Origin of the sequence: Streptomyces sp. NPDC014861, assembly GCF_043081625.1 — a bacterium.
In the GTDB taxonomy this organism is placed as follows: Bacteria; Actinomycetota; Actinomycetes; order Streptomycetales; family Streptomycetaceae; genus Streptomyces.
Window position 1 is genome coordinate 111908 of the sequence record NZ_JBIBWV010000003.1, and the last position, 57234, is coordinate 169141.

Below are 57234 nucleotides of genomic sequence, written 5' to 3' on the forward strand. Positions count from 1 at the left end.
GCGCCACGTCCTCGCGGACCCGGTGGTAGTGGTCGGCGGCGATGTCACCGGTGTCGCCGTTGCGGACCTTGCCCGGGGTCCGGCTGAAGGTGTCCCAGATGGACGGTGTCCTGCCGTCCTCCGTGGCCGCGCCCTCGATCTGGTACGCGGCGGTGGCGGTGCCCCAGCGGAAGCCCTCCGGGAAGCGGAGCGTCGCGGGGGACTCGGGGCGGGCGTCGACAGTGGTCATGAGGAGGCAACTCCAGGAAGAAGAGGAGGGGAGAGGGGAGGGGAAAGTCCGGCGCCGGGTCAGCCCTTGACCGCGCCCTGCATGATGCCGCCGACGATCTGGCGGCCGAGCAGGCCGAAGACCAGCAGCACGGGCAGCGTGCCCAGCAGGGTGCCCGCCATGATCACCGACTGGTCGTGGACGTATCCGCCGCCGAGCTGGCGGAGCGCCACCTGGACGGTCGGCTCCTGCGAGGAGAGTGCCACGATGGGCCAGAAGAAGTCGTTCCACGCGGCCATGAAGGTGAGCAGACCGAGAACGGCCATACCCGGACGGGCTATCGGGACGACGATCGACCAGAAGATCCGGGCCGTGGAGGCACCGTCCACCCGGGCCGCCTCGATGAGCTCGTCGGGCAGCGACTGCACCAGGTACTGGCGCATGAAGAAGACACCGAAGGCGGAGACGAGGCCCGGCAGGATCACGGACTGGAGCTGGTTCACCCACTGGAGCTCCGCGATGAGCATGAACAGCGGGATGACGCCGAGCTGCGGCGGGATCATCATCGTCCCGACCGTGATCGCGAGCAGCGCGCCCCGTCCCTTGAAGCGGAGCTTGGCGAAGGCGAAGCCGGCGAGGGTGCAGCAGAGCACCGTGCCGAGGGTGATCGAGCCGGACACGATCAGCGAGTTGAGCAGCGCCTTGCCGATGTCGGCCTCGGCGAGGACCGCCTCGAAGTTGCGGATCAGGTGCGGGCCGGGCACCAGCGACGGCGGCACCTGGGCCAGGTCGGCGTTGGAGCGGCTGGCCGCCACGATGGTCCAGTAGAAGGGGAAGGCCGAGACGAGGACCGCCACGATCAGCACGGCGTAGGTGAGCCATCCGGCCTTCAGGGTCCGCCCCGCGCCCGACCGGCGTCGCCGGCCGGGTTCGCGGGGGACGGGCCGGAGGGTCGGCGCGGGCGGGTCGGCGAGCGCGGTCATCGGCCGGCCTCCTTGCGGGAACGGCGGCGCGCGATCAGGGCGTTGACCCCGACGAGCACCAGGATCAGCAGGAACATCACCCAGGCGATCGCGGCCGCCCGGCCCAGGTGGAAGAAGCCCCAGCCCTGCTCGTACATGTACAGGCCGAGGGTCTGGTACTGGTGCGAGATGCCGCCCGACATGGAGCCCTCGAAGAGCAGCGGCTCACCGAAGAGCTGGGTGGCGCCGATCGTGGAGACCACGACGGTGAAGAGGATGGTGGGCCGCAGCCCCGGCAGCGTCACGTGGAAGAACTGCCGCCAGCGGGAGGCGCCGTCCATCTCGGCCGCCTCGTACAGCTCGGAGGGGATGGACTGCATCCCGGCGAGGTAGATGAGCGCGTTGTAGCCGGTCCAGCGCCAGACGACGATCGTCGACACCGCGATCTGCGAGCTGAGGGTGCCGGACTGCCAGTCGATCGGCCCGACGCCGACCAGGCCCAGGACGTAGTTGAAGAGGCCGAAGTCGCGGCCGAAGAGCTGGGCGAAGACGAGGGTCGCGGCGGCGACGGAGGTGGCGTACGGCAGCAGCATGGCCGTGCGCAGGAAGGTCCGGCCCCGGAGCCTGTGGTTGAGCAGATGGGCGAGGGCGAGCGCCATCACCAGCTGGGGGACGGTGGAGAGGAGGCCGATGGTGAAGGTGTTGCGCAGCGCGGTCCAGAAGAACTCGTCGCCGAGGAGGGCGGTGTAGTTGCCGAGCCCGCGCCACTCCATCGCGCCGGGGTCCTGGAGCTCGACCCGGTGGAGGGACACGTACGCGGTGTAGATCAGCGGGAAGAGCCCGAAGGCGGCGAAGAGGGTGAAGAACGGGGCGACGTAGGAGTACGGCGACACCGCGCGCCACGCCCGCCGGACGGCCGGCGGACGGGGGGCGGTGCCGGCTTTCGCCGGTGCGGTGAGGGTCACGGTGCGGCCCTTCGGGAGTCGGTCGCGGGAAAGCCGCGGGAGGCGCGGACGGAGCGGGGTGGAGGGGGGTGGACGGGGACGGGGACGGGAGGTGCGGAGTGGAGGGAGCGGGGTGGAACGGGGTGGAGGGGTGCTGGGCGGGTGAGGGCGGGAGCCGGGCCGGCCGGGGCGGGGGGAGCCGCCCCGGCCCCGTGCGGCCGGCCGGGCGTCCGTGCGGGGTCCGGCCGGCCCGCGGGGCCGACCCGGGACGAGCGGGTCGGCCCTGCGGTGCCGGCCGGACCCGCGCGCGGGCCGGCCGGAGGGAGCGCGCCGGGTGCTCGGACGAGGCGGCGGGTGGAGCGGACCGGGCCGAGCCGGAGGGAGCGGACCGGGCCGGGTGGGGCGGTCCGTACCCGGAATGCGTACTCCGTGGTCCGTAACCGGAGTTCGTACCCCGTGGCTCGTACCCGGAGTTCGTACCTGGAGTTCGTGCCCCGTGGTCCGGACTCGGGGTTCGTTCCGGTCCGGATCCGGATCCCATCCGTACCCGGACTCGAACCCGGACCCGTACCCGCCCCTCACCCCGACCCGCTTCGGACCCGGGGTCCGGGGTCCGGCCGGACCCCGGGGGCGGGTGGCCGGAGCCGTCCGGGTCAGCCGAGGGTGTTCGCGACGCCCTTCTTCGCGTTCTCCCACGCCTTCTGCGGGGCGAGGCCCTTGCGCTCGACCTCGCTCAGCGCGTTGGTGATCTGCTGGTTGATGTTCTGGTCGTGGACGCCGAGGACCTGGACCGGGGCCGCCTTGGCCGCGTCACCGAAGATCTGGCCGATGGGGGCGCCGGAGAAGTACGGGTCGGTGGTGTCGGCGACCTCGGCGATGGCGCCGGTGGAGGAGGGGAAGTTGCCCTGCTTGGAGAAGATCTTGGCCTGCTGCTCGGGGGCGGTGAGCCACTTGATCAGCTCGTACGCCTCCTTCTTGTTCTTGGCGGCACGCGGCACCGCCAGGTAGGAGCCGCCCCAGTTGCCGGCGCCGCCGGGCAGCGCGGCGATGTCCCACTTGCCCTTGCCGCTCTCGCCGGCCTGGCCCTTGATGTAGCCGAGCATCCAGGCGGGGCAGGGGATCGTGGCGAAGGAGCCGGCGGCGAAGGCCTGGTTCCACTGCGGGGACCACTGGTCGAGCTTGGCGCTGAGGTCGGCCTGCCTCGCCGCGACGGAGGTCTCCCAGGCGGTCTTGAGGGCGGGGTTGGTCTCCCAGATCAGCGCGCCGGAGGCGTCGTAGTAGCGCTCCTTCTCCTGCCCGATCATGATCGAGAAGAGGCTGCCGACGCTGTCGAGCCAGGCGCTCTTGGCGGGTGCCTTGGCCTTGTACTGCTTGCCGAGCTCCAGGTAGCCGTCCCAGGTGGACCACTTCTTGGCCAGCTCGGCGCGGTCGGTGGGGAGTCCGGCCTGCTTGAAGAGGTCGGTGCGGTAGCACATCGCCTCGGGGCCGACGTCGGTGCCGAGGCCGAGGACCTCGCCGCCCTTCCCGGTGGCGGCGGCCCACTTGGCCTCGGCGAACTGGTCCTTGAGCCCGTCCGCGCCGTACTTCCGCAGGTCCTCGAAGCGCTCGCCCTGCTGCTGGGTGACGGAGGCGATGCGGCCGACCTCGATGCCCTGGACGTCGGCGAGGCCGCCGCCGCCGGCGAGCCGGGTCTGGAGCGACTTCCAGTAGTCGGCCTCGTCCTCGGTGTCGGTCTGCTTGATGGTGACGTTCGGGTGGAGCTTCTCGTACTCGGCGTAGAGCCCGGCCTCCTTGTAGCCGAAGGAGCCGAAGAGGTCGACGGTGATCGTCACCTTGCCGCCCGGCTCGTCGGAGGCGGAGTCGGAGGATCCGGACCCGCAGGCGGCGAGCAGGGAACCGGTGAGCGCGACCGCTCCGAGGCGGAGGACGGCTCTCGTGGCGGCTCGGTTGATGGGCATGGGCGGGCTCCCTTGGCGTCGGGGCGGAATCGGTACCGCGGGTCGGAGGGACGGTGGGCAGCGCCGGGTCTTCCCGGGAGCCCCGAGAACGCTTGAGAGCGCTCTCAAGAACGGTCTGGAGCGTGCCTCGACTCGCCGCTTCCCGTCAAGACTCGAAGGCGTAACGGCTCGGAATCGAAGGGTGCCTACGGAGCGCGCCTCCCAACTCGGTTCGGTGTCGCCGCTCTTGACTCCCAGGTTTCGGGAGTTTTACGTTGCGCAGTGCTGAGAGCGCTCTCAAAACCGTTTCCGCGGTCGCCTCCCGGCCACCGCGAGCGATCCCCCACCCCTCTCCAACGAGCCAACGAGGTGCTGTACGTGTCAGCTCCCCGCTCCCGACCGGCCGCGTCGCTGGTCCTCACCGCCGCCCTGGCCGCAGCCGGTCTCGTACCGGCCACGGCCGGTCCCGCCTCCGCCGCCACCGTCCCCGTGGGGGCCGGCGGCTACTCCGACACCCGCCCCGCGGGAACCTCGGGACCCACCACCAACACCGGCGCCCCCGTCACCCCCAAGGTGACCGCCGCCGCCAAGGACCGGCCCGTCCCCACCAACGACTGGTGGTCCTCCCTCGCCTTCCAGCGCTACGGCGACAACCCGTACTCCACCCCCATGTACGGGCACCCGCTCACCTACCAGGCCGTCGCCGGCGGCCTCCAGATCGGCTATCCGACCACCCCGGCGATCGTCGGCGACGGGCGCCAGTACGAGTTCGCCCACAAGGCCGACCTCACCCTCGGCCTCACCGGCCTCAACTCGCCCGACGCCAAGGCCGACGACTGGTCGGACTGGACCGTCACCCCCTACTGGTCGGACGGCGCCCGCACCCTGCGGACCACCATCGGCCACGGCCTGCCCTTCGTCTACGCCCGGGGGACCGGCGGCGACGCCCGGATCACCACGGCCTCGACCCCCACGGTCTTCGCCGACCAGGGCAACGTCCTCGGCATCACCGTCGGCGGCCACCACTACGCCCTCTTCTCGCCCGGCGGCACCGACTGGAACGTCTCCGGCACCACGGTCACCGCGGGCCTCGGCGGCAAGGACTACTTCTCCGTCGCCGTCCTGCCCTCCACCGACGCGCTGGCCACCTTCCGCAAGTACGCCTTCAGCTTCGTCACCGGCTCCCGCGTGAGCTGGTCCTCCTCGGCGGGCAAGGCCAATGCCACGTACACCCTGACCACCGAGGCGAAGGAGGGCTCCGAGACCGGCACCCTCCAGGCGCTCTACCGCCACCAGTGGCTGAACTCCACCGACCCGCTCACCCCGTACACCTACGTCTCCCCGCGCGGCACCATGAAGGTCCGCGAGGGACGCTCCTTCACCACCAGCCGCAAGCAGGCCGCCGTCCTGCCCGGCCTGCCCGCCTCCGGCGCGGTGGACCAGGCGCGGCTGCGCGGCTACCTGAACGAGGTGGTGAACTCCGCCGACCCGTTCTCCGGTGCCACCGACACGTACTGGACCGGCAAGGCGCTCGGCAAGCTCGCCCAGCTCGTGCCGCTCGCCGAGCAGCTCGGCGACACCGCCCTGCGCGACCGGCTCCTCGGCCTGCTCAAGGGCCGGCTCCAGGACTGGTTCACCGCCGGCGGCGCGAACGAGTTCTCGTACGACCGGACCTGGAAGACCCTCACCGGCTACCCGGCCTCGTACGGCAGCGACACCGAGCTCAACGACCACCACTTCCACTACGGCTACTACGTGTACGCCGCCGCGATCATCGCCCAGTACGACCAGGCGTGGGCCGCGGACTCCGCCTGGGGCGGCATGGTGAAGACCCTCGTCCGCGACGTGGCCAACCCCAGCCGTACCGACGCGGCCTTCCCGTTCCTGCGCGGCTTCGACGTGTACGCCGGGCACAGCTGGGCCTCCGGCCACTCCGGCTTCGCCGCCGGCAACAACCAGGAGTCGTCCTCCGAGTCCACCAACCTGAGCGCCGCGCTGGTCCTGTGGGGCTCCGCGACCGGGGACACCGCCCTGCGCGACCTCGGCGGGTACCTCCTCGCCACCGAGTCCGACGCCATCGGCCAGTACTGGTTCGACGCCGACCAGCAGGTCTTCCCCGGCTCCTTCGGGCACGACACCGTCGGCATGGTGTGGGGCAGCGGCGGCGCGTACTCCACCTGGTGGACCGCGAACCCCGAGGAGATCCACGGCATCAACACCCTCCCGGTCACCTCGGGCAACGCGCTGCACATGGGCGCCTACCCGGGCGCCATCCGGCGCAACCTCGCCGAGATGGAGCGGGAGAACGGCGGCCCGGCCGTCGAATGGCGCGACATCCTGTGGGAGTTCGAGTCGCTCGCCGAACCGGCCCGCGCCAAGGGCCGCTTCGACGCCACGGGCGGCAACTACACCCCCGAGGCCGGCGAGACCCGCGCCCACACCTACCACTGGCTGACGACGCTGGACGCCCTCGGCGCCCCCGATGCCTCCGTCACCGGCTCGATCCCGACCTCCGCCGTCTTCCTCAAGGGCACCGAGCGCACCTACGCCGCCCACAACCACGGCTCCGCGCCGGTCACCGTCACCTTCTCCGACGGCAAGTCCCTGACCGTCCCGGCCCGTTCGACCGCCACCGGCAAGGGAACCGGCACCATCCCCTGCGGCCAGCCCGGCGGTCCCGTCTGCCCCGAACCCGAGCCGGGCACCGGGGACACCTTCCGCCTCAAGAGCGGCGGCAGCCTGACCACCGCGACCGACACCACCGCCGGCAGCGACACGATCGCCTCCGCCGGCGGCGCCAACCACGACGGCACCCCGCACCAGCCGCTCGTCTACGAGGCACGGAACCTCACCGGCACCCTCACCCCGGGCGCCACCACCGCCTTCCGCCTCGCGGTGGACGCGGGCACCGCTGTCGGCCTCGGCCAGCAGGTCCGCGTCAGCTACGACCTGACCGGTGACGGCAGCTTCGAGCGCACCGAGACGTACCACTACTTCGCCACCGACCCGGTGGCCGGCTGGGAGCGCTACGACCAGACCCGCGGTCTGAAGTCCGCCACCGGCACCCTCGGCAACCTGCGCGGCGGCACCGTCCGCGTGGAGCTGTGGAGCGCCATCGGCAACGGCACGGCCGCGGTCAGGACCGGCACGGCGGACTCCGTGCTCGTCATCCCCTACGACTGAGGAAGCACCGCGCCGGGCCTCACGCCGAGGCCCGGCGCACCAGCGTCGTGGGCGTGATCAGCGGGTCCGGGGCCGACGCCCCGGACCCGAGGTCGTTCAGGAGGCTCATGAGCAGCCGGACCATCAGCCGCCCCATGCCCTCGATGTCCTGCCGGACCGTCGTCAGCGGCGGCTCGGTGCGCTCGGCGATCGACGCCACATCGTCGAAGCCGACCACCGCCACGTCCTCCGGCACCCGCAGCCCGCGCTCCCGCAGCACCCGCAGGGCGCCCGAGGCCATCAGGTCGTTGGCGGCGAACACCCCGTCCACGTCCGGCCTGCGGTCCAGGAGCTCGGCCATCGTCCGGGCGCCGCTCTCGGCGGTGAAGTCCCCGTGGCGCAGCAGCGCGGGGTCCGGCTCGCCGAGCGCGTCACGGTAGCCCAGGGCGCGGTCCACCGCCGAGGTCTGGTCGCGCGGCCCGGCCAGGTGCGCCACGACGCGGCAGCCCCGGTCGACCAGGAGCCGCACGGCTTCGCGGGCCCCGCCGCGGTTGTCGCAGTCCACGTAGGGCAGCTCCGGGCCGATCCCGTCGGTCGGCCGTCCGCCGAGCACTGTCGGGATCTTCGCCCGGCGCAGCACTCCCGTCAGCTCGTCCTCGTCGTGGAGCGAGAAGGCGAGGGCGCCGTCGACGTGCCCGCCGCCCAGATAGCGGGCGATCCGGTCGTAGTCGCCCGGGCTCTCCACCCAGAGCAGCACCAACTGCGAGTCGTGGGCGGTGAGTTCCCGGCTGATGCCGCGCACCTGCTCCTGGAAGAAGGGGTCGGTGAAGATCCGGAACTCCGGCTCCGCGATGACGACGGCCACCGCGCCGTTGCGCCGGGTGACCAGGGTGCGGGCCGCGAGGTTGGGGACGTACCCGAGCTCCTCGACCGCCTGCCGCACCTTGTCGACCAGGGGCGGGCGCACCCCGGCACCGCCGTTGACGACCCTGGAGGCCGTCGCCCGCGACACGCCCGCGAGGGCCGCGACCGCCTCCAGGGTCGGGCGGGCTCCCGTCGTCTGCTCGGCCACGTCGGCCCCCTTCATCTGCTCCGGTCCGCGGAGCGGGCGGCTGCCCGGACGGACCGCGTGATGTACCGGGATCAGGATATCCGTACGACCGAGCCGTCTGAGAGCGCTCTCTGGAGTCTTTTCGATCAGGCTCGCCGGCGGGGCGGAGGAGACGACGCGAGCTGCCGCCGGGCGTCGTCGCCGCTGACGACCGAGGACATGGCGAGCCCGGCGGGGCCAGGACCCCGCCGTCGTGGTTCCGGACGCCCAGGGCGGGCCGCCCCGCCGACGGGTCGGCGCACAGCCGGGCGGCGGGCGCCGGGCCCGGCTCGTCGTGTCGCGTCCCCGTCGTTCACCCGTGGCGGTGGTCGCGGCCCGTACGCGCTCCCCGACCCCGTCCGGGTACGGCAGCGTGACCGCCATGAACGTCCGCCGTACCGCGCTCCCGCTGCTCACCGCCCTGCTGGTCGGCGGGTGCGTGGGCCTTCCGAAACCGTCCGCGCCGCCCGCCGCGCAGCCCCAGGCGACCAGGCCGCCCGCGCTCGCGCCCGCCGACCGGCGGCCCCCGTCACCGCTGCCGTCGCCGCTCCCGGCGGGCCCGGTGGAGGCCGCGCCCCGGGAGGAGTTGGGGGCGGTGGAGCCCGACGGGGAGCCGGGGGAGAGGGTGGGCGAGGCCGGGGCCGTGCCGGTGCGCGGTTCCGGGGCGGGGCGGGCACCCGTACGGCCTCGGGGCGGCGGGAGCCGGGAACCGGCGGGGTACGGAGGCGGGGCCGCGCCCGGTACGTCGGCACCCCGCCCCGCCGCGCCCCGTCCGGTGCAGCGGAAGCCGCGCCCGCCCCAGGCCCGTGCCGCGACGCCGCCGCCGCGCGGGCCGGTGCCCGCACCCGCGTCCACGCGCCGACCGACGGCGGGCGGGCAGGCCCCGGAGATGCGGAGCCTGTGCCGCGAGGCGCAGCGGATCGACGCCCCCATGGGCGCGGCGGACCTGTGCCGGAGCATGTACGGCCACTGACGGCCCCGCAGCCTGACGGCCCACGCTTACAGGCGCTCAGTCGGCCGGAAGACGTGGGCCGCTGGACCCTGCCGTCGGGTCCAGGGCGAACGCCACCGCCCGCGCGACGGCCGTGCTGCGCGACCGCCCCTGCTTCCACCGCGCCGGCGTGCCCGTCGCCCGGGAGCTCGGCCCCCTCGTCGTCACGGCCCTCCTCATCGGCGGATAGGCCGACGGCCGGCTGCCGCTCGGTGGCCTCCTCGCGGCGGCGGCGGCGGCGACGGCGACGGCGACGGCGAAGGCGCCGGCACCTGTCCCGGCGGCCCGCCGGGCGGCCGGGACGCGGAGCGCGGCCCAGGAGGGCGGGTCGGTCAGGTCGGCGGCCGGTCCCGGGTGAGCAGGGCGAAGCCGGCCCGGTCGACGGAGACGCTCGCGGCCGCCAGGACCACCACGCCGGTGCCGGAGTCGCGGTCCAGGCCCAGCCAGGACCGGAAGCCGCCGGTGCCACCGTTGTGCAGGGTGACCGACAGGTGCCGGAGCCGCAGGGTGACCCAGGCCGCGCCGATCCGGGTGCCCCCGCTGAACGGGGCGACCGGATCGAGCGCGGCCGTCCCCGGCGCCGTGCCGTCGAGCAGCGCGGCGGTGAAGCGCGCCATGCTGCCGATGTCGGCCCGGATCCCGCCGGCCGGCCCCAGCGCCTCGCCCGTCCACGGCTCGCGCGGCCTGCCCCGCCCGGTCCTCCCCGCCAGCGCGTCGGCCCGCAGCTCCGAGGGGTCCGACGGCAGGTAGAAGCAGTCGAGGCCGAGCGGCGCGCCGATCCGCTCGGCGACCAGCTCCGCGTACGACGTCCCGGCGGCGGCCGCCAGCGCGTGCCCCAGCAGCTCGAAGCCGAGGTTCGAGTAACGGGGACGCTTCGGGCCGAGCCGCACCGTGCGGGCCTGCTCGATCAGTCCGGCGACGTCCTCGCCGTACGGATTGGTGCCGTGCCGCCACAGCGCCACCGTCCGCCGCCACGGCTGCGCCGAGCCCGGCACCCTCGGCAGCCCCGAGCGGTGGGTGGCCAGCGCCCCCAGCGTCACCCCGCCGGCCGGCGCGTCCGCCAGCGGCAGAAGCGCCCCGAGCGCCGTCCCCGCCGTCACCTCCCCGCGCTCCAGCGCGTCCGCGTACAGCAGCCCGGTGACCCCCTTGGACACGGACCCGATCTCGAAGTCCGCCTCCGGCCCGGCCCCCACGGAGGCCGTCACGATCTCCCCGGCCCGCACCACGGCCCCGGCCACCGGGAACCTCTCCCCGGCCAGCTCCCGCAACCGCCCCGCCAGCCACCGCTCACCCTGCTCCCCATCCATGAGGGCCACCTTAGGACCCGTCCGGCCGGAGCATGAGGGGCCGGTCGCGGAGCGGCCGCCGGCGGCGCTCGGACGCCGGCGGCCGTCCACCGCGAGGCACTGTGAGCCACGTCACGGATTCCGCTTTCCCTCTTTCCGTTATCGCGGTCCTCGGCCGAGGCTCTCCTCTGCGCAGGGAACTCCGGGAACGGGCTAGAGAAGGACGGACGGCGTGCAGCAGACCATGGGTGTGGACCAGACGGCGGAGTGGATACGGGCGGCGCAGTACGGCGACCCCTGGGCGTGCGACCAGCTTCTGGGCGCCCAGCGGCCGCTCGTCCACGCACTGGTGTCCCGCGCCCTCGTCGCCCGGCCCTCCGTCGCCGCCGAGACCGTCGTGCAGGAGACGCTGAGGCGCGCCCACGGCACGCTGCACACCCTGCCGTACCCGGAGATGTTCCGGCCCTGGCTCGTCGCGCTGGCCGTGGACACCACGCTCGGCCACGCCGCCGGCGGTCTCGACGAGGCCGGGGGGTGGCTGGAGCTCCAGGACGCGGTGCTCGCCGCGCTCGGCTCGCTGGAGGACGAGGGGGCGCTGCTGCGGTACGAGACGGCCGCCGCGCTCCAGTGGACGCCGGAGGACACCGCGCTGCGCATGGAGACCGTGCGGGCACGCGTCGACGCGGCCCGGTCCGTCGGCCTGGCGCTGGCCCGGCGGCCCCGCTGCCCCCGGCTCCAGGAGCTGACCGCCGGCTGGGACGGGCGGCCCGGCGCCGGGTGGCGCGACCATCTCGCCACGCACACGACCCGGTGCGGCGCGTGCGCCGGGATGGAGCCCGCGGCGCCCGTGGCTCCCGCCGCTCCCGCCCCGGCGGCGGCGCCCGCGATGCCCGAGGCCGTCGCCTACGAGCCGCCGCAGGACGACGACGCGACGCGGGCGTACGACCTCGGGGGGCTCGCCGCCGTTCCCGTGGGGCGGCGCGGGACACGGGCGGACCGCCGCCGGAGGCGCCAGGTCGAGGAGCGGAGCCGGCGCCGGGCCGCCGTCGCGGCCGGGATCGCGGTCGTCGCCGTCACCGGCGGGGCGTTCTCGATGTACGGCGGGCGCGACGGGCAGGAGGAGCTGCTGGAGGCGAACCGCGCCGTCGTCCCGGGCCCCGACGTGCCGCTCACCCACGACCCGGACTCCCTCTCGACCACCTCCACCCCCCTCGGCGGGACCCCTTCCGCCTCCGCCACCCCGTCCGCCCGGGCCACCACCACCGCCGCCACGACCGCCTCGGCGAAGCCCGCGGGGAAGACGGCCACCGCCCGGCCGACGACCGCGAGCCCCAGCCCGCAGCGCAGCACCGCCGCCCCGGCGCCCACCATGCCGAAGAAGACCGCCGCCCCCACGACCGCCGCCCCGAAGCCGACCCGCACGACGGCGACGCCGGCACCGACCCAGACGCCCGACACCGATCCGGCACCGGGCGGCGGCGCGCAGAACGACGGCGGCCAGTCCTCGGCGGCCGACGAGGTGATCTCCCTCGTCAACGCCGAGCGCGCCAAGGCGGGCTGCGGGCCGCTCACCGCGAACGCGACCCTTGCGCGCGCCGCGCAGGGCCACTCCGCCGACATGGCCGCCCGCGACTACTTCGACCACACCAACCCCGACGGCGACGGCCCCGGGGAGCGGGTCACCGCCGCCGGCTACCCCTGGTCCACCTACGGCGAGAACATCGCCATGGGCCAGACCACCGCCGAGCAGGTCATGGAAGGGTGGATGAACAGCCCGGGCCACCGCGCGAACATCCTCAACTGCGACTTCAAGGAGATCGGCGTCGGCGTCCACACCGACGGCGGCCCCTACTGGACCCAGGTCTTCGGCGCCCGCTGATCCCCCGGTCCCCGTCCCGGGTCCGCCGACCCCGCCGCCGCGACCACGGCGGACAGCTCGACCCGGGACCGGATTCCGAGCCGGGCGTAGACCCCGCGCAGATGGTGGTCCACGGTCCGGGGGCTCAGTGACAGGCGGGTGGCGATCTCCTGGTTCGTGGCGCCGTCCGCGACGAGCCGGGAGATCCTCAGCTGCTGCGGGGTGAGCCCGGCCAGGGCGAGCGGGTCCGGGCGGCGCGTGCCCGGCGCGCCCGTCGCCCGGAGCTCGGCGCGGGCCTGCCGGGCCCACCCCTCGGCGGCGGCCCGCTCGAAGGTGACCAGCGCGTCGCGCAGCGGGCCGCGCGCCTCGCCCGGACGGCGCCGCCGACGCAGCCAGGCGCCGTACGCGAAGAGGGTGCGGGCCCGCTCGAAGTCGTTCCCGCCGTCGTCGTGGCGCCGCAGCGCCTCGCCGAACCAGCGGCTCGTCTCCTCGCCGTGGTGCGCCACCAGGGCCCGGCACCGGGCCAGTTGGGCCGGAGCCGGACGGTCGATGCCGAACCCGGCCCACCGCGCGTACTCCTCCGTCGCCGCCCGCGCCTCCGCCGCCCGCCCCGACGCCACCGCCGCCTCCACGAAGCACGGCACCGCGAGCATGCGGAGCGCGAAGTGGCCGCCGTGCGGTCCCGGGCGGACCAGCGGGGCGAGCCGCGCGGCGGCCTGGGCGGCGAGGCCTTCGCCCAACTCGGCGCGGGCCAGAGCCCATTCGGCGAGGGTCACCGCCTGGGCGAGGCCGTGCGGGCGCCCGATCGCGAGCGCCCGCTCCGCGTGCTCCGCGACCGACGGCCCCTCGCCCGTCACCGACGCCACCAGGGCGAGCACCGCGTGCTGGTGGGCCGCGGAGTTCAGCTGGCCGGTGGCGCGGGCCGCGCGCAACCCCTCCCCGGCGGTGTGCCCCGCCCGCGCGTATCGGCCGGCGCGCAGCTCGGCGTACGCGAGGTGTTCCAGGATCCGGGGCAGCAGCGAGGACCGCTGCTCGGCCCGCGCCCGCGCCAGGGCCCGCCCGTGCAGCCGGGCCGCCGCCGTCACGTCCCCGAGCACCAGCGCCGCCGAACCGGCCCGCAGGAGCAGCCGCGGCTCGTCCCGGACCGCGCCGACCGCGACCACCGCCGAGAGCGGGGTGCGCGCCCGGTCCGGGCGGACCGTGAGCGCCGCCCGCAGCCCGTCGGCGAAGGAGCGCTCCGTGCCGGGCACGGCCGGTGCCAGGTCGAGCGCGGCGAGGCAGGCGCCGACGTCCCCCGCTGCCCACGCCGCCTCCATGGCGAGGAACCGCGCGTCCGCGGCCTCGGCAGGCTCCCGGTCCCGCAACACCTTCGCCGCCTGGACGAACGCCTCGTGCGCGTCCATCACCGGTCCGCCCGCGAGCGCCGCGAACCCCCGCGTCACCAGCGCCCGCCCCCGCGCCGCCGCGGACCGCGCCCGCACGGCCGGCGGCGGCCCGAGGCGGTCGGCCCGGTGTCGCTCGTGACGGTCGGGGAGGCCGGGGGAGGGGGAGCGGGGGGACGAGCCGGGGCGGCCGGGGGAGGCGGGGAGGGCGGTGGAGGCGGCGAGGCCGACGGCGTCGGGGAGGGCGGGGGAAGGGGAGTGGTGGGAGGAGTCGGGGTGGCCGACGGTGTCGGGGTGGCCGGGGGAGGCGGTCGGGTCGGCGGCGTCGGGAAGGCCGGGCAGGGAGGGGGAGGGGACGGTCCGGTCCGCCTCGCGCGGGTCGCCGTTCGGGCGACGGTCCTGCCGCCGGTCGTGGACGCGGTCGCCGGGCCCGGCCGCCGCCGCGCGCCGCAGGAACGGGTCGGGGAAGGCGAGCGCGTCGCCCTGGCGGTGCAGCAGTCCGGCCGCGACCAGGCCGTCGAGGGTCTCGGTGGGCACGCGGAGGGAGCGGGCGCGGGCCAGAGCGGCGACCAGGTCGGTACGGTCGCGGTCCCCGGACACCGGTCCCGGAGCGGCCGGTGAGTCCGGCGCGCCGCAGGCCCGGGCCACCACGCCGAGCAGCCGCCGCCCGTCCACCGGCAGCGCGGCGAGCAGCGCTTCGTAGACCGCGCCCAGGACGCCGTCGTCCACGAGCCTTCCGGGGCGGGGCGCCGTCCCGGCGAGCACGCCGGGCGCGAGCCTCCGGACCGCCTCGACCAGGACGCCCGGATGCCCGGCGGCCTCGTCGAGGAGCCGCTCGGCCACGGCGGGCCCGGCGCGCCCCCCGCCGGCGTCGTCGAGCAGGGCCCGGGCACTCGCGCGGCCGAGGCGCGGCAGCCGGACCAGCGGCGCGGTCTCCGGGGCGGGGAGGGGACGGCCGGGCGCGGACGCCACCAGCCAGCCGACCCGGGCCGCGCCCCGGGCGCCCGGCGCCCGCCAGTGCGCGGTGAAAGCGGCCCGCGAGTGCGCGTCCCACAGGGGGAAGTCGTCGAGGCAGAGCAGGACGGGCCCCCGGCCGGCGAGGCAGCCCGCGAGCGCCGCGGCGATGCCGTCCGGGCCGCGGGCGAGCCGGGCCGCCCGGCAGGCCGCCGCCCCGGACGGGGCCAGCGCGGTGAACAGCGCCCGCGCCCCGCTCCACGGCACCTGGCGGCGCGCCGCGCCGACCACGTGCGCCTCGCCCGGGAAGTCCCGCGCGGCCCGCTCCAGCAGCGCCGAGCGCCCCTCGCCGGGCCCGCCGGCCACCCGTACCACCCGCTCCGCCGCCGCCGGATCCGGCAGGGGCGACAACAGTTGGGAGACGGCGGCGAGTTCGGCCTCCCGTCCGTACAGCGCGGGCCCGGTGTCGGCGGTCACGCCCGTCACGCTAACCGGCCCCGCGGCGGGCGGGAACGGAGCGGTACGGGGGTCTGGGCCGCGGCCCAGACCCCCGTACGACGCACTGTGCCCGCGCACAGGGCGTCCGGGCCGGACGTCAGGAACCGAGCGGGCACGTGCCCCGGTACTCGTCGATCGTCAGGCTCGGCCGGGGCAGCGGGCAGAGGAACTGCTCGTACCGGGTGTCGTCGTCGACGAAGCGCTTCAGCCACGCCAGGCTGTACTTGGCGAGCGTCGTGTTCGAGGTGTTGGGCGTGAAGTGCGTGGCGCCGTTCAGCTCCAGGTACGCCTTGTCCAGGTCCGAGGGCAGGCTCTCGTAGAACGGCTCGGAGTGGGTGGCGACGGGGGCGACCGTGTCGCCGTCCGCGCCGATGACCAGCGTCGGCGTACGGAGCTCGGGCCAGGTCTTGTCGGTGTTCCAGCCGGTCAGCGGCACGGCCGCCTTGAGGCTCGGCCGGCTCTTCGCCGCTTCGAGCGTGCCGCCGCCGCCCATCGAATGGCCCATCACCGCGAGCCGCGAGGCGTCGACGCGTCCTCGGACCGCGCTCCGCTGTGTGAGGTGGTCGAGCGCGGCGAGGAGCTGGCGGCCCCGGCTGTCGGGCTGGTCGAGCGTGGTGAGCGTGTCGATGACGAAGACGACGAAGCCCTGTGACGCCAGCCGCGGCCCGAGCCAGGCCACCGACGACTGGGTGGCGGTGAACCCGGGCGAGATCGCCACCGCGCCGAACGTCCCGTCGGCGGTGCTCGTCGGGTAGTAGATGGTGCCGCCGCCGAATCCGGAGGCGGCGAGCGAGGAGACGGAGGTCTGCGCGACCGCGTACGAGCCGCGCGCCGCCTCGACGCTCGCCTCGGTGGGCGCGGGGCCCCGCTCGTACGGATTGCCGGCGGCGGCTCCCGCACCCGGGGCGAGGAGCAGCGCGAGGCCGGCGGCGACGGCGGTGGCCGCGGCAAGGTATCGCTTCACGACGAAGTCGTCCTCTCGTGTCGTGGGGCGGCCGCCCCGTGGGGAGGGAGGGCCGCTGCCGTGTGGGACGGCCCCGCCACTGTGGGGGCGGCACGGAACGCCGTCATCGGCACAATCACCGGCCCCGCGCGCGCCCGCCCGGCGGCGACCTCGCCACCGCGCGGGGTCCTGTCCCCGCCGGCCGCTCCTCGCGGGCCCCGGGTCCGTGCGGGCCGGCTCCACCGTCACCCCCGGGCTCGGGAGGGTACGGGTCCCGCCCCGGCCCCGCCCGTGCTCGGGACCGTATGAGCCCCACCCCCGCCCGGGCTCGGGAGGGTTCGGGTCCCGCCCCCGCCAGGGCCCGGGACCGTACGAGCCCGGACCCCGCCCCGCCCCCGCTCGGTCTCCGGGGCCGTGGCAGACTCGGGCCCCACCGAGCACCCACCGATCGGCCGACTGGAGGCCCGATGACCGTCCGTTCCCGGTCCGCCGCGTCGCCGGCCCTGGTCGTGCGGCACGGAGCCGAGGCGCCGGCCGGCGCGGTGCTGCTGCTGCACGGCGGGCGGGAGGACGGGCTGGAGGCGCCGCCGCTGCTCAACCTCCCCGCCCTGCGCATGCGGCCGTTCGCCGGAGCCCTGGGGCGGGCGGCGCGCGGCCGGCCGGTCCTGGTCGCCGAGGGCCGCTACCGGCACCGGGGGTGGAACGGGGCGCGCGCCGACGCCGCCCGGGACGCCGAGACCGCGCTCGCCGGACTGCGGGCCCGCTTCGGGGCGATTCCGGTCGTGCTCGTCGGCCACTCCATGGGCGGCCGGGCCGCGCTCGCCGTCGCCGGGGACCGGGCGGTCCTCGGCGTCGTCGCCCTCGCGCCCTGGTGTCCGCGGGGCGAGCCGGTCGCCCATCTCGCGGGCCGTCGCCTGCACCTGCTCCACGACGAGGCGGACCGGGTGACCGCGGCGGGCGACTCGTGGGAGTTCGTCCGCCGGGCCCGGGAGGCCGGAGCCGACGCCACCGGCATCCCCATGCCGTCCGGCGGCCACGCCATGCTGCGCTCCGCGGGACTGTGGCACCGACGCGTCACCGAACTGGCCCTGGAGACCCTGGCGTCCGCACCCGCCTGAGCCTCACGCCCGGTCCGGAGCCGAGACCTGCCGGGTCCTTCTCCGGGCCCCTGCCGGGCCCTTCCCCGCACCCTCACCGCCTCTTCCCGGACCCCCACCGGTCCCCTCCCCGGACCTTTCCCCGAACCCGTCGCCGCGCATCCGAGGCATGCTCGATTCGCGGGAACGGGTATATCGGGACAGGATCGGGCGAAAGTGGGGGCGTGTGACGACGTCCCCGCGCGGTCGCGAGGCGGGCCCCGCCGCCCCGCGCGGGTCCGAGGAGGCGGCGGTGTCGGAGCTCATCGTGATCGGGTACGCGGACCGTGCCGCCGCCGAGGAGGCCCTCGGCACGGTGCAGGACCTCCAGCGCGACCAGGTGGTGGGGCTCAACGGCCTCGCGGTCGTCTCCGTCGACGAGGAGGGACGCACCCACGTCGACACCTCGAACCGGGTCGTCGGCGTCACCGCCGCGACGGGCGCCCTGTGGGGCACCATCTTCGGCATCCTCTTCCTCGCCCCGGCGGTGGGCGCCCTCACCGGCGCCGCGCTCGGCGGACTCGTCGGCCGGCTCAGCAAGTCCGGCATCGACGACCGCTTCCGGCAGCAGGTCGGCGACCTGCTGACGCCGGGCAGCGCCGCCCTCGTGATCATGGCCGCGAAGCTCACCGAGGACAAGTTCACCGCGGCGATGCAGCGCCACGGCGGCACCGTCCTCAAGACCTCCCTCAGCGACGCGGACGAGAAGGAGCTGGCCGAGCAGCTCGCCGGCCCCGAGTGACCGCCACCGCCACCGACTCACCCCCTCCCCCTCCAGGCGTCCACCGACCCACAGGAAGGCCCTTCCATGGACCCCGTCCTCAGCAGTGAGGTGCTCACGAAGCTGCGCCGCCCCCGGCCGTACCCGGCCGTCTCGCTGGTGATGCCGACGCACCGCCGCGAACCGGACAACGCCCAGGACCCGGTGCGCCTGCGTAATCTACTCTCCGAGGCCGAGAAGGCGCTCACGGGCGACCCGGACGTGCCGCGCGAGCGGCGGCTCGACATCCTCGACCAGCTGAACCGCGCCGTCGCCGAGGTGGACCTCGCGCACGCCGAGGACGGCCTGGTCGTCTACGCGGCGCAGGGCGAGCACCAGGTGTGGACCCTGCCCCGGACCGTTCCCGAGCGGGTGGTCCTCGCGGACACCTTCCTCACCCGGAACCTCGTCGCCGCCCGCGCCGCCGAACAGCCCTACTGGGCCCTCGCCGTCGCCGCCGACCGGGTCTCGCTGTGGAGCGGCGGCCCCGAGCGGGCCACCGAGGCCGCCCGGGACGGCTTCCCGAGGACCCGCAGCCTGGAGGACCCGGACGCCGAGCGCAAGGAGCGCGTCGGCGACCTGCCCAGCACCTTCCAGGACGAGGCGACCCGGCAGTTCCTGCGCGAGGCGCACGAGGGGCTGCGGAACGTCCTCGCCTCCGAGCCCCGCCCGCTGTACGTCATCGGCTCGGCACCGGCCCTCGCCCTCCTGGAGGAGCTGGGCCCGCTCGCCCCCGAGACCGTGACCGTCCCGCACGGCGGCCTCGCCGACGGCCCGGCCGCCGCCGTCCACGCCGCCGTCGAACCCTCCCGGGCCGCACGCGAGGCCGCCGCCGTGACGGCGGTCGCCGCCGAGCTGGACGCGGCGCGCGGCCGGCGCGAGTTCGCCGGCGGCATCGACGAGGTGTGGCGCGCGGCGAAGGAGGGCCGGGCCCGGCTCGTCGCCGTCGAGGACGACTACCGGACGGTCGTGCGCGAGGAGGGCGGCCACCTGGAACCGGCCGGGGCCGGCGACACCGGCGCCCGCGACGACATGGTCGACGAGATCGTCGAGCGGGCTCTGGACACCGGCGCCGAGGTCCGCTTCGTCCCCGGCGGCTCGCTCGACGGCCAGGGTCGCATCGCCGCCGTCCTCCGCTACTGACGCCCGCCGTCCTCCGCCGCCGACGCCCACCCCCCGGCCCGACCGTGCGCCTGTCCACGACCGCCGGACCGCTGTATACGCTGGCCGGGTGGCCAGTGGACAGGGAGAGCGCGAAGTGCCGGACATGCGGGACCTCGGGGGCGGCGACGGCGGCAGGGCGGGCGGCGGGGACGTCGGCCTCCAGCGGTTCGCCGTGGCGCTGCGGCGTACCCTCGGCGAGCTGAACCGAGTGGCCCACGGCTTCGCCTCCGACCAGCGCCTGCACCCCACCGACGTCCAGGCCCTCTCCTTCGTCCTCGACCACGAGGGACCCGTCACCCCCGGCCTGCTCCGCACCCATCTGGGGCTGACCTCGGGCGCCGTCACCGCGTGCCTGGACCGGCTGGAGAAGGCCGGGCACATCCGGCGGACCCGCGAGAGCGCGGACCGCCGGGTGGTGCACGTCGAGTACGCCGACGGCGCCAAGACCGTCGCCCGGGACCACTTCCGCCCGCTCGCCCACGCGACCGAACGGGCCCGCGAGCGCTTCGACGAGGACGAACTCGCCACGGTGCTCCGCTTCCTGGAGACCCTCAACGACGAGCTGGCCGCGCTCGACGTCCCCCCGCGCCGCTGACCGTCCGACGCGCCGGTCAGGGAGCGTCGTCCGCGCGGAAGGTCCCGGCCCGCCGTCGTGCCGCCGTACGGGCCGTCCGCGTGGTTGACGCGCGTCGACCCGGCGGGCCAGGCTTCCTCCCCACAAGCGTGTTCTGACAGATGCATGACATGCCCAGGGAGGCTCGCCCGATGTCCTCGCACCCCCGCGTTCCCGTTCGGCTCGTCCCCGCCGCGTCGCCCGCGGCCAGACTCCTGCTCGCGCTCGTCCTGCTGGTCGCCGGTCTCGCCGGCGTCGTGGCCGGCGCGAGCCCCGCCCGCGCCGACGGCTGCTACACCTGGTCGCGCACGCTCTCCCAGGGCGCGACCGGAGCCGACGTCACCCAGCTCCAGATCCGCGTCGCGGGCTACCCCGGCTACGGCGCCGTCCTCGGCATCGACGGCTCCTACGGTCCGGCCACCGCCGCCGCCGTGAAGCGCTTCCAGTCCGCCTACGGCCTCGCCGCCGACGGGGTCGCGGGCCCCGCCACGTTCAGCAAGCTCTACGCGCTCCAGGACGACGACTGCACCCCGATCCACTTCACCTACGCCGAGCTGAACAACTGCAACAGCACCTGGGCCGGCGGTGCCGTCAGCGCCGCCACCGCCAAGTCGAACGCCCTGCGCACCATGTGGAAGCTGGAGGCCCTGCGGCACGCGCTCGGCGACCAGCCCCTCAGGGTGACCAGCGGCTTCCGCAGCACGGCCTGCAACGCCGCCGTCGGCGGCGCCTCGTCCAGCAGGCACCTCTACGGTGACGCGGCCGACCTCGGGGCCGGCCCGCACTCGCTCTGCCGCCTCGCCCAGCAGGCCCGCAACCACGGCTTCAACGGGATCCTCGGCCCGGGCTACCCCGGCCACTCCGACCACACCCACGTCGACCACCGGCCCGGCCGCTACTGGTCCGCGTCCTCCTGCGGCATCTGACCCCGCTCACGACTCCGGCCCGGCCCCGCTCACGACTCCGGCCCCGCTCACGACTCCGGCCCGACCCCGCTCACGACTCCGGCCCGGCCACGCGCGCGCGTGGCCGGGCCGGAGCCGTCGGAACCACGTTCAGTACGTGACCCCCACATGGGCCAGCGCCTGCTTCAGGAGGACGCCGTGGCCTCCGGGCATCTCGCTCTGGACGGCCAGGGACGCGGCCTCGTGGGGGGTGAACCAGACCAGGTCGAGGGCGTCCTGGCGGGGGCGGCAGTCGCCGCTCACCGGGACGATGTAGGCCAGCGACACCGCGTGCTGGCGCGGGTCGTGGAAGGGTGTGATGCCCGCGGTCGGGAAGTACTCCGCGACCGTGAAGGGCTGGAGCGAGGCGGGCACGCGCGGGAGGGCCACCGGGCCGAGGTCCTTCTCCAGGTGCCGCAGCAGCGCGTCCCGGACGCGCTCGTGGTGCATCACGCGTCCGGAGACGAGGGTGCGGTTGATCGTTCCGTCGGCGCCGATGCGGAGCAGCAGTCCGATGCTCGTGACCTCGCCGCTGTCGTCCACCCGTACGGGAACCGCGTCGACGTACAGGATCGGCATCCGGGCACGGGCCGTGTCCAGCTCGTCCGTGGTCATCCAGCCGGGCGTGGTCTCAGTCATGTCAGACATCGCCTGATCATACTTTCCGCCACGCCCCCTCCGCTGTGATTCCGGCATCCGCCGTTCGGGTGGCTCCGGCCGCCGCCGTCGACTACTTGACCGAACCGGCCATCACCCCCTGCACGAAGTGCTTCTGGAAGGCGAAGAACACGAGCAGCGGCACGACGAGGGAGAGGAACGCCCCCGGCGCGAGGACCCCGATGTTGCTGCCGAACTGCCGCATCTGCGACTGGAGCGCGACCGTCAGCGGCTGGGACTCCCCGTCGGCGAAGAGCAGCGCTACCAGCATGTCGTTCCACACCCACAGGAACTGGAAGATCGCCAGGCTCGCCAGCGCCGGCCGTCCCAGCGGCAGCACCAGCCGCCGGAAGATCCGCCACTCGCCGCCGCCGTCGAGCCGGGCCGCCTCCAGCATCTCGCGCGGGATCTCCGCGAAGAAGTTCCGCAGCAGGAAGACGCCGAACGGCAGCCCGTACGCCACGTGGAAGAGGACGACGCCGGCCACCGTGCCGAACAGGCCCACGGCGCCGAAGAGCTTGGCCACCGGCAGCAGACCGATCTGGACGGGGACCACCAGCAGGCCGACCACGACGAGGAAGAGCCAGTCCCGGCCGGGGAAGTCCAGCCAGGCGAAGGCGTATCCGGCGAGGGCGGCCACCCCGACGACGAGGACGGTGGTGGGCACCGAGATCAGGACGGTGTTCCAGAAGGCCTGGACGAGCCCCGAATCCTCCAGCAGGGCACGGTAGTTGTCGAAGGAGAGCTGTGAGGGCTCGACGATCGAGGTCCACCAGCCGTCGGCGGCGTTGTCCCGCTCGTCGCGGAGCGAGGAGAGCAGCAGTCCCGCCAGCGGCGTGATCCAGACGAGGGCGACCAGGACGAGCAGCGACTGCACGGCCGCGCTCCCGAGCCACCGGGTGACGCGCGTGGGCCTGTTCATGAGCCGCCGCCCTTCCGGAACCGCCGGATGTTGAAGACCATCGCCGGGACGACGAGCAGGAGCAGCAGCACGCTGAGGGCGCTGCCGAGGCCCTGGTCGTTGCCGCCGCCGAAGGAGACCAGCCACATGCGGGTGGCCAGCACGTTCGCCTCCTCCTGCACCGGGCCGGGGGCGATCACGTAGACGAGGTCGAAGACCTTCATCACGTTGATGACCAGGGTCACGAAGACGACGGTGAGGACGGGGGCGAGCAGCGGGACCGTGATCCGGCGGAAGATCTGCCGTTCGTTCGCGCCGTCGACCCGGGCCGCCTCCAGGACGTCGCGGGGGAGTGCCGCGAGCCCGGCCCCGATCAGCACCATGGAGAAGCCGGTCCACACCCAGAGGTAGGCGCCGATGATCGCCGGGGTGACGAGCGCCGGGCCGAGCCAGTCGACGCCGCCGTACCCGGCGGCGAAGTTCGCGGCCGGTACGCGCAGCCGGTAGGTGCCGTCGGCGAGTCCGTCGAAGCGGAAGGCGCCGTCGGCGGACGTCCGCGCGGACGCCACCGCCTCGCCGTCCCGGACGGCCTCGACCGTCATCCCCGGGAGTCCCTTCTCCCGCCCGTCGACCACTCCGGGCCGGCCGCCGGTCCCGGGCGTGAAGTCGAGGTAGACGGTCCCGGTCAGGGCGCCCGGTTCCGGGGCCGGGGCCCGGGCCGGCTCCGCGTCCCCGGGCACAGCCCCGGGGGCGACGCCCACGAAGGGCAGGGCGGCGGCCGAGCCGGGGCGGAGCTCTCCGGTCGTGTAGCCGTCGGCCGGTGCGCCGGTCAGGCCTTGGTTCTCCCGGGCGCGGGCGGTCGGATAGGGGGCGGGTGCCTCGAAGGCGTCGTGGACGCCGACCACCACCGCGTTGAGCACGCCCCGGTCGGGATCCTGCTCGTACGCCAGCCGGAAGACGATGCCCGCGGCGAGGAAGGACACGGCCATCGGCAGGAACAGCACGAGCTTGAAGGCGGTCGCCCAGCGGACCCGCTCGGTGAGGACGGCCAGCAGGAGTCCGAGGCCGGTGAGCAGGACGGGGGCGACGACCACCCAGATCGCGCTGTTGCGCAGGGCCTTCAGCGTGGCGGGGTCGCGGACCATCTCCACGTAGTTGTCGAGGCCCACGAACCGGTCCCCGCCCGCGTCGAACAGGCTGCGGGCGGCGGAGAAGACGACCGGGTAGGCGACGAGCGCGCCGAGGAGCAGGAGGGCGGGCAGGGCGAAGGCGGCGCCGAGGAGCCGCCTTCTGCGCAGGGCGCGGCGCCGCGGGTCCCCCGCGGCGCGCGCCTTCGGCCGCCGGTCGCCGGCGGACCGCCGGTCCTCGCCGGACTTTTCTTCGACGGCGGACTGCCGTTCCATGGCGGTCCGGCCTCAGTTCCCGTACGCCTTGGCCGCCGCGGCCTCCAGGGCGGCCGCGGTCCGCTCCGGGTCCGAGGGGTCGCGGAGGAAGTCCTGGAGGAGCTTCCACTCGCCGGCGCCCTTGGTGCCGCCGAAGGCCGCCGGTGCCTGGTCGGACATGTCGAAGCGGACCGAGTCGCCCGCGGCGACGAGCGAGGCGGCGGTGGCCCGCGCGGTGTCGTCCGCGTACGCCTCCGGCTTCACGTCCTTGTTGGGGGAGAGGAAGCCGCCGGCCCCGGCCCACACCGAAGCGGCCTCCGGAGTGGCGAGGTACTCGACGAGCTTCATCCCGGCGTCCGCGCTCTTCGCGTCCTTGAGGACGACGGCGGCGTCGCCGCCGCTGACCACGGGCGCCTTGCCGCCACCGACCGGCGGGAAGGGGAAGAACCTGGCGTCCTCGCCGGGTTTCCGGCCGAACTCGTCCTTGGCGACGCCGCCGACGAAGTCGCCCTCGTACACCAGCGCGGCCTTGGGCTCGGGCCCGAAGACCTTCTCCACCGAGCCGGGGAAGTCGGTGCGCAGCGCCTCCGCGGCGCCGCCCGCCACCAGCCGCTCGTCCTTGAAGACCTCGGCGAGGGTGGTGAGCGCGGTGACGACGCTGGGGTCGGTCCACTTCAGTTCGTGGCGTGCGAGCCGGTCGTACTTCTCCGGTCCCGCCTGCGACAGGTAGACGTTCTCGAACCAGTCGGTGAGCGTCCAGCCGTCCTCGCCGGCGACGGCGAAGGCGGGCCTGCCGGAGTCGGCGAGCGTCCGTCCGGCCGCGAGGAGTTCGTCCCAGGTCCCGGGCTCGGTGACCCCGGCCTGTTCCAGTGCGTCGGGGGCGTACCAGACGGTCGACTTGTGGGCGGCCTTGAAGTAGAGCCCGTAGAAGGTGCCGTCGACCGTGCCGTAGTTCTTCCACACCGGCGCCAGGTTCCCGCCGGCGGTCGTCGCGGCCTGCTCGGAGAGCGGCTTGAGCCAGCCGGCCTCGGCGAACTGCTGGAGGACGCCGACCTGGGGGACGAGCACGACGTCGGGGGCGTTGCCGCCCTCGATCTTGCTGCCGACGAAGGTGGAGACGTTGTCCCCGGAGGGGACGAACACGGTCTTGGCGCCGGTCTTCGCGCTGAACGCGTCGAGGACCTTCTTGAAGTTCTTCTGCTCGCCGCCGGTCCACACGCCGGCGACCGTGACGGTCGTGCCGGCGAGTTCGCCGCCGGACTTCGGGGTGTCGCCGCCTTCGCCGCAGGCGGTGGCGGTCAGCGCCAGGGCGAGGGTCGCGGAGAGCGCGCCGGCGGCGCGGAGGGTGGTGCGGGAGGGTCGTCGCATGGTCGTCCTTCCTTCGCGGCAATGCCTACATGTTAAGTAGCAATGACGAAAGCATGTCAACCATGGCGACTCAACGCGCTTCACAAGCAGCAAAGTTGGGAAGGCAGGGGAGGGTAACGAGAACCGCTCTACCTAACGCGTAGGTAGAGCGGTCGAGGGAAGGGAGGGACGGTCGTGACCTCAGGAGCCGACGGGGGCCGCCGAGTCCCGCCCCTCGTGCGGGATCGCCGCCAGCTCGCGCGTCAGCCGCCGCACCCCCTCCTCGGGCGAGCTCCGCAGCGCCAGCACGTCCTGCGCGACCGCCTGCACCGCCAGACTCACCTGGTCGTACCGCGCGCTCTTGGGCCGCGGCACCGCCGCCAGCACGCTCTCCCGCAGGATCGGCAGGTACGGATGGGCCGCCACCAGCTCCGGATCCGTGTACAGCGAGGCCCGCACCGGCGGCAGCGACCCGCGCGTCAGCACCTGCCGCTGCACCCGCTCGCTCGTCAGGTACGCCAGGAAGTCGGCGGCCGTCGCGGGGTGCCGCGACCGGGCCGACACCGCCAGGTTGGAGCCGCCCAGCACGCTCGTCCCCGGCCCGTGCGGCCCCGGCAGCGGCGCCGCCTCGAACCGGCCCGCCACCGCCGACCCCGGCCGGGCCGCGTCCGCGTACACGTACGGCCAGTTCCGCAGGAACAGCAGCCGCCCCTCCTCGAACGCCGCCTTCGACTCCTCCTCCTTGAACCGCAGCGCCTCCGCCGGTATCCACCCCTCCCGCACCCCGCCCGCCAGGAACGACAGCGCGGCCCGGGCCGCGTCCGAGTCCACCCCCACCCGCGCCCCCTCCTCGCGCAGCACCGTCCCGCCCGCCGACTGGATCGCCTCCGTGACGTTCACCGTCAGCCCCTCGTACGGCAGGAACTGCCCCGCGTAGCCCCCGAGGCCGTGCTCCGGCGCCAGCGTCCGTGCCAGCCGCGCCAGCTCCGCCCAGGTCCGCGGCGGCCGCTCGCCCGCCGCGTCCAGCACGTCCTTCCGGTAGTACAGCAACCCGGCGTTGGTCACGTACGGCACCGCGTACAACCGCCCCCGGAACGTCGCCGTCCCCACCACCGGCGGCAGGAACGCCGCCAGGTCGAACCGCTCCCGCTCCAGCGGCGCGATCAGTCCCGCCGCCGCGAACTCCGACGTCCACGCCACATCGATGTTCAGCACGTCGAACCGGCGGCTCCCCGACCGCAGTTCGCTCAGCATCTGCGCCCGCGTCTCGTCCGCCGAGTCCGGCAGCTCCACCAGCGTCACCGGCTCCGCCGGCCGGCCCGCGTTCCACTCCTCCACCAGCGGCGCCAGATAGTCCGTGAGATCCCCCGCCGTCACGAACGTCAGGGCGCCCCGCCCCCCGGCCGCCCCCGCCCCCGACGGCGGCGCGCCCCCGGCGCACCCCGCCAGCAGGACCGCCGCCACCAGCACGGCCCTGCCCACGCCCCTGCCCGCGACCTTCCCCGCGGCCCTCCCCGCGGACCGGATCCACCCCATGCGTTCCTCCCGGACGTGGTGCCGAACGCGACGACCCATCGTGACAGACCCCCGCCGCGCCCCATCGGTGATACTGGTCCGGCGGACCCGGCGACCGCCGGTCCACCGGCCCCCGGGCCGCCACCACCGGGCCGGGAACGGCGCACGACACAGAAGGGGGAGCGCGTGCGGCAGCAGCTGCTGGCACTCCTCACCCGGGGCCCCGCCCACGGCTACGAGCTCAAGCAGGGCCTTGAACAACTCCTAGGCTCCGCCTACCCTCAGCCCAACGTCGGCCAGGTCTACGTGACCCTCGGCCGGCTGGAGAAGAGCGGACTCATCGAGGGCGAGGACGTCGAGCAGACGGGCCGCCCCAACAAGCGGATCTACCGCCTGACCGACGCCGGACGGGAGGCCGTCGCCGCGTGGTTCGAGGACACCACCGACGAACCCCGGGTGCGCGACGGATTCTTCATGAAACTCGCCCTCGCCCCCCTCACCGGACTCGCCGACCCGATCGCCCTGATCAACCGGCAGCGGCGGCAGCACCTCAACACCATGCGCGGCCTCTCCCGCCTCGCCGCCTCCGAGGACCGCGACAACAGGATCGCCCACCTGCTCATCGAGGGCGCCATGCTGCACCTCCAGGCCGACCTCGACTGGCTGGAGCGCTGCCAGGAGGAGCTCGAATGACCGCCCCGGGCACCGCGGGGAACCCGCCCCCGCCCGGGGCGATCGTGCACGCCGTCGGCCTGACGAAGACCCACCACGGCGACCGCGCCCCCGTGCCCGCCGTCCGGGGCGTCGACCTCACCGTGCGCGAGGGCGAGTTCGTCGCCGTCACCGGCCCCTCCGGCGCCGGCAAGTCCACCCTCCTCCACCTCGTCGGCGGCCTCGAACGCCCCGACACCGGCCGCCTCTGGATCGGCGGCGAACGCGTCGACGGCCACGGCGAGGCACGGTGGGCCGTCCTGCGCCGCCGGAAGATCGGCGTCGTCTTCCAGTTCTTCAACCTCGTCTCCCACCTCACCGTCGCCGACAACGTCGAACTCCCCGCCCTGCTCGCCGGCGCCGGCCCTCGCGCCGCCCGCGCGAGCCGCGACGAACTCCTCGCCGAACTCGGCCTCCAGGGACGGGAGAACGCCCTCCCCGGCGCCCTCTCCGGCGGCGAGCAGCAGCGCGTCGCCCTCGCCCGCGCCCTCGTCAACCAGCCCGCCCTGCTGCTCGCCGACGAACCCGCCGGCAGCCTCGACAGCAAGGGCACCCGGGACGTCCTGCGGCTCCTCGCCCGCTTCCACGCCCGCGGCCAGACCATCCTCATGGTCACCCACGACGCCCGGATGGCCAGCGCCGCCGACCGCGTCATCAGCTTCTTCGACGGCCGCGTCGCCGACGACGCCACCCTCGGCGACCCCGTCCCCACCCGCCCGGGGGTGACCGGCGTGCTCGACCTGAAGGACTGACCACGCGGGAGGAGAGCCGAAGCGGCGACGAAGGGAAGGCGACATGCGCGCGACCTGGCGATGGGTCCACTCCGAGCTCCGCACCCATCGGGGCGAAGCCCTCTTCGCCGTCCTCGCCAGCGCCGGAGTCATCGCCTCCCTGCTCCTCTCCGCCGCCCTCCTCAGCTACGCCGTGAACCCCTGGCAGCGCGTCTTCAACCAGTCGCAGGGCGCCCACGTCTGGATCCACGGCCGCGAGGGACACGACGGCTTCGACCCGGAAGCCCTCGCGCCCCTCGCCGCCCTCGACGAGGTCGCCGCCGTCTCCGGACCGTTCGAGACGGCCGCCGCCACCCTGGAGAGCGGCGGGACCCGCGCGGGTGTCGTCCTGCGCGCCGCCGGTACCCGCCCGCCCGGCACCGCCCGCCCCCTCCTCACCGCCGGCCACTGGCTCGCGCCGGGCGCACCTTCCGACCGGATCGTCCTGGAACGCGCCCTCGCCCGCACCCTGTGGGCCGAACCCGGCGAGACCGTCACCGTCACCGTCACCGGCCGGAACGGCCCCACCACCCGCACCCTGTACGTCTCCGGCGTCGCCGAGACCGCCGAACCGCGCTACCGGGCGGGCCGGTCCGACGGCATCGGCTGGATCCTCCCCGACACCCTCGACCGCCTCGCCCCCGCCACCACCGGACAGACCGCGGGGCTGCGCCTCAAGGACCCCGACGACACCGACTACGCCGTCCAGCGCGCCGTCACCCTCCTCGGCGCCGAACGCATCGACCAGGTCACCAAGTGGCAGCAGGCCAAGGCCGAGATCGGCGGCGACGACCGGCTCCTCGGCCAGATCCTCGCCGCCTTCGGCCTCGCCGCCCTGCTCGCCGCGGCCGTCGCCGTGGCCGGCGCCGTCCGGGCCCGGATCAGGGGACAGGCCGGCGACATCGCCGTCCTCAAGGCCGTCGGCTTCACCCCCGGCCAGGTCGTCCGCGGCTTCCTCCTCCAGCACCTGGGCTTCGCCGTCGCCGGCGCGGGACTCGGCACCGCCGCCACCCTGGCCTGCGGGCGGTGGATACCCGGCCGGATCGGCGACGCCGTCGCCCTCTGGCCCCGGATGCCCGGCCACCGCGCCGCCGTCGTCGGCGTACCCGTCGCCGCCGTCCTCCTCATCGCCGCCGCCACCGCGCTCGCCGCCTGGCGCGCCGGCCGCGTCCCCCCGGTCCCCGCCGCCCGCTCGGTCCATCCGGCCGCCCGCCCGCTCTCCGCGTTCGGCCGCCGCGCCCTCGGACTCCGCGTCTCCCCGGTCCTCGTCCTCGGCTGGCGCTCCGCCTTCACCGCACCCGGGCGCGGTCGGGCCCTCGGCTCCACCGCCCGGCTCGCGCTCCCGCTCGCCCTCATCACCGTGGCCCTCGTCGCCTGGACGACCCTGGGCCAGTTCCGTACCGACCCGGCCCGCGTCGGCCGGGCCGCCGCCCTCACCGTCCGCACCGAGCAGCCGCCGCCCGCCGCCGACCTCGCCGCCACCCTGAGGACGGTCCCCGGCGTCGCCGACGCCGTCCCGGGCGCCGAGTTCACCGCCCTCGTCCCCGGCCAGACCGGCACCATCACCCTCCGCGGCCTCGGCATCCGCACCGCGCCCCATCCCCACACCGTCGTCGAGGGCCGGGCGCCCGAAGGCCCCGACGAGGCCGTCGCGGGACAGGGCCTCCTGGACCTCCTCGGCGTACGGGTGGGGGAGTGGGTGCGGATGACGGTCGAGGGCCGCCCGCAGATCCTGCACCTGGTGGGCCGCAGCATCGAACCCGACCACGGCGGCCGGGTCGTCTCCACCACCCTCGACACCCTCCGCGACGGCGCTCCCGGCCTCCGCCCCGCCTTCCACTCCCTCGTCCTGCGCCCGGGCGCCGACCCGCGCGCGGTGGCCGCCGCCGTGGCGGCGGCCGTCCCCGTCCCCGTCGAGGTCCGCGGCACGGCCGACCCGGCGGACGGCGGGGACGCGCCCCGGGGCGTCCTCGCCGCGCTCGTCGCGGTCCTCGCGCTCATCGCCCTCGTCGAACTGCTCACCCTCATCGGCACCGGGGTGCGCGACCGGGTCCGCGACCTGCTCGCGCTCCGGGCCATCGGCCTGACACCCCGCCAGATCGGCGCCGTCGTCGTCACCTCCGCCGCGCTCACCACCCTGGCCGCCGCGCTCCTGGGCGCGTCCGCCGGAGCGGTCGCGGGCCGCTTCCTCGTCGACGCCGAGGCCGCGGCGACCGGCCTCGGAGCCGGCGTGGTCCGGCTCCCGGACCCGGCCTCCCTCACGGCCCTGGTCCTCACCGTCACCGCCACCGGCGCCCTCGCCGCGCTGACCCCGGCCGTCCGCACCGCCCGCCGCCGCCTCGTCGACTCGGCCGGCGAGACGATGTAGTCCGCGGTACGAGGGTGGTGCGGCCCCCGGTCAGGGGCGCAGGATCAGCCGGATCGGGTCGCCGGTCTTCCGCTCCAGGCGCTCCACCGCCTCGGCGGCCCGCGCCAGGGGCAGCTCGCCGCTGATCGACCCGGAGAAGTCCAGCCGGCCGCCCTGGAGGAGGGCGAGCAGCTGCGGCAGGGCGACCGGCATGTCGGAGCCGTAGTGGCCGAGGATCTGCTGCTGGAGGTAGGAGAAGCGGGTGCCGTCGGAGACGGTCAGCGGCTTGTCGGTGAGGCCCACCAGGACCAGGCGGCCCTTGGGCGCGAGGACCGACAGCGCCTGCGCGCGGACGGCCGGCACCCCCGCGAAGTCGAAGGCCGCGGCGAGCCCCGCCCCGCCGGTCGCGGCGCCGATCCGCTCGCGCAGCCGCGGGTCGGCGGGGTCGAGCGCCAGGTCGGCGCCCCGGGCGAGGGCCCGCTCGCGGGCCGTGGGGTTGGGGTCGACCACCACGATCGGGCAGGCGCCGACGGCCCGCAGCAGCTGCACGGCGTGGACGCCGAGCCCGCCGGCGCCCCAGACGCCGACCGCCTCGGCCGGCCGGACGGCGGCGGTGACCGTGATCGCGCCCCAGGGGGTGGAGACCGCGTCCGGGATGATCGCGCCCTGGTCGAAGGGGATCGCGTCGGGCAGACCGGTCAAGGCGTCCTCGGCGGAGAGGGCGTACTCGGCCCAGCCGCCGTCGTAGTCCACGCCCCGGGTGTACGTGACGCCGTCGCGGACCTCGCCCGCGTACAGCACGACCCGCTGCCCCGGCGTCCAGCGGGTGACGCCGGGACCGGTCTCGGCGATGGTGCCCGCCACCTCGTGGCCGAGCGTGACCGTCTCGCCGGGCAGCAGCAGCGGGGTGAGGGTGCCGTCGATCAGATGGACGTCCGAGAGGCAGACACCGGCCGCCTCCACCTTCACCAGCACCTGGCCGGGCCCCGGCTCGGGCTTCGCCACCTCCTCGATCCGCAGGGTGCGGCTGGGGACGTGCAGCCGGGCGGCGAGCATCTGCTCCATGACGTGACCTCCTTGACGCGGGCGGCGACCCGGGGGCCGTGACCCCCTAACGCAAGTCGCCTTGCGATGAACCGTACGTCCGTCCGGCGACGTAAAGCAAGTAGCCCTGCGTTAGGCTCGGGGCATGCCCCCCGACGACCAGCAGCCCGCGCCGCCCCTGCGCCGCCGCGGCGCCCGCATGCGCTCCGCCGTCCTCGCCGCCACCGTGGACGTCCTCACGGAGCACGGCCTCGCCGGAACCACCGTCGGCGCCGTCGCCCGGGCCGCCGGAGTCCACGAGACCTCCGTCTACCGGCGCTGGAAGACCCGCGAGAACCTGATCCTGGAAGCCCTGGCCGAACAGGCCGACGCCGCCGTGCCCCTCCCCGACACCGGCCGCGTCCGCGACGACCTCGTCACCTACTTCAGCGCCCTCGCCCGCCTCCTCGCGACCCCGCAGGGCGAGGCCCTGCTCCGTCTCAGCGCCGAACGCGACGACACCCTGCCGGACCGCCGTCTCGCCTACTGGTCGGACCGCCTCGACCGCGGCACCGTCATGGTCCGCCGGGCCGTCGACCGCGGCGAACTCCCCCCGGACACGGACCCGGCCCTCCTCATCGAGGCCCTCGGCGGCCCGCTCCTCACCCGTGCCCTCATCAGCGGCGCCCCCCTCGACGACGACCTCGCCCCGCGCCTCGTCGACCTCGTCCTCGCCGGCGCCACCGCCCCGAAACCGACTGCCTGAACCGCCACCCCGCCGGTCCACCGCTCCGGCGACCCAGACGCCACCCGCGGCAGGGGAAGCACGCCACGGCCTCGCCTCCGGCGGCCCGCGGACCTCTCCCGGCCGCCTGCGGGGCGGCGACCGCGACCGGCGGTGCGTCGAACGGCCGGAACCCGGGGGAGCTGTGACGATGTGGGTGTTCGTCCTGATTCTCTCCGGGTTCTCCCCGGGGTCCGCGCGTGAAGGAGGAGTGGCCATGTCCGGCCAGTTCGAGGCGACCGTCGACGTCGACCGGCCCGTCGGCGAGGTGTTCGCGTACCTCGCCGACGGACGGAACGATCCGCAGTTCAGCCCCCGCGTGCTCCGGATCGAACGGATCCCCGAGGGGCCGACCGCCGTCGGCACCGTCTTCCGCAGCACCGTCAAGGACGCGGGGATGAAGACCGCGCGCACCTTCCGGATCACCGACTTCGAACCGCCCCGGACCCTGCGCTGGACCGAGGAGTCCAAGAACCTGGTGACGGCGGCCCGAGGCGGTTACGACCTGGAACCGCTTCCGGACGGCGGCACCCGGGTCCGCATCCACAACGTCCTGGAGGGTCACGGCATCGGCAAGCTCCTCGTCGGCCTCGCGCTCGCCGCGGCCCGCAAGGACGCCCCCGCTTTCGGACAGCGCATCAAGACCGCGATCGAAGCGTCCTGAGGGCGGGACGGGAGGCGGACGGGGTGGGGTGAGGGACCGCCAGGGCGCGTCGCAGGCGTCACCCGGGCGGGCGCCCCTTCACCCGCCCGGCCCTCTCAGCCCGCTCCGGCCTCCTCGGCCCGCCCGCCCGCCTCCCGCCGCAGCGTCGTGTGGACCGACCACACCACCGACACCAGCGGCACCGCCACCACCGCTCCGACGATGCCGGCCGCGATCGACCCCGCGACCACCGAGATCGCCACCACCAGCGGGTGGAGCCGTACCGCCCAGCTCATCACCAGGGGATGCAGCACGTGGCCCTCGATCTGGCCGATGACGACGATCAGCGCCACCACGAGCCCCGCCACCAGCGGTCCCTTCGCCGCCAGCGCCACCACGGCCGCCACCGCCAGAGCGATCGGCGACCCGATCAGCGGTACGAACGCCGCGGCGAACTCCAGCAGCGCCAGCGGTACCGCGAGCGGCACGCCGAGCAACCACAGGGCGAACCCGACCAGCACCGCGTTCACGGCCGCGACCAGCACGATCCCGTGCGTGTACCCCGTGAACGTACGCCAGGCGGCCCGCCCGCCGGCCGCCACCCGCCCCCGAGCCGACTCCGGCAGCTGCTCCTGGAACCACGCCCACTGGCGGTCGCCCGAGTGGAGGAAGAACACCGACGCGAACAGCGCCAGGGCGAGCGTCGTCAGGACCGCCACCACGTGGTGCGCGCCGCTGACCGCCTCGCCGATCAGCGCCGAGCGATGGCTGGAGAGGAACTGCCCGATCCGCGCCTGCATGTCCGTCAGGGCCCCGGGGCTCAGGTGGAACGGCGGGGCCTCCAGCCACCGTTCGATGCGGCCGAGACCGTCCCTGAACTCCCGTACCAGCGTGGTGCGCTCGCCCGCGACCGCCTCCCCGACCAGCGCGAGCACGCCCAGGACCAGCGCCAGCCCGCCGAGCAGCGTGAGGGCCACCGCGAAGCCGCGCGGGAGGCCGCGCGCCACGACGTCCGCGACCGGACGCAGCAGGGCGGTGACCACGAGTCCGAGGAAGAGGGCCACCCCGATCTCGTGGAACCGGCCGAGGAGGGCGAACAGGGCGTAGACGAGGAGACCGACGACGAGCAGCCGCCACGCGTACGCGGCGACCGTGCGGAGGAAGGGGGCGACCCGGGGCGACCCCGCTGACTGCGGCTGCATGGCCGACGGCTACCACCACGACGCGGCCCGTCCGGGTGCGCCGCACCGCTTCCGCCCCACCTTCACCCGGCCAGCGGTCGACCAAGATCAATAGTATTGTCCGCAATGTACGACGACATGTGAGGACCGGAGGCTGTCATGAAGGACTTCAAGTACGAGCGCAAGCGCTCGCTCTCCCGGGCGGAGGCCGCCGACCAGCTGTCCTCCCTCGCCGCCGCGCTCCGCGAGGGCGGCGAGGCGGAACTCGTCTGGGGCGGAGGCGTCCTGAACCTCCGGATCCCCGACGACATGCGCGGCGAGGTCGAGCTCTCCGTCGAGGACGGCGAGGTGGAGCTGGAGGTGGAACTCAAGTGGCCCATCGCCGGCGAGGGGAAGCCGACGGCGAAGAAGTCCACGGCGAAGAAGTCGGGGACGGAGAAGTCGGGGACGAAGAAGGCGGCCGCTGGGAAATCGGCGCCCAAGAAGGCGTCCACGGCGAAGAAGACCACAGCCAAGAGGGTGGCCTCGGAGAAGCCGGCGGTCAAGAAGGCCACGGCGAAGAAGGCCACGGCGAAGACGGCCAAGCCCGCCAAGGCGTCCGCCAAGTCGTCCACCTCGGCCAAGCCCGTGAAGAGTCCCGCCAAGCCCGCCAAGCCCGCCAAGGCTCCTGCCAAGTCGGCCAAGTCGGCCAAGTCCGGGAAGGCTCCCGCCAAGCGGTCGTGACGGCCGCGTGAGACGGGAGCCCGGCCGGGTCAGCAGCTGACGGTGCCCCTGCGCAGGGCGTGGCCGCCCGTGTTGGAGTCGTCGGACCAGTGGACGGGCTTGAGACCGGCCACGCACTCGTCGGCGCCCGCGAGGGCGAAGCCCTCGTTGTTGAGGTCGGGCATGCCGGTGGGCCGGGCGTGCACGGCGCTGACGGCGAACGCGCCGGACGCGTCGACCTTCAGCGTGCGGTGCTGTCCGCCGCAGGTGTTGTCGCAGACGGCCCACAGGCGGGACGCCTGAGCCTCCCACTGGACCTCCATCACGCCCGCCATGCCGGTGGCGACCGTGGCGACCCGGGTGAAGGCCCCGGAGTCCTGGAGGACGTACCCGTGGAGCGTCCCGGTCCCCTCCACGCCGACGAAGAAGACGCCGCCGCCGTGGGCGCCGTAGCCGGCCGGGTCGTAGAGCGCGCCCGTCGAGGCATCCTTGAAGCCGGCGCCGGTGAGGGCGGTGTCGGGGATCCAGGTGATCCCCTCGAAGCCGAGGTTGGAGCCGGTCGCCGGCAGGCTCGCGGTGAGGTTCCACTCGCGGCCGGCGGTCAGGGTGGAGCCCGTACCGGCGATGTCGTACCGGAGCACGGAGAGGCGGCTGGTTCCGGAGGCGTCGCCGTTCCGCTCGCTCGCGACGTAGACGCCGCCGGCGGAGCCCGTCCCGGTGACCGTGACGCCCTCGGCGTCGGGGGCGCCGGAACCGCCGGGGAAGCGCAGGGTCTTGCCTGAGGTCCAGCCGCCGGACGTGTCGGGGGTCCAGCCGCCGGAGCCGTCGCGGACCAGCCGCCACAGCTTGCCGCTGTTCTGCGCGGCCCAGAGCACGTTCCCCTCCTGGTGGAGACCGCTCAGGTCGCCGCCGAACACGTTCGCCGAGTCCGCGGTGGCGACCGCCGTACCGCCGGGCCAAGCCGTCGGGCTCGTCCCGCCGCCGGAGCCGCCGCAGGAGTTGGCCGCGCCGAGCGTGACGGCCGCGGCCTTGAACGCGCCGGTGCCGTCGGGGCAGCGTGACCAGGACGGGGAGGAGTGGCTGCTCCAGGAGTGGCTGTCCACGAGGGTGCTGCCGCCGGGGAGGTACAGGCGCGCCTTGTCGTTCGAGCCGAGTCCGAACCTGTCGTGGACGTCGAAGGCGCGGAAGGCGCCCGGGGCCAGCGTCGTACCGGCGGCGATCGTGTACTTCGAGCCGTTGTTGTCGTCCTTGATGATCCAGCCGGAGAGGTCGACCGTCGCCGTGCCCTTGTTGTACAGCTCGACGGAGTCCTCGACGGACCCGGTGGTGACGACCTCGTTGACCCGGATGTCGTCGGCGGGCGCGGCCTGCGCGGGCGCGGCGGTGAGTCCGCCGAGGAGGAGCGCCGGTACGGCGGCGAGGGCGAGGGGCAGCTCGCGGCGTCGGCGGCGTGCGCGGGAAGCGGTCGAAACGGTCACGGAAGTCCGTCCTGGGGGTGGGAGGTGCGGGGATGAAGCGCCACGAGGCTTCCGGTCCCACCCGAACACCACCCCCGTCGCCGGGACTTCCCCCATGAACAACACTCGAAGTCTTCCCGACCCCCGGCCCCCGGCCCCAACCCCCGGCCCCAACCCCCGGCCCCGGTCCCGGTCCCGGTCCCGCGCCGATCCCGGCCCCACACGTCAGCCGCGCAGCGGCACCCGGGCCGTCCGGGGGCGCCTCACGCCTCGTCTGTGTATACCAAAACCGACCCCTCTTGATTTGTTGCGCGCCTCCTTGCCCGCGTTATGTGAACGATGTCCGGCTTCTCGGCTCACTGGAGGGCGGTACCCCTTGTTCCGCATCCTTCACTTGGTATACAAAACGGGGACCCGTGGTCCTTCCGCCCCCGAGGAGCCCCCATGTGTGTCGACGCCCACCAGCCCGTTCCCTCCCGCCTGACCCGGCGGGGTGTCCTCGCCGGTGCCGCCGCGCTCGCCGGTACCGTGGCCGCCGCGGGCACCGCCGCGGCCGTCGCGCCCGGTGCCCCCGAGCCCTCGGGAGCGGCCGGAGCGGCCGGAGCGCCCGCGCGGACCGGGGATCTGGTCATCCGGGGCGGTACGCTCCTCGACCCCGCGACCGGGCATGTCACCGAGGACGCGGTGGTCGTGATCAGGAGCGGCGTCGTCAGCGCCGCCGGCCGGGCCGGCACCGTCCGCGTCCCGGACGGCTCGCCGGTCCTGGACGCGGACGGGCACTGGGTGCTGCCGGGCCTCACGGACGCGCACATTCATCTCAGCACCACCGCCGAGGCCCGCGCCGCGCTCCGCTGCGGGGTGACGAGCGCGCGCTCCGGCTCGACCTCCTTCTACCAGGACATCGCCGTCCGCGAACTCGCCCGGCACAGCCCCGAACTCGCTCCCCGGCTGCGTGCCGCCGGCGTCTTCGTCACCCCGCTGCCCGGTGACACGCTCCTCGCCGACCCGGACCTCACCCCGCTGGTCCGGGCGAAGGACGGCGTACGGTCGGCCGAGGCGCTGCGCCGCATGGTCGACGTCAACGCCGCCCGCGGGGCCGACGTCATCAAGACCAGGGTCAACGAGCGTGCCGGCCTCCCCGACCAGGACCCGCTCACCCAGGTGTACTCGCGCGAGCAGCTGGCCGAGATCGTGGCTGCGGCCCGCCGCCACGGCAAGGGCGTGCTCTGCCACAGCTACAGCGAGAAGGGCTGCCACGACGCCGTCACGGCCGGCGTCCGCTCCCTGGAGCACGGCGTGTTCGTCGGTGAGCGCACGCTCCGCGAGATGCGACGCCGTGACACGTACTTCACCCCGACCCTCACGGCCATCGCCGGCCTCGCGGAGAGCGCCGATCCGGTCCTCGCCGAACGGGGCCGCGCCTTCCTTCCCGTCCTGAAGCGGGCCGTGCGGGCCGCGTACGAGCTCGGTGTCCCGCTCGCCGCCGGCACCGACTCCTCCGGCGGCATCGTCGACCCCGTGGGCCGCGAGGTCGAGCTCATGCACGCCGCCGGCCTGCCGGCGCTCGACGCCCTCCGCACCGCCACCACCGGCGCCGCCCGCCTCCTCGGCCTCGACCGCACGGTGGGGCGCCTCGCCCGCGGATACGCCGGCGACGCCCTGCTCCTCGCGGGCGACCCGCTCGCCGACCTCTCGCTCCTGAAGGCGCCGGTCCGTGTGATCCGCGCGGGCATCCCCGTCTGACCCCTTCCGGCCCTCCGCCTCCCTCTCTTCTCCTCCCGTTCCGGTCCGGGGTCTCTCCCCGGCTGGCCGCGCCCTCTCCCCAAGGAGTTCCCGATGCAGCAGTCCTCGGCCCCCACCGGTGCGGTCTCGCGCCGTTCCATGCTGGCCGGAGCCGCGGCCCTGGCCGGTACGACCGCGGCGGCGGCCGTCACCGCACCCCCGGCCGCCGCCGTCCCGGCCGCCGCGCCCGTCGCTCACGGGGCCGGAGGTACGGCGGACCGCCGGGCGCGTACGGTCGTGTTCCGCGACGTGCGTCCGTTCGGCGGGGCCTCCACCGACCTGGTGGTCGTGGACGGGAAGATCGCGGACGGGCCGGCGCCGCGCGGCGCGAAGGTGGTGCGCGGCGGCGGCCGGATCGCCCTTCCGTCCCTGGTGGACGCCCATATCCACCCCGACAAGACGACGTGGGGCGGACCGTGGGTCTCCCGCCGTCCGGCCGAGACCATCGCCGACTTCGTCGAGCAGGACGTGGAGCTGTTCCGGGCCCAGACCCGCTCGGTGGCGGAGCGCGCGTACGGGCTGATGAGCCACGCCGTCAGCCGCGGGACGCGGGGGATGCGGGCCCACGCCGACGTGGCCCCGGCGTACGGCCTCGCCGGCGTCGAGGGCCTGGCCGAGGCGCGTCGCCGGCTCGTCCACGCGCTGGACGTGCAGATCGTCGCGTTCCCGCAGCACGGGGTGATCCGCACGCCCGGCACGGCCCGGCTGCTGGAGGAAGGCGCCCGCCGGGGCGTCGTCGACATGATCGGCGGCATCGACCCCATCGGCTTCGACCACGCCCTGGACGCGCACCTCGACACGGTCTTCGGGATCGCGGACCGGCACGGCGTCGGTGTGGACATCCACCTGCACGACGGAGGTGACGAGGGCGTACGGGCCATCCGCGGCATCATCGACCGGACCAGGGCCCTCTCCCTGACCGGCAAGGTGACGATCAGTCACGTCTTCTGCCTGCCGGAGCTCTCCGACCGGGACCTGGACGCCCTCGCGGCCGACCTCGCCGACCAGGACATCGCGCTCACCACCGTGGCTCCCTCCCGCGACCTCGTCCTCCCGATCGCCCGCCTGCGCGAGCACGGCGTCCGCGTCGGCCTCGGCTCCGACGGCGTCCGTGACTCCTGGAGCCCGTTCGGAAACGCCGACATGCTCCACCGGGCCCACATCCTCGGCTGGGTCACCGACGTGCGGCTCGACGAGGAGCTGGCGGACTGCTACCGGGCCGCCGCCCACGGCGGCGCGGACGTCATGGGTCTCGCGCACGCCGACCTGACGCCCGGTGCCCCCGCCGACTTCGTCCTGGTGCGGGGCCAAGGGCTGCCGCAGGTCGTGGTCGACATGCCGCAGCGCGACCTCGTCGTGCACGGGGGTGTCGTCGTGGCCCGGGACGGCGAGTTCCTGTCGTGAACGACCGGCGTCGGCCGGGACGGCTCCTGAGCGTCCACGACGGCGGCTGAACGTCCGGCGCCGGCCCGGGTCGGCGCCGGACGTGCCACGACCGGCCGGCTCGGTCCGCGCAAGGTGGCGAACCGGCCATCTCCCGGACCGTCGTAAACGCGGACCACTGCCCCCGTACCGACGGTGCCGGAGCACATGGGAACGCTCCCGCGCCGCCGCGCGGGGCGGGTCGGGGGAGCGGGGGCTGCGGAGCGCGGCCCTCCGCGTCTGAGCTGCAACGGGTCTCTGCAAGTTTCTGATCGGTTTTCCGCCCGGGGTCCGACGGCGGGCCTGCGGGGGTCGGGCGGGAGGCGTGCTCGGGAGGGCCGCTGTGGACGCGCGTAGAGCGGCCGAAAGTTCACCTTGTCCCGCTCCCCGGCGGAGTCGAGGATTCCTCCTGAGCTTGTCAGGTTCATGTCGGCGTACCCAGCCGATCGCACCCCCGCCCGAGCCGCCCACCCAGCGGCCCGCCCCCCATACGGAGGATCCTGTGAACCGATCGACCCGAAGCCGCGGCCTCACCAAGGGCACCCGCCTCCTCGCCGTCCTCGGCGCCTTCGTCGCCGCCACCGCGCTGGCTGCCCCCACCTCTTCCGCCCAGGAGGCCGCCACCCCCCGCGCCACCGCCGGAGCGCTCGCCTCCGCCGGCGAGGCCGTGCTCCAGGCCGACGTCCCCGGCACCGCCTGGTACACCGACCAGGCCACCGGCAAGGTGGTCGTCACCGTCGACACGACCGTCACCCAGGACGAGATCGCCACCCTCCGCAAGGCCGCCGGCGCCAACGCCGCGCACCTGAAGATCGAGCGCACCACCGGCACCTTCGACAAGCTCATCGCCGGCGGGCAGGCCATCTACGCCGGCGGCGGCCGCTGCTCCCTGGGCTTCAACGTCCGCAGCGGCAGCACCTACTACGCCCTCACCGCCGGACACTGCACCGACTCCGCGAGCACCTGGTACACCAACTCCGCCAACACCGCCCTGCTGGGCAGCCGCGCCGGTTCCAGCTTCCCCACCAACGACTACGGCATCATCCGCCACTCCAACGCCTCGGCCGCCGACGGCCGGGTCTACCTCTACAACGGCAGCTACCGGGACATCACCTCCGCCGGCAACGCCTACGTCGGACAGTCCGTCCAGCGCAGCGGCAGCACCACCGGCCTGCGCGGCGGCACCGTCACCGGCCTCAACGCCACCGTCAACTACGGCGGCGGCGACATCGTGTACGGCCTGATCCAGACCAACGTCTGCGCGGAGCCCGGCGACAGCGGCGGCGCCATGTTCTCCGGCACCACCGCCCTCGGCCTCACCTCCGGCGGCAGCGGCAACTGCTCCTCCGGCGGCACCACCTTCTTCCAGCCCGTCACCGAAGCCCTCAGCGCCTACGGCGTCAGCGTCTTCTGACCCTCCCGGCCTCCGGTCGACCCCCGGGTCACGCACCTCGCGAAACCCCCGCGCCCACGCCGTCCCCACGGCGTGGGCGCGCCCCGTTCCGGAATGAACGCGAGCCACCGGGGTACGCGGGCACCGCATCCAACCCACAAGGGAGGAACCAGTCATGGGTCTGGGACTGTGCATCATCCTGATCGCCGTCGGAGCCATCCTCACCTTCGCGACCGACTGGGAGGTCCAGTCGGTCGACCTCGATCTCGTCGGGCTGATCCTGATGGCGGTCGGCATCATCGGCACCCTGGTCTACAGCAGCATCCTGCGCCGCCGCAGGATGGTCGTCCCGCCCGTCGCCCCCACGGTCACCGAGGAGCGGCGCGACGTGCTGTGACCCGCGCCCCGGGGGAATGGCCGCGCGCGGCGCGGGTAGGCGCCGGGACGGCCGCGGCGAACGACGCGGCCGAGACGAAGGAGACGGCCGACGCGGCCGACCCGATCGAGAGACGTCCGGAGGAGAACGATGACCATCCCGCCGCCGAACGACCCGGTGCCCCCGAGCCCCACCCCGCCGCCCGGCCCCGGGCCGACGCCCACGCCCGGTCCGCTGCCCGGACCCGTCCCCGGCCCCGGGCCGACACCGGGACCGGGCCCCGGCGGGCCGGAGCCCGTACCGCCGCTGCCCGACCCGGAGCCCCCGAACCCGCCCCCGTTCCCGTAGGCCCCACGGCTCTCCGGAGTCAGGAGGCGCGGTCGGCGGCCAGGGCGGCCGCGAGGTCCGGGATCCCGAGGGCCCGCTCGTCCGCGGGCGTGGCCTGGTGGAGGCTGTTGCGCAGCTGGTAGGGATCCGCCCGCAGGTCGTAGTACTCGCGGAACCTCACCTGACCCGTACCGGTCACCGTGCCGGCGGCGTCGGTGTGCAGGTCGTAGTACTCCGTGTACTGGCGGTCCTTGGCGACGTAGGACGACCAGGTGTGCTTCGCGGCCGCCCCCGAGCCCTGCCTCCACCACTCGACGAGCAGGTGGTCCCGGGAGTGGGCACCGAGCAGGGAGTGCCCGTCGTGCGGTGTGTCCGGGGTGATCCCGGCCGCGTCCAGGACGGTGGGGGCGATGTCGATGTTCGCGACGATGCGGTCGTCGGTGGTGCCGCCGCCGAGTCCGCCGGCGGGCCAGGAGAGGTAGAACGGGACCTCGTGGGCGGGACGGTAGGGGACGGCCTTGCCGGTCAGGCCGTGATCGGCCCAGTTGAAGCCGTTGTCCCCGATGTAGATGACCAGCGTGTTGTCGAGCTGCCCCAGGGCTGCCAGCTTGTCGCGGAAGGCCTGCACGGCGTCGTCCACCGAGCGCAGGACGCGCAGCTGCTTGGCGCGCACCTGGCGGCCGTCCTCCAGCGTCTGGGTGGCGTCGCGGACATAGGCGGGCTTGTCGCTGCGGTCCGCCTCGGGGACGGAGGGGCGGCCGTCCCAGGCGGGCACCTCGGAGCCGGCGTACTTGGGCTCCGGCGTGAAGGGGCCGTGCGAGGCGTACGGGGTGACGTAGGCGAACCAGGGGCGGTCGTCGGTGCGGGATGCCTCGAGGAAGGCGAGGGTGCGGTTCTTGATGACGGTGGTCGTGTAGCCGGGGATGGTCCGCACGGTGCCGTTCACGTTGAACGTGCCGTCCGTGTACGAGGGTCGCAGGAGCGCGAAGTCCTCGAAGTGCGGAGGGTTGTCGGCGACGTCCCACGCGTTGAGGTACTTCCCGAACAGTCCCGTGCGGTATCCGGCCTGCTTCAGGTACCGCTGCAGGGTGGTGCGCTGGTCCAGGGAGTGGGAGGCGCTGTTGTTGCGCACGCCGTGGTTGTGGGCGAAGCGGCCGGAGAAGACCGAGGAGCGCGAGGGGGAGCACAGCGGGGTGGTCACATGTCCGTGGGTGAAGCGCACTCCCCGGCCGGCCAGCCAGGCGACGGTCCTGGGCGTGGCCCACTCGGTCTGCTTGGGCTGGTCGTCGGTGACGATCAGCAGCACGTTCGGCCGCGCGGCGGCGGCCCGGGCGGGGGCGGCGCCGAGGGCGGGCAGGGCGGCACCGGCGGCGACGGCCGCGGCGGTACCCAGGACTCCACGGCGACTGGGACCGGACGAACTAGACGTGCCCATGACAGTAGGGACCTTTCGTCTGTGTGCGGGGTCGGCGGGAAAGCGCCGAGAAGGACGCTACGAGGGGGCCCGCGCGTATTCCATGCACGCGATACGAAGGGTTCGTTGCCGCGATGTTGCCGCGCCTCCGCCGCGATGGTGCCGCCCATCCGCCGCGACGGACCCCGCCGGCGGCCTCCGCTCCCCGCTGACCGTCCCGCGCCGGCGAGCCCTCCGGCGGGCCGCCCCGCACCCACGCCCCCGGCCGGTCGTCCCCCGCCCCGTGCCGGTCTCCCGGCGCCGGAGGGGACCGGCCCTTCGGAGGGCTCGCGGTGTCGGGTGGGGCCGGCCCTTCGTACACCTCCGGGCGCCTGAAAGGGCCGCCCTTTCGAAGGGCTCGCGGCGCAGGAAGCGACCGCCCGTCGAAGGGCTCGTGGCGCCGGAAGGGACCGCCCCTTCGAAGGGCTCGTGGCGCCGGTAGGGACCGCCCCTTCGGAGGGCTCGCGGGAGAGGTCCGGGCGGCCCGTGCGGATGCCCGTATCGGTGGAACGACCGATGTGCGGTGAAGGTCCGTCCGGCGATGCTCCTCGGAGATCGTTCGCGGGTGCCGGTCGGGCGCCCGCCCTTCGAAAGGACCCTCTGTGGGCACGTATGCGGATCTGGTGTTCGTCGGTGGACGGGTGGTCACGGTCGACGCGGAATTCTCCGTGGCCGAGGCCCTGGCGGTGACGGGCGCGGTCATCAGCGCCGTCGGCACGCGCCAGGACGTCGCCCCGTTCGTCGGACCCGACACCCGCGTCGTCGACCTGGCGGGTGCCACGCTGCTCCCCGGCATCAACGACTCCCATCTGCACGGCTGCGCCTTCGGCATGTCCACCCCGCCGCTCTCCCTCGACCTGAGCCATCCGGCGGTCGCCTCCCTCGCGGACGTGGCCGCGTCGGTACGGGAGGCCGTGGGGCGTACGCCCGCCGGACAGTGGATCACCGGACACGGCTGGGACACCGGCTACCTCGACGAGTGCGTCGCCGACCCGTCCCGGCAGCCCTCGCGGGCCGATCTCGACGCCGTCAGCCCGGACCACCCCGTCGTCCTGTACTCCTTCTCCGGACACGCCACCTGGGTCAACTCCCAGGCCCTCGCGCTCATGGGCGTCGACCGCGACACCGTCGCCCCGCCCGGCGGCGCCATCGTCGCGGACGCCGAGGGCGAGCCGACCGGCCTGCTCCACGAGGGGGCGCAGGCCCTCGTCCAGAACGCGCTGCCGCCGCTCGGCCGGCGGGAACGGACCGAGGCGATCCGCTCGACCCTCGCCACGCTCGCCGGGCTCGGCATCACCAGCTACACCGAGCCGGGTCTCGGTCCCGGAGGCGACGGCATCATGCGCGGCGCGCTCGGCGCGGAAACCCTGGACGTCTACCGCCGACTGCTGGCCGACGGCGAACTGACCGCCCGCGTCGGCGTCCTGGTCCTGCCCACCGGCATGGCGAGCACCGCGGAGGAGTTCGCGCGGAACCTCGACGCCCTGGCCGGCACCACGGTCGGCGACGACCCCCGCCGCCTCGCCGTCCACGGCGTGAAGGTCTTCGCCGACGGCATCGTCCCCAACAAGACGGCCTGGATGCACGAGCCGTACGTCGGCGGCGGATGCGGCTCCCTCTGCGTCGGCGGCGACATCGACGACGAGCGGGTCGGCGAGATCCGGGCCATGGTCCGGCACGCCCACGCCGCAGGGCACCAGCTGGGCGTCCACGCCACCGGCGACCGGGCCATCGACACCGTCGCGGACGCGTTCGCCGAGGCCGCCGCCGCCCATCCGCGCGACGACGCCCGCCACTACGTCATCCACGGCGACTTCCTCACCGCCCACAGCATGAAGGTGCTCGCCGCGCACGGCTACGGCGTCAACATGAACCCCACCATCAAGTGGACCGTCGCCGACATGGAGGAGGACTTCGTCGGCGCCGGCCGCGCCGCCTACGCCTGGCCCTACCGCGACGCCATCGACGCCGGTGTCCGGGTCGCCAGCGGCTCCGACGCGCCCGTCACCCACCCGGACTGGCGCCAGGGCGTCGCCACCATGGTGCTGCGCGAGTCGAAGGCCGCCGGCCGGGTCAGCGGCCCGGAGCAGCGCATCGCGCTGGCCGAGGCCATCCGCACGTACACCATCGAGGCCGCCTGGCAGGACTTCGCCGACGACTGGAAGGGCTCCCTGGAGCCCGGCAAGGTCGCCGACCTGTGCGTCGTGGCCGGGGACCTGCTCGGCGCCGACCCGCACACCATCCCGGAGATGCCCGTCGTGCTCACCGTCATGGACGGGCGGATCGTGCACGACACCCTGCTCGATTGACGTACCCCGAGCGGATGATCATCCTGGAGGGATGGCAGCACAGCACGACACGGCGGACCTTCTGGACTCGGCCCTCCGCGTCCGGGAAGCCGCCAGGAGCGCCGCGGCCGGCGCCGCGAGCGCCGACACGGTCCTGACGGCCCTGGCCGAGGTGGTCCGGCACGACCACGCCTCCCTCACCCGGTGGGACCCGCGGCGGCGGCGCCACACCACGCTGGCCGGCAGCTATCCCGAGGACGCGACGGCGTACATCGAGACCCGGCTCCACCACGACCCGGTGTTCCCGGTGCTGCGCGGTCCGGCGCGGGGCGGGCTCTGGCTCGGGGACGTCCCGCGGGACCTGCTGGCCGCGTCACCGGGCTTCCAGGACGTGCTGTCCCCCCTCGGGATCGAGGACGGCGTGGCCCAGTGCCTGTTCGCCGCCGACGGGCGGTACGTGGGGATGCTGAACATCAGCGTCCGCGGGCGCCGCCGCACCCCAGCCCCGGCCCGCGCCGTCGTCACCCTCCTCACGGAGTCCCTCGCCGCGGCGGTGGCCTCCTGCGAGGCCGCGCCGCCTCCGGAGGGCGCCGTGCCCGCGCCCCGCGCGGAGGCGGCCCGGCCGGGCGGGCTCTCGCCTCGCGCTGAGACGGCCCGGCCCGGCGGGCTCTCGCCTCGGGAGCTGGAGGTGCTCGCCGAGCTGACGGCCGGCCGCACCAACCGGCAGATCGCCGAGCGCCTGTACATCACGCCCCGCACGGTGGGCACCCACGTCGAGCACATCCTCGCGAAGCTCGACGTCCCCAACCGTGCCGCCGCCGCCGCGAAGGCCGCCGCCTGGGGTCTCGCCCCCGCTGCCTGACCGCCCCACCCCCCCACCGCAGGGGCGGGTGGATGCGGCGGATACTGATCCACGGCCGACAGGCCGGGGGACGGGCCGGGGGACGGGCAGAGGGACGGGGCGGGGGAGCGCGGGCGATGGAATGGACGCTGGTGGCGGGCGTGACGGCCGGCCTGCTGATCTCGGTGGTGACCGCGCCCGTCGGGGTGTCGGGTGCCGTCTTCCTCCTCCCGGTCCACCTCAGCGTCTTCGGCGTGCCGAACCCCTCCATCACACCGACGAACCTGCTGTTCAACGTGGTGGCCGGCCCCGGCGCCCTCTGGCGCTACCGCCGCGACGGCGCCCTGCGCGGCCCGCTGGCCCGGCGCCTCGTCGCCGGCACGCTGCCCGGGGTGGTGGTCGGCGCCGTGATCCGCGTGTACGCCCTGCCGGGCCCGACGGTCTACCGCCTTCTGATCGCGGGACTCCTCCTGCCCCTGGGCGTCTGGCTCTGCGCCCGCACCCTCCTCCCGGCCCGCCGCCCCGGCCCGGCGGCCTCCCTGGCCGCGGAACCTTCCCCAGCCGGGGAGCCTTCACCGGTCGTGGAGCCTTCTCCGGCCCGGGAGCCTTCTCCGGTCGTGGAGCCTTCCCCGGCCGGGCTGACCGCGCTCGCCCTCGCCGTAGGGGTCGTCGGCGGCATCTACGGCATCGGCGGCGGCTCCCTCGTCGGTCCTGTGCTCGTGGCACGGGGACTGCCCGTGGCGCGGGTCGCGCCGGCCGCCCTCGCGACCACGTTCGTGACCTCCGTCGTCGGCGCGGCCACGTACGCCGTCCTGTCCCTCCTCGGCACCGGCGACATCGCCCCCGACTGGTGGCTCGGCCTGGCCTGCGGCCTCGGCGGCCTCGTCGGCGGCTACCTCGGCGCCCGCCTCCAGCCCCGCCTCCCGGAACGCGCCCTCCGGCTCCTCCTCGGCACGCTCGCCACGACGATCGGCGCCCTCTACGCCGCCCAGGCCCTCACCTGACGCGGAGGGAGAGGCCCGTCAGCCGACGGGCACCCCCAGCCGTTCCGCGACGGAGGTGAGCGCCTTGCCCAGAGGGAGCTCGACACGGGCCGCGGCGAGCCGGTCGCCCCGCGTCGGATCCCGGTTGACGATCACCACCGGCGTGCCGGCCTGCGCCGCCTGCCGCACGAAACGCAGCCCCGACATCACCGTCAGCGACGACCCCAGCACCAGCACCGAAGCCGCCTCCCGCACCAGCGCCCGGCAGTGCTCCACCCGCGCCGCCGGCACCGTCTCGCCGAAGAACACCACGTCCGGCTTGAGCACCCCGCCGCACACCACGCACGGCACCACGTGGAAATCCGCGACCTGCTCGTCCGTGAGGTCGGCGTCCCCGTCGGGGTTCAGCGCGGCGGGCACCGGATCGAACCCGGGATTGGCCTCCTCCAACCGCCGCGCCAGCTCCCGCCGCGCGCTGACGTCGCCGCAGCCCAGACACACCACCCGGTCGAGACTTCCGTGCAGCTCCACGACCCCGTCACTGCCGGCGGCCTGGTGCAGGCCGTCGACGTTCTGGGTGATCACCCCGCCGAGCAGCCCTTCCCTCCCGAAGGCGGCCACCGCCCGGTGTCCGTCGTTCGGCCGGGCCCGTCCGAACGTCCGCCAGCCCAGATGGCTGCGCGCCCAGTACCGCCGCCGGGCCGCGGCCCCGCCGGTGAAGTCCTGGTACGTCATCGGTGTGTGCCGGCTCAGGCTGCCGCCCTCGCCCCGGTAGTCGGGGATCCCCGACTCGGTCGAGATCCCCGCTCCGCTGAGCACCAGCACACCCCCCGCCCGCACCACGTCGACGACCGGCTCCAGGTCCGTCGTCCCCGGCGGGAGGTCCTCGGTCGGGGTCCAGCTCAAGGTAGGGCGCATACGCATGCCGCCAGCGTACGAAAGGACGCCCCGGTCACGCCGACCACAGCCGGACGACCGGGTGACCCGGTCGCCGGAACGCAGGGCGGCCGCGACGTCGGACAGTCGGGCGGCGGTGTCGGACAGCCGGGCCGCGAGGGCTGAGAGGGCCGCGAGATCGGACCGGCGGGCGGCGAGATGGACCGCCGGGCGGCGACGGGGTCAGGCGTCCCGCGCCTCGACGAGTCGGTCCAGTTCACGCATGGCCTCGGCGTGTGCGCTCATGCGCCGGCTCACGGTGCCGGTGGTGAGGAGGGCGACGCCGGCGATCGAGACGGGGAGGGAGAGTCCGAGGACGGCCAGGGCCTCGGGCCAGTCGCGCTCGTTCTGGCACCAGGAGTTCTGGCGCAGGCCCCGGTTGGCGGTGCTCTCGTCGGTCAGGAGGCGGGCCTCGCACTCGGCCGGGTACTTGTCGTCGGGCTTGCGGTCCACCTCGTACGACGTGAGCAGCAGCACCGCGCACCACGCCCACAGCAGTCCGGCCACGGCCAGCAGCCCGACGCCCCAGGCGCTCGTCCGCCGGGCCCTGTCGCGGAAGTCGAGGTCGAAGTCCTTGGATCGCATGGCGGACGAATCTAGCAGCGGTCCCCGCCGGTGATCCGGCGGCCCCCTGTCCTCCGCGCGCCCTCCGTTCACCGCCCCTATTGACAACGAGAGTGCGTGGATCACGACGGTTCAGGTGTTGGACCGGACGGGTGACGGGCCGCGAGGCTGGGGTCCCGCACCCCGCCCCGTACCCTCCTCTCCCGAACGAAACGAGGCACTTCCCGTGGACGACGTCTTCGAGACGCACTCCGGCGCCGTCCGGGGGTTCCGGGCCGCGGCCGACGTCGTCGCCGTGCTCGGCATCCCCTACGCGGCACCGCCGTTCGGCGCCCGCCGCTTCCGCGAACCGTTCCCGGCCGAGCCGTGGAGCGGGGTACGGGACGGCACGGCGTTCGGGCCGATCGCGCCGCAGTCGGCGGAGCTGCCCGGAGCCCCTGTCTGGTCGCCCGGCGACGAGGACGTCCTCACCGTCAACGTCTGGACCCCCGCGGACGGCGGCGACCGCCTTCCGGTGCTCGTCTGGCTGCACGGCGGCGCGTACACCTTCGGCTCCTCCGCCCAGCCCGACTTCGACGGCACGGCGCTCGCCCGGGCCGGGCTGGTGGTGGTGACCCTCAACCACCGCCTGGGCTTCGAGGGCTTCGGGCACGTGCCCGGCGCCCCCGACAACCGGGGCCTTCTCGATCAGGTCGCCGCCCTGCGCTGGACGCGGGAGAACATCGCCGCGTTCGGCGGCGACCCCGGCAACGTCACGCTCGCCGGCCAGTCGTCCGGAGCCGCGTCGGTGGCGTGCCTGATGGTCATGGACGGGGCCCGCGGCCTGTTCCGCCGGGCCGTCGCCCACAGTCCGGCCAGTGTCTTCCACACACCCGACATCGCCGCGTCGACCACCCGCGAGATCGCGGCGGCGGCGGGCTGCCCCGCCACGCCCGCCGGCCTCGCGTCGGCGGCCCCCGACGCCCTGGTCGCCGCCGCCGACCGGGTCGTCGAGGCGTACCGGAGCGATCCCGGTTCCGGCTCCCGCCACTACGACCCCTCCCTCTTCGCCCCCGTCCTCGGTGGCGTCACCCTGCCCGTCGACCCCCTCGCGGCACTGGCCTCCGGAGTCGCCCGGGACGTGGACCTGCTCGTCTGCCACACCACGGAGGAGTACTGGCTCCTCGACGCCGTCGGAAGCTGCGCCAAGCTCACCACCGGCGCCCGACTCGCCCGCTTCGCGGCCGACTTCGGCCTCCCGGAGGAACTGCTCGCCGGCTACCGCGCCGCGACGCCCCGTGCCCAGGTCCCCGACGTCCACCTCTCCGTCTTCGGCGACCTGCTCTTCACCGAGTTCGCCCACCGCCTCGCCGAGGCCCACGCCGGGGCCGGCGGCCGGGCACACTTGTCCCTCTTCGACCGCCGGCGCGAGGCGGCGGACGGTACGCATATCCGCGCCTGGCACTGCGCGGACATGCCCTTCGCCTGGGGGAACCTCGACGACCCCCGCCTGTCGTTCCTCATCGGCGGAGCCCCCACCCCCGAGGACCGTGAGCTGGCCCGGCGCATGGTCCGCGCCTGGGCGGACTTCGCCGCGACCGGTGACCCGGGCTGGGCACCGATGGGAAGCACCGCCGGAGAGACCGCCCGGATCTGGAGGCCCGAGGACCAGCCCCCGGTCTCCCGCCCGACCCCGCCCCGCGTCCTCTGGGCGGACGTCGCCATGCCCGTGCTCCGCCCCTGACGGTGACCTCTGCCCCGAAGCCGGCCCCGGACCCGGCATCGGCCCCGCCTTCGGCCCGGGCCGACGTCGAGGTCAGGCGGTCAGCGGCCCGCCGCGCGCCCCGCTCCCGCAGTCGCGTCGCGGGCCCCGCCACCGGCTCCACGCTGCCGTGGGCCCCGTACACGGACAAGACCACCCGCAAGCCGCACCCTCCGCCCGGCCTGCCCGATCCGACCTACCTGACCTGCGGGCACATACAGGTGTGCGATTGTCGGTCGCGCGTGATAGTCACTACACCCACGGGGTGGGACGATCATCAGCCGCCTCGTGCGCACACAGCAAGGGGTGGGGAGATGGCGGTGCTCCGGGAGTTGGGGAACACGCTGGGACGATGGACGGGGCGGCCCGTCGCGCGCGTCGAAGGGGACGCCCGCGACCCGGACGCGCGCCGTGTCCGCGAGGCCGCCGAGGCGGCGGACTGGGCGACCGTACGGGACGTGCTCGAAGCCCGGTCCGAGAGCGAGGACCGCACCGGCCTCCTCTGGGCCGTCGGCGACGTCGCCGGAGTCGAGCGGTGGATCGCCGACGTGATGGCGGCGGACCCCGAGGCGACACTGCCGCGCCTCGTCGCGGCCGTCCGGCACATCAGCTGGGCCTGGGAGGCCAGGACGGCCGCCCGCGCCAAGGACGTGTCCCGCGAGCAGTTCCGGATCTTCTTCGAGCGTCTGACCACGGCCGAGGCGTGGCTGTACGAGGTCGCCGAGCGGGAGCCCGGCTGGCTCTCGCCCTGGTACGGCCTCCAGATCACCGGCCGCGGCCTCCAGGTCGGACAGGACGTGGCACGGCGCCGCTTCGAGGCGAGCGTCCGCCGCGACCCGCACCACCTGGGCGCGCACCAGCAGCGCTTGCAGCAGGTCTGCGAGAAGTGGAGCGGCTCCCACGAGGAGATGCACGCCTTCGCCCGCGCCGCGGCCTTCGGCGCGCCCGGCGGGTCGCTGCTCGGCCAGCTCGTCGCCGTCGCGCACCTGGAGCACTGGCTCGCCCTCGACTCCGGCCCCGACGCCCGCTACATCCAGCGGCCCGAAGTGATCGCCTCGCTCAACGAGGCCGCCGACCACTCCTTCCGCCACCCGGACTTCGTCCAGGGAAGCGGTTGGCTCCCGGTCCTCAACACCTTCGCCATGGCGTTCTCGCTGGCCGGCGACACCGCCTCGGCCCGGGAGTGCTTCCGGGCCACGGAAGGACGGGTCACCGAGTTCCCCTGGTACTACCTCAACGGCTCCGACCCGGCCAAGGCGTACAAGGAGCACAGGGCCTACGCCGGACGCTGAGGAGCGGGACCGGGGCGAACGGCGGGACCGGGAGCGCCGCGCGGCGGACGCCGAGAGGCACCGCCGCCCCATGGGCAGAGCCCCGGAGCCTCGAAGCCCCGGACCTCCGCCCCTTCGGACTCCCAGCCCCTACGGCTCTCCAGCCGCACCGGGCGTCCGTGCCTCCAGTCGTCCGATCCGCCCGCCCGCCCGCGTACCGGTTCCGGCTCCGGCTTCAGCCCTCCCGGTCCGCCCGCCCCTCGTCCTCCCACCCCTCCCACCCGCCCCACCCCTCCCGTACGGATCCATCCCACCGCACCCCGTCCGCGCCGCACAGCGCGCGGGCGCGCACCGAAGGACTGCGCCAGGTGTCCCACCCCGAGACCTCCCCGACCGCCCACACCTTCCAGGTGGACCTCCGCGGCCTGGTCGACCTGCTCTCCCACCACCTCTACTCCAGCCCCCGCGTCTACTTGCGCGAACTGCTGCAGAACGCCGTCGACGCCATCACCGCCCGGCAGGCGCTCCACCCTGGCACGCCCGGCGCGATCACCGTGCGCACCGGGGAGACGCTGACCGTCACGGACACCGGCGTCGGCCTCACCGAAGCCGATGTGCACCGCTTCCTCGCCACCATCGGGCGCAGCTCCAAGCGGACCGCCGACGGCGCCCTCGACGGCGCCGGGCTCGCCGCCGAGCGCGGGGACTTCATCGGCCAGTTCGGCATCGGCCTGCTCGCCTGCTTCGTCGTCGCCGACGAGATCACCGTCCTGAGCCGGTCCGCCGCCGACCCGGCCGCCCCCACCGTCGAGTGGCGCGGCCACTCCGACGGCCGCTACACCATCCGCACCCTGCCCGCCGCGACGCTCCCCGAGCCCGGCACCACGGTCACGCTCGTGCCGCGCGCCGACAACGCCGAGTGGACCGCCCCCCGACAGGTCGTCTCCCTGGCCCGGCACTACGGCGGGCTCCTGCGCCATGAGGTCACCGTCGTCGACGCGCGCGGCGAGACCCACCGGATCAACGAGGCGCCGCCGTGGGAGCGGACGCACCGCTCCCCGCTCGCCAAGCGCGAGGCGTACACCGCGTACTGCCGCGACCTCTTCGACTTCACCCCGCTCGACTCCATCGAGCTGGACCTGCCGGCCGCCGGACTCCGCGGCGTCGCCTACGTCCTGCCGGCCGCCGTGAGCCCGGCGCAGCGCGCCGGACACCGCGTCCACCTCAAGGGCATGCTGCTCTCCGACAAGGCGCCCGAACTGCTCCCCGAATGGGCGTTCTTCGTCCGCTGCGTCATCGACACCACCAGCCTGCGGCCGACCGCGTCCCGCGAGGCGCTGTACGAGGACGGCACACTGTCCGCCGTACGGGACGCCCTCGGCGACCGCATCCGCGACTGGCTCACCGGGCTCGCCGCCAGCGACCCCGCCCTCCTCCACCGCTTCATCGACACCCACCACCTCGCGGTCAAGGCGCTCGCCCGCTACGACGACGAGCTGCTGCGGATCGTGCTGCCCTGGCTGCCGTTCGAGACCACCGACGGCAACGTCACCCTGGAGGAGTTCGCGCGGACCCACCCGACGCTCCTCGTGACGCGCAGCGTCGAGGAGTTCCGCCAAGTGGCGCCGATCGCCTCCGCCGCCGGACTCGGCGTCGTCAACGGCGGCTACACCTACGACCGCGACCTCGTGCACCGGCTCCCCGAGATCCGTCCCGGCACGTCCGTCACCGACCTCGACCCGGCCACCGTCACCGCCCACCTCGACGCCGTCGACCCCGGTGCCGAACTGCGCGCCGCCGCCTTCCTCGCGGTCGCCCGCGAGACCATCGGCGTCCACGACTGCGATGTCGTCCTGCGCGACTTCCAGCCCGTCACCGCACCCGCGCTGCTCCTCGACAACCGCGACGCCCGGCACGAGCGCACCCGGTCCGGCCTGGCCGCGGACAGCGACGGCCTGTGGGCCGACATCCTCGGCTCGCTCCGCGACGAGACCCCGCGCGCCCAGCTCGTGCTCAACCACCTCAACCCGCTGGTCCGCCAGGCCCTCACCATCGGCGAACGCGGCCTCGCCGTCACCACCGCCGAGGCCCTGTACGGGCAGGCGCTGCTGCTCAGCCGCCGCCCGCTGCGCGCGAGTGAGAGCGCCCTGCTCAACCGGGCCTTCATCGGCCTGCTCACCCACGCCATGCACCACCCCGGCGACGCCGCCCCCGGCTTCGAGCCCCGGAAGGAACTGTAGATGCTGGACACCCCCGAGGCCGTCGTCGAAGCTCTCCGCGAGAACCACGAACGCCCCCACGGACTGGCGCGCACCATCACCGCCGAGGAACTCGTCGAGGCCGCCGAGGCCTTCGAGAAGAGCGACGTGCTCGTCACGGCGCTCCTCGAACTCATGACGGCGTACGAGTTCACCGGCGAGCAGCGCAAGTCGCCCGTCGCCTTCGCCCGCGTCCTCAAGCTGTGGGACTCCGACCCCGACTCCTTCAGCCCCTACGAGGCCCACCAGGTCTTCTGGCGCTTCAAGTGGGTGACCACCTCCCTCCTCCAGGTCCCCGAGATGCCGCTGGCGACCATCGGCGGCTGGATCGACCAGATGCGCAGCCGGTACGAGTCCGCCGACCACGGCGTCCAGCCCGTGGCCGCCATGCGCTACCACCTCGCCCACCACACCGGCACCGGCGTCGCCGACGCGTACGACCTGTGGGCCACCAGGCCCCGCACCGACCTCAGCGACTGCGAGGCGTGCGAGACCCGGCACCACGCCTGGCACCACGTCACCACCGGCGACGACCAGCGCGCCCTCGACACCTGGCGGCCCGTCCTCGACGGCGAGCAGGCGTGCAGCGAGGAACCCCAGATGAGCCAGGCGCGCGCCCTGCTGCCGCTGCTGCGCACCGGCCGCACCGACGAGGCGCGCTCCCACCACCTCACCGGCTACCGCAAGGTGCGCGGCAGCACCGGCATGCAGGCCGAGGTCGGCCTCCACCTGGAGTTCTGCGCCCTCTCCCGCAACGAGGGCCGAGGCCTGGAGATCCTCGCGGAGAACCGGCCCCTCTTCGAGGCGACGGGCGCCCCGCTCGACCGCCTCGGCTTCCTCACCGGCGCCGAGGTGCTGCTCGCCCGGCTCGTCGGGGACGGCCACGACGACACGGCCGTCGCCGGCCCGCCCGGCCGCGAGTGGACCGCCGGCGAACTCCTCGCCCACGTCCGCGCCGAGGCCGAACCCCTCGCCGCCGCCTTCGACGCCCGCAACGGCACCGGCGCGGTCGGCGACCGGCGCCGCGCCCGCCTCGCCACCGGCCCTCTCCTCGACGAGCCGCTGCCGCTCGGCCTGCGCGCGGCCGCCGCCGTCCGGACCACGTCCCCGGTGCCCGTCGCGGTCACCCCCGCCACCGCCCGGATCACGGTCCCCGACGACTTCGCCGAGCTCGTCCGCGAGGCCCGTCGCATGTCCCGCGACGGGCACCCCGGCGACGCCCGGCTCTGGACGCGGATCGGCGAACGCCTCGCCGAGGCCACCGGCCCGTACGACACCACCCTCGGTCCCGAGGACCTGCTCCGCGCCGAACTGGCCGAGCACGAGGCCCAGCGGCTCTGGATCGACGACCGCCACGCGGCCGGCGCCGCCGCGCTCGCCACGGCCGTCGCGCACTTCGAGCGCCTGGACATGCCCTGGCACGCCCTCTCCGCCAGGGCCCGCTCGCTCGCCTGGACGGCGCCCCCCGGCGCCCGCGACGAGGCGCCGGGACCGGACCGTGACACGACCCGCACCGCCCTCGACGAGGTGCTGGGCGCGGCCGAGAAGCTGCTCGCGGAGACGCCCTTCGACGGGCGGCCGCTGGGCGAGGCGGAGGCCGCGTTCGGCACCGACCTGCACGCCGAGCGCGCCCTGGCGTACCTCGCCGTCCGCTACTCGGCGGCGTACTCCGCGTACCAGGAGCTGCTCGACGCCCTGGCCCGGGCCGCCGGCCACGACGACGGGGCGGAGAGCGAGCCGGACGGCGACGGGGTCGGGAGAGCGCCGGACGGCGACGTGCCGGTGCGCGAGCCGGCCGCCGACGGGGCCGGCCCGGCGGTCGACGGCGCCGCAGCCGATGGCGTCGGGGCGGGGTCTGCGCCCGACGCTGTGGGGGCGGGTGCTCCGGCTGCGGGGGCTGCGCCCGACGCCGCCGGGGCGGGTGCTCCGGCGGACGGCGTCGAGGCGGCGACGGAGCGGTTCGACCGGGCCGTCGACACCCTCCGCGCGGAGGCGACGCGACTCGGCTATCCGCACCAGAGCGCCAACGCGCGCCAGTTCGTCGCGGACATGGCCGGCCGGCGCGGCGACCTCGCCGACGCCGAGCGGGAACTCCGCGCCGCCCTCCAGGACCTGGAGGCCGCCGGGCGGCCCTGGCGCAGGCCGCGCCCGTCCGCCCTCCTCGCGCAGGTCCTGCTCGCCCAGGACCAGCAGCAGGAGGCGGTGGACCTCCTCCACTCGGCGCTCGCGGACGCCGTCACGTACGACGACACCTCCTTCGCGCTCGCCCCGACCCACATGCTCCTCGGCCACGCCTCCTCGCACCTCGGCGACTTCGGCGCCGCCGTCCGCCACCTCTCCGAGGCCGCGGCCCGCTTCGACCAGGCGGGGGACCCGGGCGAGGCCACCGCGGCGCGCCTCCAGCTCGCCGAGGTCCTGGCCCGGTCGGGGCAGCAGGCAGACGCGGTCGCCGTGCTGGAGTCCGTCCTCGCCGACGACGCCTCCTCCGGCATCGGCGAACGGGCCCTCGCCCAGGCCCGGCTGACCTTCGGACGCGGCCTGCGCGAGCTGGAGGAGTACCTGCCGGCCGCCGAGGAACTGCTCCGCCTCGCGGACACGGTCGCCGGCTGGCCGGAGGAGGACCGCGGCGGGGTCCTCACCCTGGTGGCGGCCGAGGCGGCGACCACGCTCGCCCTCGCGGACCGCTGGGACGCGGCGGACGTGGCGTACGAGCGGGCCGTCGCGGCCCACGCCGAGGCGCCGAACCCGCCGATCGTCATCCTGATGATGCGGGAGTTCGCCCGGCTCACCATGCGGAGCCGAGAGGAGGAGGGCGTCGACACCGCCCTGGCGCACCTGGCCCGCGCCGACGCGGTGCTCGCCGCCCTGCCGCCGGGCGAGGAGGGCTTCGCCGTCTGGTACGAGCGGGGCGAGATCCACTACCGCCGCGCCCGCGTGCTGGCCGAGGCGGGCCGCTTCGAGGAGGCACTGCCGGAGGCCGAGGCGGCGATCGCGTCGCACGACGAGGGCGGCGAGCGGGGCGAACTCGCGCGCGCCGAGGCCGTCCGCGTCGCGGCCCTCATCGAGGGCAACGGCCTGGAGCGCACCCACGAGGCCATCGCCCGCCTCACCACCGCGGCGGCCCGCTGCCGCAACTCCGGGCACCCGGAGGCGTCGCACGTCCTCGACGCCCTCCGCCAGGAGTTCCTCTCCCGCTGACCGGCGACGCGGCACCCCGCCGCACCGCCCGCTCCCCGCGGGCCCGGGGGGGGGCGGGCGGGGGGGGGGGCCCCCCCCCCCGGGGGGGGGCCCCCCCCCGCGGGGGGGGGGGGGGGGGGCGGGGGGGGGGGGGGGGCGCCCCCCCCGGT

44 protein-coding genes (1 of these 44 running past the window's edge) are annotated in these 57234 nt (G+C 75.0%); 25 read left to right on the forward strand and 19 right to left on the reverse strand.

Annotation, left to right across the window (positions count from 1 at the left end; genetic code table 11):
* The 4 genes from ACF1BN_RS07270 to ACF1BN_RS07285 all read right to left on the reverse strand — a co-directional run.
* Positions 1-229 carry the beginning of a GH1 family beta-glucosidase gene (locus tag ACF1BN_RS07270; protein ID WP_392330591.1) on the reverse strand. Its footprint begins 1172 nt before the window's first position, so 229 of the gene's 1401 nt are visible here — the first part of the coding sequence; it begins with the start codon at positions 227-229; its stop codon lies beyond the left edge, outside the window.
* Positions 230-288: 59 nt separating this feature from the next.
* Entirely contained in the window at positions 289-1191 is a 903-nt protein-coding gene (locus ACF1BN_RS07275) for a carbohydrate ABC transporter permease (protein ID WP_392330592.1), read from the reverse strand.
* The gene (locus ACF1BN_RS07280) at positions 1188-2135 is read right to left on the reverse strand and encodes a carbohydrate ABC transporter permease (RefSeq protein WP_392330593.1); all 948 of its coding nucleotides are present in this window, start codon (positions 2133-2135) and stop codon (positions 1188-1190) included. The genes ACF1BN_RS07275 and ACF1BN_RS07280 overlap by 4 nt, the downstream gene beginning before the upstream one ends.
* 632 nt (positions 2136-2767) lie before the next feature.
* Positions 2768-4072, reverse strand: coding sequence for an extracellular solute-binding protein (locus tag ACF1BN_RS07285; RefSeq protein ID WP_392330594.1), 1305 nt, complete (start codon positions 4070-4072; stop codon positions 2768-2770).
* 357 nt (positions 4073-4429) lie between these two features.
* Here ACF1BN_RS07285 and ACF1BN_RS07290 point away from each other — a divergent pair, with 357 nt between their 5' ends.
* Positions 4430-7234, forward strand: coding sequence for a glycosyl hydrolase (locus ACF1BN_RS07290; protein ID WP_392330595.1), 2805 nt, complete (start codon positions 4430-4432; stop codon positions 7232-7234).
* A 19-nt stretch (positions 7235-7253) separates the two neighbouring features.
* Here the strand turns inward: ACF1BN_RS07290 and ACF1BN_RS07295 are convergent, their stop codons facing one another.
* On the reverse strand, positions 7254-8285 hold the full coding sequence (locus ACF1BN_RS07295) for a LacI family DNA-binding transcriptional regulator (protein ID WP_392330596.1): 1032 nt from the start codon (positions 8283-8285) through the stop codon (positions 7254-7256).
* Between the two features lie 400 nt (positions 8286-8685).
* Here ACF1BN_RS07295 and ACF1BN_RS07300 point away from each other — a divergent pair, with 400 nt between their 5' ends.
* Complete coding sequence (locus ACF1BN_RS07300; protein ID WP_392330597.1) at positions 8686-9276, forward strand: hypothetical protein; 591 nt, start codon at positions 8686-8688, stop codon at positions 9274-9276.
* Between the two features lie 350 nt (positions 9277-9626).
* Here the strand turns inward: ACF1BN_RS07300 and ACF1BN_RS07305 are convergent, their stop codons facing one another.
* A complete protein-coding gene (locus ACF1BN_RS07305) occupies positions 9627-10601 on the reverse strand; it encodes a serine hydrolase domain-containing protein (protein WP_392330598.1) in 975 nt (324 codons plus the stop codon).
* A gap of 211 nt (positions 10602-10812) precedes the next feature.
* Between ACF1BN_RS07305 and ACF1BN_RS07310 the strand changes: the two genes are divergently transcribed.
* Positions 10813-12459, forward strand: a complete 1647-nt coding sequence (locus tag ACF1BN_RS07310) for a CAP domain-containing protein (protein ID WP_392330599.1) — start codon at positions 10813-10815, stop codon at positions 12457-12459.
* Here the strand turns inward: ACF1BN_RS07310 and ACF1BN_RS07315 are convergent.
* Both ACF1BN_RS07315 and ACF1BN_RS07320 read right to left on the reverse strand, forming a co-directional pair.
* Positions 12429-15251, reverse strand: a complete 2823-nt coding sequence (locus ACF1BN_RS07315; protein WP_392330600.1) for a LuxR C-terminal-related transcriptional regulator — start codon at positions 15249-15251, stop codon at positions 12429-12431. The genes ACF1BN_RS07310 and ACF1BN_RS07315 overlap by 31 nt on opposite strands.
* 118 nt (positions 15252-15369) lie before the next feature.
* Positions 15370-16236 (reverse strand): alpha/beta hydrolase family protein, encoded by an 867-nt coding sequence (locus ACF1BN_RS07320; RefSeq protein ID WP_392330601.1) that lies wholly within the window; start codon positions 16234-16236, stop codon positions 15370-15372.
* Positions 16237-16682: 446 nt separating this feature from the next.
* Between ACF1BN_RS07320 and ACF1BN_RS07325 the strand changes: the two genes are divergently transcribed.
* From ACF1BN_RS07325 to ACF1BN_RS07345, 5 genes are all read left to right on the forward strand, one after another.
* Positions 16683-17333, forward strand: a complete 651-nt coding sequence (locus ACF1BN_RS07325; protein ID WP_392330602.1) for an alpha/beta hydrolase — start codon at positions 16683-16685, stop codon at positions 17331-17333.
* A gap of 271 nt (positions 17334-17604) precedes the next feature.
* Complete coding sequence (locus tag ACF1BN_RS07330) at positions 17605-18093, forward strand: DUF1269 domain-containing protein (RefSeq protein ID WP_392330603.1); 489 nt, start codon at positions 17605-17607, stop codon at positions 18091-18093.
* Positions 18094-18159: 66 nt separating this feature from the next.
* A complete protein-coding gene (locus tag ACF1BN_RS07335; protein ID WP_392330604.1) occupies positions 18160-19254 on the forward strand; it encodes a chemotaxis protein in 1095 nt (364 codons plus the stop codon).
* 124 nt (positions 19255-19378) lie between these two features.
* Positions 19379-19870 carry a MarR family winged helix-turn-helix transcriptional regulator gene (locus ACF1BN_RS07340; RefSeq protein WP_392331003.1) on the forward strand — a complete coding sequence of 164 codons (492 nt, stop codon included), beginning with the start codon at positions 19379-19381 and terminating at the stop codon, positions 19868-19870.
* Between the two features lie 170 nt (positions 19871-20040).
* Positions 20041-20814, forward strand: coding sequence for a D-Ala-D-Ala carboxypeptidase family metallohydrolase (locus tag ACF1BN_RS07345; protein WP_392330605.1), 774 nt, complete (start codon positions 20041-20043; stop codon positions 20812-20814).
* 129 nt (positions 20815-20943) lie between these two features.
* On the opposite strand, the gene ACF1BN_RS07350 is transcribed toward ACF1BN_RS07345, so the two are convergent.
* From ACF1BN_RS07350 to ACF1BN_RS07370, 5 genes are all read right to left on the reverse strand, one after another.
* A complete protein-coding gene (locus ACF1BN_RS07350; RefSeq protein WP_392331004.1) occupies positions 20944-21471 on the reverse strand; it encodes an NUDIX hydrolase family protein in 528 nt (175 codons plus the stop codon).
* Between the two features lie 91 nt (positions 21472-21562).
* The gene (locus ACF1BN_RS07355) at positions 21563-22411 is read right to left on the reverse strand and encodes a carbohydrate ABC transporter permease (RefSeq protein WP_392330606.1); all 849 of its coding nucleotides are present in this window, start codon (positions 22409-22411) and stop codon (positions 21563-21565) included.
* Positions 22408-23793: an ABC transporter permease subunit gene (locus tag ACF1BN_RS07360; protein ID WP_392330607.1), complete on the reverse strand. Its 1386-nt coding sequence runs from the start codon at positions 23791-23793 to the stop codon at positions 22408-22410. The genes ACF1BN_RS07355 and ACF1BN_RS07360 overlap by 4 nt, the downstream gene beginning before the upstream one ends.
* A 12-nt stretch (positions 23794-23805) precedes the next feature.
* Complete coding sequence (locus tag ACF1BN_RS07365) at positions 23806-25140, reverse strand: ABC transporter substrate-binding protein (RefSeq protein WP_392330608.1); 1335 nt, start codon at positions 25138-25140, stop codon at positions 23806-23808.
* 180 nt (positions 25141-25320) lie between these two features.
* Entirely contained in the window at positions 25321-26655 is a 1335-nt protein-coding gene (locus tag ACF1BN_RS07370) for an ABC transporter substrate-binding protein (RefSeq protein ID WP_392330609.1), read from the reverse strand.
* A gap of 165 nt (positions 26656-26820) precedes the next feature.
* Here ACF1BN_RS07370 and ACF1BN_RS07375 point away from each other — a divergent pair, with 165 nt between their 5' ends.
* The 3 genes from ACF1BN_RS07375 to ACF1BN_RS07385 are packed head-to-tail and all read left to right on the forward strand — an operon-like array spanning position 26821 to position 30483.
* The gene (locus ACF1BN_RS07375) at positions 26821-27327 is read left to right on the forward strand and encodes a PadR family transcriptional regulator (RefSeq protein ID WP_392330610.1); all 507 of its coding nucleotides are present in this window, start codon (positions 26821-26823) and stop codon (positions 27325-27327) included.
* On the forward strand, positions 27324-28097 hold the full coding sequence (locus tag ACF1BN_RS07380; protein ID WP_392330611.1) for an ABC transporter ATP-binding protein: 774 nt from the start codon (positions 27324-27326) through the stop codon (positions 28095-28097). Before ACF1BN_RS07375 ends, ACF1BN_RS07380 begins: the two co-directional genes overlap by 4 nt.
* Positions 28098-28140: 43 nt before the next feature.
* Positions 28141-30483, forward strand: coding sequence for an FtsX-like permease family protein (locus tag ACF1BN_RS07385; protein ID WP_392330612.1), 2343 nt, complete (start codon positions 28141-28143; stop codon positions 30481-30483).
* Between the two features lie 30 nt (positions 30484-30513).
* Here the strand turns inward: ACF1BN_RS07385 and ACF1BN_RS07390 are convergent, their stop codons facing one another.
* The gene (locus ACF1BN_RS07390; RefSeq protein ID WP_392330613.1) at positions 30514-31527 is read right to left on the reverse strand and encodes a zinc-binding dehydrogenase; all 1014 of its coding nucleotides are present in this window, start codon (positions 31525-31527) and stop codon (positions 30514-30516) included.
* A 124-nt stretch (positions 31528-31651) separates the two neighbouring features.
* On the opposite strand from ACF1BN_RS07390, the gene ACF1BN_RS07395 reads away from it, so the two are divergent.
* Positions 31652-32251 carry a TetR/AcrR family transcriptional regulator gene (locus ACF1BN_RS07395; RefSeq protein WP_392330614.1) on the forward strand — a complete coding sequence of 200 codons (600 nt, stop codon included), beginning with the start codon at positions 31652-31654 and terminating at the stop codon, positions 32249-32251.
* A gap of 235 nt (positions 32252-32486) precedes the next feature.
* Positions 32487-32933 carry an SRPBCC family protein gene (locus ACF1BN_RS07400; RefSeq protein ID WP_392330615.1) on the forward strand — a complete coding sequence of 149 codons (447 nt, stop codon included), beginning with the start codon at positions 32487-32489 and terminating at the stop codon, positions 32931-32933.
* Between the two features lie 95 nt (positions 32934-33028).
* On the opposite strand, the gene ACF1BN_RS07405 is transcribed toward ACF1BN_RS07400, so the two are convergent.
* A complete protein-coding gene (locus tag ACF1BN_RS07405) occupies positions 33029-34114 on the reverse strand; it encodes an AI-2E family transporter (protein ID WP_392330616.1) in 1086 nt (361 codons plus the stop codon).
* 138 nt (positions 34115-34252) lie between these two features.
* Between ACF1BN_RS07405 and ACF1BN_RS07410 the strand changes: the two genes are divergently transcribed.
* A complete protein-coding gene (locus ACF1BN_RS07410; protein ID WP_392330617.1) occupies positions 34253-34816 on the forward strand; it encodes an amphi-Trp domain-containing protein in 564 nt (187 codons plus the stop codon).
* Positions 34817-34845: 29 nt separating this feature from the next.
* On the opposite strand, the gene ACF1BN_RS07415 is transcribed toward ACF1BN_RS07410, so the two are convergent.
* The gene (locus tag ACF1BN_RS07415; RefSeq protein WP_392330618.1) at positions 34846-36273 is read right to left on the reverse strand and encodes a lamin tail domain-containing protein; all 1428 of its coding nucleotides are present in this window, start codon (positions 36271-36273) and stop codon (positions 34846-34848) included.
* A 423-nt stretch (positions 36274-36696) separates the two neighbouring features.
* Here ACF1BN_RS07415 and ACF1BN_RS07420 point away from each other — a divergent pair, with 423 nt between their 5' ends.
* The 4 genes from ACF1BN_RS07420 (at position 36697) to ACF1BN_RS07435 (ending at position 41246) form a co-directional block, all read left to right on the forward strand.
* Positions 36697-37995 (forward strand): amidohydrolase family protein, encoded by a 1299-nt coding sequence (locus ACF1BN_RS07420; protein WP_392330619.1) that lies wholly within the window; start codon positions 36697-36699, stop codon positions 37993-37995.
* A gap of 93 nt (positions 37996-38088) precedes the next feature.
* Positions 38089-39438 (forward strand): amidohydrolase, encoded by a 1350-nt coding sequence (locus ACF1BN_RS07425; protein ID WP_392330620.1) that lies wholly within the window; start codon positions 38089-38091, stop codon positions 39436-39438.
* Positions 39439-39958: 520 nt separating this feature from the next.
* On the forward strand, positions 39959-40870 hold the full coding sequence (locus tag ACF1BN_RS07430; RefSeq protein ID WP_392330621.1) for a S1 family peptidase: 912 nt from the start codon (positions 39959-39961) through the stop codon (positions 40868-40870).
* 154 nt (positions 40871-41024) lie between these two features.
* On the forward strand, positions 41025-41246 hold the full coding sequence (locus tag ACF1BN_RS07435) for a DUF6458 family protein (RefSeq protein ID WP_392330622.1): 222 nt from the start codon (positions 41025-41027) through the stop codon (positions 41244-41246).
* 346 nt (positions 41247-41592) lie between these two features.
* Here the strand turns inward: ACF1BN_RS07435 and ACF1BN_RS07440 are convergent, their stop codons facing one another.
* On the reverse strand, positions 41593-42987 hold the full coding sequence (locus ACF1BN_RS07440) for a sulfatase (RefSeq protein WP_392330623.1): 1395 nt from the start codon (positions 42985-42987) through the stop codon (positions 41593-41595).
* Between the two features lie 620 nt (positions 42988-43607).
* Here ACF1BN_RS07440 and ACF1BN_RS07445 point away from each other — a divergent pair.
* The 3 genes from ACF1BN_RS07445 (at position 43608) to ACF1BN_RS07455 (ending at position 47138) form a co-directional block, all read left to right on the forward strand.
* Positions 43608-45314: an amidohydrolase gene (locus ACF1BN_RS07445; RefSeq protein ID WP_392330624.1), complete on the forward strand. Its 1707-nt coding sequence runs from the start codon at positions 43608-43610 to the stop codon at positions 45312-45314.
* A gap of 31 nt (positions 45315-45345) precedes the next feature.
* The gene (locus tag ACF1BN_RS07450) at positions 45346-46155 is read left to right on the forward strand and encodes a response regulator transcription factor (protein ID WP_392330625.1); all 810 of its coding nucleotides are present in this window, start codon (positions 45346-45348) and stop codon (positions 46153-46155) included.
* Between the two features lie 116 nt (positions 46156-46271).
* Positions 46272-47138 (forward strand): TSUP family transporter, encoded by an 867-nt coding sequence (locus ACF1BN_RS07455; protein WP_392330626.1) that lies wholly within the window; start codon positions 46272-46274, stop codon positions 47136-47138.
* Positions 47139-47156: 18 nt separating this feature from the next.
* On the opposite strand, the gene ACF1BN_RS07460 is transcribed toward ACF1BN_RS07455, so the two are convergent.
* Complete coding sequence (locus tag ACF1BN_RS07460; RefSeq protein ID WP_392330627.1) at positions 47157-48041, reverse strand: NAD-dependent protein deacetylase; 885 nt, start codon at positions 48039-48041, stop codon at positions 47157-47159.
* A gap of 195 nt (positions 48042-48236) precedes the next feature.
* On the reverse strand, positions 48237-48638 hold the full coding sequence (locus ACF1BN_RS07465) for a hypothetical protein (RefSeq protein ID WP_392330628.1): 402 nt from the start codon (positions 48636-48638) through the stop codon (positions 48237-48239).
* Positions 48639-48843: 205 nt separating this feature from the next.
* Here ACF1BN_RS07465 and ACF1BN_RS07470 point away from each other — a divergent pair, with 205 nt between their 5' ends.
* The 4 genes from ACF1BN_RS07470 to ACF1BN_RS07485 all read left to right on the forward strand — a co-directional run bounded on the left by ACF1BN_RS07470 (position 48844) and on the right by ACF1BN_RS07485 (position 57085).
* Positions 48844-50340 carry a carboxylesterase/lipase family protein gene (locus ACF1BN_RS07470; protein WP_392330629.1) on the forward strand — a complete coding sequence of 499 codons (1497 nt, stop codon included), beginning with the start codon at positions 48844-48846 and terminating at the stop codon, positions 50338-50340.
* A gap of 332 nt (positions 50341-50672) precedes the next feature.
* Positions 50673-51650: a hypothetical protein gene (locus tag ACF1BN_RS07475; protein ID WP_392330630.1), complete on the forward strand. Its 978-nt coding sequence runs from the start codon at positions 50673-50675 to the stop codon at positions 51648-51650.
* A 347-nt stretch (positions 51651-51997) separates the two neighbouring features.
* Positions 51998-53869: an HSP90 family protein gene (locus ACF1BN_RS07480; protein ID WP_392330631.1), complete on the forward strand. Its 1872-nt coding sequence runs from the start codon at positions 51998-52000 to the stop codon at positions 53867-53869.
* Positions 53870-57085: a hypothetical protein gene (locus ACF1BN_RS07485; RefSeq protein WP_392330632.1), complete on the forward strand. Its 3216-nt coding sequence runs from the start codon at positions 53870-53872 to the stop codon at positions 57083-57085.
* Positions 57086-57234: the final 149 nt, after the last annotated feature.

Excerpts from the sequence above, each read along its gene's own strand:
- ACF1BN_RS07305 (WP_392330598.1), bottom strand. The coding sequence starts at position 10,601 with ATGGATGGGGAGCAGGGTGAGCGGTGGCTGGCGGGGCGGTTGCGGGAG.
- ACF1BN_RS07370 (WP_392330609.1), bottom strand. The coding sequence starts at position 26,655 with ATGGGGTGGATCCGGTCCGCGGGGAGGGCCGCGGGGAAGGTCGCGGGC.
- ACF1BN_RS07400 (WP_392330615.1), top strand. The coding sequence starts at position 32,487 with ATGTCCGGCCAGTTCGAGGCGACCGTCGACGTCGACCGGCCCGTCGGC.
- ACF1BN_RS07465 (WP_392330628.1), bottom strand. The coding sequence starts at position 48,638 with ATGCGATCCAAGGACTTCGACCTCGACTTCCGCGACAGGGCCCGGCGG.
- ACF1BN_RS07450 (WP_392330625.1), top strand. The coding sequence starts at position 45,346 with ATGGCAGCACAGCACGACACGGCGGACCTTCTGGACTCGGCCCTCCGC.
- ACF1BN_RS07420 (WP_392330619.1), top strand. The coding sequence starts at position 36,697 with ATGTGTGTCGACGCCCACCAGCCCGTTCCCTCCCGCCTGACCCGGCGG.
- ACF1BN_RS07410 (WP_392330617.1), top strand. The coding sequence starts at position 34,253 with ATGAAGGACTTCAAGTACGAGCGCAAGCGCTCGCTCTCCCGGGCGGAG.
- ACF1BN_RS07350 (WP_392331004.1), bottom strand. The coding sequence starts at position 21,471 with ATGACTGAGACCACGCCCGGCTGGATGACCACGGACGAGCTGGACACG.
- ACF1BN_RS07340 (WP_392331003.1), top strand. The coding sequence starts at position 19,379 with ATGCGGGACCTCGGGGGCGGCGACGGCGGCAGGGCGGGCGGCGGGGAC.
- ACF1BN_RS07345 (WP_392330605.1), top strand. The coding sequence starts at position 20,041 with ATGTCCTCGCACCCCCGCGTTCCCGTTCGGCTCGTCCCCGCCGCGTCG.
- ACF1BN_RS07275 (WP_392330592.1), bottom strand. The coding sequence starts at position 1,191 with ATGACCGCGCTCGCCGACCCGCCCGCGCCGACCCTCCGGCCCGTCCCC.
- ACF1BN_RS07405 (WP_392330616.1), bottom strand. The coding sequence starts at position 34,114 with ATGCAGCCGCAGTCAGCGGGGTCGCCCCGGGTCGCCCCCTTCCTCCGC.
- ACF1BN_RS07475 (WP_392330630.1), top strand. The coding sequence starts at position 50,673 with ATGGCGGTGCTCCGGGAGTTGGGGAACACGCTGGGACGATGGACGGGG.
- ACF1BN_RS07335 (WP_392330604.1), top strand. The coding sequence starts at position 18,160 with ATGGACCCCGTCCTCAGCAGTGAGGTGCTCACGAAGCTGCGCCGCCCC.
- ACF1BN_RS07440 (WP_392330623.1), bottom strand. The coding sequence starts at position 42,987 with ATGGGCACGTCTAGTTCGTCCGGTCCCAGTCGCCGTGGAGTCCTGGGT.
- ACF1BN_RS07460 (WP_392330627.1), bottom strand. The coding sequence starts at position 48,041 with ATGCGTATGCGCCCTACCTTGAGCTGGACCCCGACCGAGGACCTCCCG.
- ACF1BN_RS07395 (WP_392330614.1), top strand. The coding sequence starts at position 31,652 with ATGCCCCCCGACGACCAGCAGCCCGCGCCGCCCCTGCGCCGCCGCGGC.
- ACF1BN_RS07325 (WP_392330602.1), top strand. The coding sequence starts at position 16,683 with ATGACCGTCCGTTCCCGGTCCGCCGCGTCGCCGGCCCTGGTCGTGCGG.
- ACF1BN_RS07435 (WP_392330622.1), top strand. The coding sequence starts at position 41,025 with ATGGGTCTGGGACTGTGCATCATCCTGATCGCCGTCGGAGCCATCCTC.
- ACF1BN_RS07425 (WP_392330620.1), top strand. The coding sequence starts at position 38,089 with ATGCAGCAGTCCTCGGCCCCCACCGGTGCGGTCTCGCGCCGTTCCATG.
- ACF1BN_RS07300 (WP_392330597.1), top strand. The coding sequence starts at position 8,686 with ATGAACGTCCGCCGTACCGCGCTCCCGCTGCTCACCGCCCTGCTGGTC.
- ACF1BN_RS07355 (WP_392330606.1), bottom strand. The coding sequence starts at position 22,411 with ATGAACAGGCCCACGCGCGTCACCCGGTGGCTCGGGAGCGCGGCCGTG.
- ACF1BN_RS07360 (WP_392330607.1), bottom strand. The coding sequence starts at position 23,793 with ATGGAACGGCAGTCCGCCGTCGAAGAAAAGTCCGGCGAGGACCGGCGG.
- ACF1BN_RS07380 (WP_392330611.1), top strand. The coding sequence starts at position 27,324 with ATGACCGCCCCGGGCACCGCGGGGAACCCGCCCCCGCCCGGGGCGATC.
- ACF1BN_RS07485 (WP_392330632.1), top strand. The coding sequence starts at position 53,870 with ATGCTGGACACCCCCGAGGCCGTCGTCGAAGCTCTCCGCGAGAACCAC.
- ACF1BN_RS07285 (WP_392330594.1), bottom strand. The coding sequence starts at position 4,072 with ATGCCCATCAACCGAGCCGCCACGAGAGCCGTCCTCCGCCTCGGAGCG.
- ACF1BN_RS07365 (WP_392330608.1), bottom strand. The coding sequence starts at position 25,140 with ATGCGACGACCCTCCCGCACCACCCTCCGCGCCGCCGGCGCGCTCTCC.
- ACF1BN_RS07455 (WP_392330626.1), top strand. The coding sequence starts at position 46,272 with ATGGAATGGACGCTGGTGGCGGGCGTGACGGCCGGCCTGCTGATCTCG.
- ACF1BN_RS07390 (WP_392330613.1), bottom strand. The coding sequence starts at position 31,527 with ATGGAGCAGATGCTCGCCGCCCGGCTGCACGTCCCCAGCCGCACCCTG.
- ACF1BN_RS07385 (WP_392330612.1), top strand. The coding sequence starts at position 28,141 with ATGCGCGCGACCTGGCGATGGGTCCACTCCGAGCTCCGCACCCATCGG.